The sequence below is a fragment of the Youngiibacter multivorans genome, assembly GCF_017873395.1.
GTDB classification, from domain to species: domain Bacteria; phylum Bacillota; class Clostridia; order Clostridiales; family Clostridiaceae; genus Youngiibacter; species Youngiibacter multivorans.
In genome coordinates, this window is record NZ_JAGGKC010000016.1 from 1 (window position 1) to 57671 (window position 57671).

The following is a 57671-nucleotide window of genomic DNA, read 5'->3' on the forward strand; positions in this document are numbered from 1 at the left end:
AACTGTCTAAAAAACCATGTACATCAAAGAAATCCCAGATTCCTAAATTAGTGGAATTCTATTTGGCAAAGTGGAAGTTGCTTTTTCAATTAACCCATTTTCAACATGGGGGCTAATTTGAAAATGAAACTGCAGCAGCAAATTCCAGGAAGCAGATGAGAAATTTAGAAGGGAAGGTCAAAAGATCTGACCTTCCCTGAAGTCTATCTGTTTATAGCTGCTGTAAGAGGAGGTATTACCTGCTTCTTCCTGGACAGTATGCCAGGGATATACACTGAGTTATTGACCAGCTCAACGTTGAAGGCCTTGTTAATAAGCTCCTTGTGCTTTCCGACTGCTATTATCTCAGAGCCTTCCTTGTATATGTCTGTAAGTATCAGGGCAACCATAGTGAAGTCTCCGGTCCTTGCCTTAAGGTCCATTGCTTCAATGAGTGGCTCCTTCAGGTCCATTATGGAGTCTGCATCCATCGAGTATACCTGAGCCACTCCGACCTTCTCGTCATCATAGGAGAAGACCTTGAAGTCCTGGTTCAGAATCTCGTCCGGGCTTCTCCCGGCGAGGGATGTACCGTACTTGAACATTTCAAGAGCAAAGCTGTTGACATCGATGTCTGCCAGCATCGCAAGCCTTTCCAGTGTCATCCTGTCCACGTTGGTGGCAGTGGGGGACCTGAATAGGAGAGTATCGGATATTATGGCTGCACAGAGTATTCCTGCTATCTTTTTAGACGGCCGTATGCCGTTCTCAAAGAAAATATTCGCTACTATTGTTGATGTGCTTCCTACAGGCTCATTCCTGAAATATATGGGAGTCCCTGTTGCTACATCCGCTACCCTGTGGTGGTCAATGATCTCAAGGATTTCAGCATCCTCAAGCCCATCGACGGACTGTCCGCGCTCATTATGGTCGACAAGGATGACCTTTTTCTTCTTTGCAGAGATGAGGTGATACCTGGATACTGTTCCTGCAACCTTGCCCTCTACACTGACAACTGGGTAGCTCCTGTACCTTGTCTCTGCCATCACGCCTCTTATGTCTTCAATGTAATCCTCCGAGGAGAAGTATATGAGCTTGTCGCTTCCCATGACATGCCTTACCGGGACTGCCTGCGTTATAAGCCTTGCAGTTGTAAAGGTATCATACGGAGTGCTGAGTATGGTCACTTTGTTTTCCCTGGCCTTCTCCAGAAGTTCAGGACTCATGGTGTTGCTTGTCGTCACAATGATGAGGGCAACCTTCTTGTCGATGCAGAGCTCCTGAGAATCAACCCTGTCTCCGCAAATTGCAATGTCTCCCTCCTCCAGCATCTTTGAAGCGGTATCATTGGAGCCGGATAAGACAAGTATCTTGCCTGAAAATGTCTTTCTCGACTTCTCAATGCTTACTGGCTTTGCAGTAAGAGTATCTATAATATTTTCGAGCGTCACGTTGGCTTTGCCAAGTATGGTGTTGTCCCAGACATCCATGTAGCTTTCGGTTACATTCGTAACTGAGACCACTCCCATGAGAAGCTCGTTGTCATCTATGACAGGAAGGCTCTTCACATTCTGCTTGCGCATCAGGTTCCATGCCATCTTCAATGTGATGTCAGGGCTGACAGGTGTTATCTTGTCAATATCCATGTCCTTCACCTGGAGCTTTACCGTCTCAATCAGCATTGGAGGCTCGACCTCAAAATGGCTAAGTATGAAGCTCGTCTCCCTGTTGATCTCGCCAAGCCTTACAGGAATAGCATCTACAGTTCCCGTTTTGTTTTTGAATTCAGCATAGGCCAGTGCTGCACATATGGAGTCGGAATCGGGATTTTTGTGACCTGTCACAAAAACAGTGTCCTTCAATTCATTGACCTCCTTTTATAACAAATAAAATATCAGATACTGTAAAAAATAAGCCTGCAATACAATCACAGGCTTTTTTTGACGTTATTTCCTCTTCATCTGGATTTGCCTCTTTGGAAGAGGTGTATCCGTCTTGAAGAGATCCTTCTTTGTGGTGATGTTTCTGATGTTCTTGATATCGAACATATCAGAGCCTGTCTTGCCTTTTTCACCCTTCAGACCCTGGAGAAGCACTATGTTTCCCTGGCCGATAGTCATGAATTCTGGCTTCTTGAACCATTTTGACGCCTTGTACACTGCCCTGAGCACGTTTTTCTGGCCTTCAGGCTTGATTATTACAGTTGCAACCAGCTTGTTGATAAGCCCGAAGAGTATCTTCTTCTCCTCGACCTTAATTGACAATACGGTACCGTAAGCCTGCGCCATCCTGTCACCGTATTTCTTCAAGTAGCTGTCTGCATAGTATTTCTGCAGTTTGTCTTTGAACCCCATTATAAAACTCCTTTGATTGTATGATTGCTGATGATAATTATAGCATAACCTCCAAGAAAAAAGTACAAAAAATACTACGATATCCTGAAGCATCGGGTCCAAGTGAAGCTTGTTATGTTAAAATGGGAATGAATAAAGAAACCGGGAGGATGAAAAATGGATAATAAGATGATAGCTGGTATGATAGACCATACTCTTCTAAAGCCGGATGCGACTGATGCCCAGCTTAGAAAGCTTTGCGAGGAGGCTGCAAAATATTCATTCTGGAGCGTCTGCATCAATCCCTGCAACATCGAGAAGGCTAAGGCGATGCTTGAGGGAACTGATGTCAAGGTCTGTACTGTTGTCGGATTCCCACTTGGCCAGATGACAACTGAGGCAAAGTCCTTCGAGACCAAGGAAGCGGTTTTCAGAGGTGCCGATGAGATAGACATGGTAATCAATGTAGGCAGGCTCAAGGACAAGGACTACGATTATGTCAAGGAGGACATCGAAGCTGTAGTACTTGCGGCAGGAGACAAGCTTACGAAGGTCATAATAGAGACCTGCCTTCTGACTGACGACGAGAAGGTAACTGCATGTGAGATAGCGAAAGCTGCAGGTGCAACCTTCGTCAAGACCTCAACCGGATTCTCGACAGGCGGGGCTACCAAAGCCGACATAGCTCTGATGAGGATGACGGTAGGCAAGGAAATGGGAGTTAAGGCTTCCGGTGGAGTCAGGACCTACGACGATGCCATAGCCATGATAGAAGCCGGAGCGACCAGACTCGGGACATCAGGATCAGTTGCAATAGTCACCCATGGCGCATCTGATACTGACTATTGAAGTAAGCTTAATTAGCACATTCCATGGAAATGAGGTATTTGGATGCACAGAGACATTATAGACTCCGAACTTCTCGGGAAAGTAATTGACATTCCTGACGAGCTCAAGGGAAAGGTTCTCGAAATATTCATAAGGGAGTACGAGGACGACGACAAGGAAGTTGCAGAAATGGCTATAAAGATGCAGAAGAGGGCTAAGCGCGTAGCCTATCTCGGAAAGGAAAGTGAGGTCTTCTTCTTTACTCCGGACGAGCTGCCGGATGACAGGAGAAGAAAGCTTCTATCAAAAATGAAAGAGTACGGCTACCAGGTGGAGCATAAGGAAGGATCTCTAAAGAATCAGATCATTACCCTTTCCTGGAAGAACGTATAGCTAAGTATTATCTTTACCCTAAATCAATATATCTGACAGCATGGAAGAGGCGGAGAATTAATTTCTCCGCCTCATGTTGACTATTACATTCGTGATTACATTTCCAAATATCACGAATCCTATCATTATTACAGAAAGTATGTATGCGATGTCCCTGAAACCTTCCGGAGTTGTCGTCATAAGCTGGTATACGTAATAGATTATGACTGCAGCCCCAAGGAATGAAGGTATGTGCCTGATGTACACGTTTCTTGTAAACAGACTGACTACTATGCTGTAGATGCCGCCTGCCAGGAAGAATGCACCTACTATCAGAATCAGCCTGATTGTGCTTGAATCCATGCTATGCTCCTTTCGGACTCTTTATGCAGTCCTTCGTTGTACTTAAGATTATATCATCAGAAGCCCTTCACTTAATTACAAATCCAAGACAGGTGGTGCTAATATGGCAGATTATCAGCTCAGTAAGGATTTTTTCGAAAGGGATGCCCATATCGTTGCAGGGGAGCTTCTCGGGAAGGTAATCGAGGTGAGGGATGGCACAAGCTTTTGTAGCGCTGTGATTAGTGAGACTGAAAGCTATTCCGGCTTCGAGGACAAGGCCTCCCACGCATTCGGCGGTAGAATCACTGAGAGGAACAGGGTAATGTATGGAGAGCCGGGGGTAATATATGTTTATCTGGTTTATGGAATGCACGTGCTTCTGAACATAGTGACAGGAAACCAGGGGTTTCCTGCGGCTGTACTTATCCGGTCTGCATTACCAAGGAGCGGTACTTTTCTCATGTCAGAAAGAAGGTTCGGTAAAAGACCTGACCAGCTCACAGGCAGGGAGATGGCGTCTCTTGCCAGGGGTCCCGGCAACCTTACGAAGGCACTCGGGATAAATATGGAGGATTATGGAAGGCAGGTAAACGGGATTTACGGGCATAGGTCAATTTCGCTCTATGATATTGGATCATCTCCGGAGTATTATTCATCTCCACGCATCGGTGTAGATTATGCTGAAGAATGGGCAGCGGTACCGTGGCGGTTCTGCATGAAGGAAGGTTTTTCCAAGTTCTGAAAACCTTTGGCAACTTTTGAAAGGCACTCAGCCATCTTCTGCGGTATCATCATCTTGTAACTAAAAGCGCATGGAGGTAATTATGAAAAAAGGTTTGAAGATTGTAACAATCGGTGGAGGATCCAGCTACACACCGGAGCTCGTGGAAGGCTTCATAAAGAGACATTCAGAGCTTCCGGTATCAGAACTCTGGCTGGTTGACATCGAGGATGGCAGAGAAAAGCTCGAAATCGTAGGCAACCTTGCAAAGAGAATGGTGAAGAAGGCCGGTCTTGATATTGAGATCCATCTTACCCTTGACAGAAGGGAAGCACTAAAGGATGCAGACTTCGTAACAACCCAGTTCAGAGTAGGACTTCTTGATGCAAGGATAAAGGATGAGAGGATTCCGCTTAAGCACGGCTACATGGGACAGGAGACAAACGGAGCAGGCGGACTTTTCAAGGGCCTGAGGACTATCCCCATAGTCGTCGGAATAACCAAGGACATGGCGGAGCTTTGTCCGGATGCATGGCTCATCAACTTCACAAATCCTGCAGGTATGGTTACTGAAGCGCTTCTGAAATATGGATATACAAAAAAGGTCATCGGCCTCTGCAACGTACCTATAGGCATGGAGAGAATGGCAGCTGAAATACTTGAAATGGACCCGTCAAGGATAAGGATGGATTTTGCCGGACTCAACCATATGGTCTTCGGCAAGGAGATATATGTTGACGGAAAGCCTTTCATGAAGGAATTCATCGAGAAGTACACTGACGCCAATGTTGTTACGACCATGAAGAACATCAAGGACTTCAAGTGGGAGCCAGATTTCATAAGAGGAATCGGAGTCATACCATGTCCTTACCACAGATACTACTTCAAGAAGAGGGAGATGCTTGAATCTGAACTCAAGGCATATGCCGAGAACGGAACAAGGGCAGAGACAGTAAAGAAGCTTGAAGAGGAGCTGTTCGAGCTCTACAAGGATGAGACTCTTGACATAAAGCCGCCGCAGCTCCAGGAAAGAGGAGGCGCATACTACAGCGATGCAGCATGCAGGCTCATAAACTCAATATACAACGACACGATGGACATCCAGCCTGTAAACACCATGAACAGGGGAGCACTTGCCGATATCGCCTACGACTCAGCAGTTGAAGTAAGCTGCATAATCACAAAGAACGGTCCTGTGCCACTTTCAATGGGACACCTTCCGACCGCGGTAAGGGGACTCGTACAGCAGATCAAGGCTTTTGAGCAGACAGCAGCAGATGCGGCAATGACCGGTGACTACAACCTTGCTCTTGCCGCAATGACAATGAATCCTCTGGTACAGGAGGATGTTGATGCCAAGGTTCTTCTTGATGAGATGCTTGAGGCTCACAAGGACCACCTTCCACAGTTTTTCGTAAAATAACAACACGTAACGTGATATTAGAACCAAATGACAGCTTAGTCAGGGGCTTCGGGAACACCGGAGCCTCTTCACATTTTTAACATAGTTTTGAACATTGCTTGAACATTCATTTTATGCAATGTGATTGGCGCAAATGTGGATTATAATAGAAGTAACAAGGACAGCAAGATTAGGCGAAGCGGCGGGAGTGATTCATATGACCGACAAGATAATGAAGGAAATGGAAGGGAGATGGTTTCTACAGTACTCAGGCTGCCCTATGTGGAAGGCCGGGAACATAGACACGATCTCCTTCAATTATACTCTGGAGCACAGGGGCGAGGAGCTGGTGCTGAAGGATGTGGTGGAATACAGGAAAAACGGAAGGATGAGGATGAAATCCGGAATAGATATACCAGGTGATGATGGCAGGACATTCCAGTGGAGAGGAATCGGAGTCGGAAACAAGCTTTTCAGAGGGAAATCCAGGGTACTGATGAATGAGGACGGAATACTTGTCATTTGGTTTGAGAGGACCCTCGGATCCCAGGAATCCATAGACGTGCTTACAAGGAAAAGGCATCTCACCAGCAAGGAGAGTGAATATATACTGGGTATCCTTGAAAAAAACAATGAATACTCAAGGTTTATAGGTAATATAGATGCTGTCAATATAGGATGATGAAATTTTTCTCATAAATTGATTGAAAATTTTGTTAATTCACCAGCCGTTAACCTTTAAAAAGGTTGGCTCTTGGGTTAAAATATAATTAACATAACTACTTACACTGCAAGGGGGCTATAACATGAAAGTATCTATTTATGCTAAGAACATCGAACTAACTCAGGGTCTGAAGGAGGCTGTAGAGTCCAAGCTTGGAAAGCTGGACAAATACTTCAACCAGCCGGTTGAGGCAAGGGCATCGCTTAGCGTAATAAAACTGAATCATACCTTTGAGGTGACGATCCCCTTTGGGCACGTACTCTTAAGAGCAGAGGAATCCACTGATGACATGTACAAGTCAATCGATATGGCACAGGATATCCTCGAGAGGCAGATAAGAAGGTACAAGACAAGAATAGAAAGGAGACAAAGCGGAGAATCTGTAAGATTCAATGAGGCTGCCTTCAACGCAAGGTATGAAGATGAACTGAAGGAGCCAAGGATTGTAAAGACAAAGAAGATTTCCATAAAGCCTATGGACAAGGAGGAGGCAGTACTTCAGATGGAGCTTCTCGGACATGACTTCTACGTTTTCGAGGATGAGAACGGAGACATGGGAGTAGTATACAAGAGAAAGGACGGAAACTACGGCCTGATCGAGAAGGAACTTGAGTCCTGAAGTCAAAATGAATGAAAATACAGGGAGCCTTATGGCTCCCTTTTCGATTTAAAGGAAATTTTAATTAATTTTTGGCATCATATCACTTGGGGGTCCAGTTGTCACTCAGGTTGATATGGGCCGAGAATAGATGGTATAATGTTATTTGTGCCGATATGCACATTTTTCGTAAGTGCAGGGAAATCCCCTGCAATAATTTGGATGGGGTTGAAAAGATGGGATTATTCGACAAGATTTTAGGCACCTACAGCGAAAGAGAAGTCAAGAGACTGCTGCCATTGGCGGACAAGATCGAGGCTCTGGATGCCGAATACCAGAAGCTCACAGATGACGAGCTGAAGGCTAAGACAGCCTGGTTCAAGGAAAGGCTTGCTAATGGAGAGACTCTGGAAGACATACTTCCTGAAGCGTTTGCCACAGTTCGTGAGGCTTCATGGAGAGTTCTTGGAATGAAGCACTTCAGAGTGCAGCTTATAGGAGGAATCGTACTTCATCAGGGCAGAATAGCCGAGATGAAGACCGGTGAAGGTAAGACCCTTGTGGCAACCCTTCCATGTTACCTCAACGCACTCGCGGGAAAGGGAGTACATGTAGTAACTGTCAATGACTACCTTGCAAAGCGTGACCGGGACTGGATGGGCCAGATTTATGAATTCCTGGGGCTTACATGCGGTGTAATACTGCACAACCTCACAAACGCAGAGAGGCGATATGCTTACAGCTGCGATATAACCTATGGAACAAACAATGAGCTTGGCTTCGATTACCTGAGGGACAACATGGTAGTCTACGCTACAGAAATGGTACAGAGAGACTTAAACTTCGCGATAGTGGATGAGGTTGACTCCATACTGATTGACGAGGCAAGGACGCCTCTCATAATTTCAGGGCAGGGTGAGAAATCAACAGAGTTCTACAGGGTAGCAGATTTCTTCGTGAAGAGGCTCCAGCAGGAGACAGACTACACAGTGGACGAGAAGGCAAGAACCGTCCTTCTTTCAGAAGAAGGAGTCTCGAAGGCTGAAAAGACCTTCGGAGTGGACAACTATGCAGACCCGAAGAACATGGAGCTTCAGCACCATGTATCACAGGCCCTCAAGGCGAATTACCTGTTCAAAGCAGACAAGGACTACATGGTCAAGGACGGCGAAGTCATCATCGTAGATGAGTTCACTGGAAGACTCATGGAAGGAAGAAGATATTCAGAAGGACTTCATCAGGCCATCGAGGCCAAGGAAGGAGTCAAGGTCGAAAGGGAGTCCAAGACTCTTGCGACGATAACCTTCCAGAACTACTTCAGGATGTACACAAAGCTTTCAGGTATGACAGGTACCGCCCTGACTGAAGAGAATGAATTCAGACATACCTATGGTCTTGATGTCATCGCAATTCCAACTAACCTTCCAATAACGAGGGGAGACCATCCTGATGCAATATACAGGAATGTGGAAGCAAAATACAAGGCTCTTGTCAATGAGATAAAGGAATCCCATGAGAAGGGTCAGCCGGTGCTTGTTGGTACCATTTCAATTGAAAGGTCCGAGGTTGTCTCGTCACTCCTTAAGAGAGTCGGAATACCTCACCAGGTGCTGAACGCAAAGTACCATGAGAAGGAAGCTGAGATCGTGTCACACGCTGGCGAACCGGGAATGGTCACCATCGCTACAAACATGGCCGGAAGAGGTACTGACATAAAGCTTGGAGAAGGTGTCGTAGGCAACGGCGGTCTTAAGATACTTGGTACAGAGAGACATGAATCCAGGCGTATAGACAATCAGCTGAGAGGACGTTCAGGAAGGCAGGGAGATCCGGGAGAATCCAGGTTCTATCTGTCACTTGAGGACGACCTGATGAGGATATTCGGATCTGAAAGGCTGTATGGGATGATAGACAGCATGGGCCTTGAGGATGATGCAATTGAGTCCAAGATGGTTTCCAAGGCAATCGAGAATGCCCAGAAGAAGGTTGAAGGAAACAACTTTGACGTAAGAAAGACGCTCCTCGGATATGACGATGTCATGAACAAGCAGAGAGAGGTCATCTACGGACAGAGGAGACAGGTCCTTAACGGCATGGACCTCAAGGATAACGTCAGGTCCATGATGAGGAACGTAATAGACTATGCTGTTGGCGTGCATCTGACAGGAAGCGCGAACCGAGCCGATGAGATGAAGAAGCTGAAGGATTTCCTTGGCGATATCATACCATTCGAGGGAAGGGTGGACTCTGATTCCCTGATTGAACTTTCAAATGAGCAGATAGAGGAAAAGCTCTACGATGAGGCTGAGAAGATCTACCAGGAGAAGGAAGCGGAAATCGGCGAGCAGATGAGGGAGATCGAGAGAGTCATCCTCCTGAGGGTTGTCGACACCAAGTGGATGGACCATATCGACGATATGGATCACCTTAAGAAGGGAATGGGGCTTCGTGCGTACAAGCAGCAGGACCCTGTACAGGCATACCAGTTCGAAGGCTCTGAGATGTTCGACCAGATGGTTCAGTCAATCAACAATGATACAATAAAGTATCTTATGCATGTAAGGGTAAGGAAGGAAGAGGAGATCGAAAGGGAGCAGGTCGCTGTGGAAACAAAGACCAACTATGACGACTCACTCGCCAAGGAACCCGTTAAGAAAGGCTCAAAGGTAGGAAGAAACGATCCGTGTCCATGCGGAAGCGGAAAGAAATTCAAGAACTGCCATGGAAAAGATGCAAAATAAATAGGGAGGACCCGTCAGGGTCCTTTCCTCTATGTTTACAAAATGATGAGGGAGTTGGTCATATGCTGCTTAAACTTGCAGAAGCGCTGAACGATGTCAAAGGTATGAAGGATAGTTTGGAAGAAATCCGGGTGTCACTTTGACGTCGAGGCACTTGAGAAGAAAAAGGAAGAACTGATACACAAGATGTCCGAACCGGACTTCTGGAATGATTCCGAAAAGGCCAGGGAAGTATCCCGGGAACAGAAGATGACCGAAGACCGGATCAACGGTTACAAGTCATTGAAGAACAGGATCGACGAGATAGAGACACTTGCAGAGTTGTCTGAGGATGATGACGATATGGCTCAGGAAGTACTGTCGGAAATCGGATCACTGAAGGAAGCCCTTGAAGAAAGGAAGATAGAAATCCTCCTCTCTGGAGAATATGATGAAAATGACGCCATATTATCCCTGCATGTAGGCGTTGGCGGTACTGATGCCCAGGACTGGACCCAGATGCTTCTTCGTATGTACACAAGGTGGGCTGACAAGAAGGGGTATAAGGTAGAAGTACTTGATATCATAGACGGCGATGAAGCCGGTATAAGGGATGCATCATTAAGGATCACAGGACCTCATGCTTACGGCTACCTTAAGGCAGAAAAGGGCATACACAGGCTTGTCAGGATTTCTCCATTCAACGCAAGCGGCAAGAGGCAGACATCCTTTGCTTCCGTGGAAGTCATGCCTGTCCTTACACAGGAACAGGACATTGAAATCAGGGACGAGGACATCAAGATGGATACCTTCAGGTCAGGCGGAGCGGGTGGCCAGCATGTCAACACTACAGACAGTGCAGTAAGGCTGACTCATCTGCCGACAGGATTAATAGCCGCTTGCCAGAATGAGAGGAGCCAGTATTCCAACAGGGATACAGCAATGAAGATGCTGAAATCCAAGCTGATTGAGCTCAAGGAGCGGGCACACAAGGAAAAGATCGAAGACCTTGCCGGAGTGCTCAAGGATATGAGCTGGGGAAGCCAGATAAGGAGCTACGTATTCAATCCTTATAATCTGGTAAAAGACCACAGGACACTTGCCGAAAACGGTAATGTGACTGAAGTCATGAACGGCGACCTCGACATGTTCATCTCGGAATATCTAAAGCAGTCGAACAACGGAACAATAGAAATTCAGAAATAGGAGCATTATGGATATACTTCAAAAGATAGCAAAAGAATTGGGAGTCGCGCTTTCACAGGTTGAAGGTGCAGTGAAGCTCCTTGATGAGGGTTCCACTGTACCCTTCATAGCAAGATACAGAAAGGAAGCCACAGGATCACTTGATGATGAAGCGCTGAGAAAGCTCGCTGAAAGGCTTGTGTATCTCCGCGCCCTCGAGGAAAGGAAGGAAGGCATACTCAAATCCCTTGAGGAGCAGGGTGTGCTTACTGACGAGCTCAGGGCGGATGTGCAAAAAGCAGAGACTCAGACAAGGCTTGAGGACATATACCTGCCCTTCAGGCCAAAAAAGAGGACAAGGGCTACAATAGCCAGGGAGAAGGGTCTTGAACCTCTTTCCGTACATATCATGAAGGGCATGGCTGATGTAAGGAAAGAAGCGCAAAAATACATTTCAGAAGCTGTAGCGACTGCTGAAGAGGCCATAGCAGGTGCAATGGACATCATTGCTGAATCTGTGTCGGAGGATCCGGCCACAAGGGGTTCACTTAGAGCTCTCCTCGCCAGAACTGCAGTCATAATAACAACCGGAAGCAAGGAGAATACTCCATACGAGACGTACTACGACTACAGGGAAGAGGCAAGAAAAATGCCTGGCCACAGGATCCTGGCAATAAACAGGGGAGAAAAGGAAGAGATCCTTAAGGTCTCCATCGAATCCGACACTGAAGGAGCAATAAGGGACTTAAAGTCAAAGTTCCTTTCAGGAAGGGAAGAGAATGACTCCATAATCCTTGAAGCCCTGAAGGACTCCTATAAGAGGCTTATTTTCCCTGCTCTTGAAAGGGAGCTCAGGAACGCGCTGACAGAAAAGGCCGAAGACGGAGCAATCATCGTATTCAAGGAGAACCTTAAATCCGTGCTGATGCAGCCTCCTGTCAAGGGTATGGCTGTCATGGGCTATGATCCGGGCTTCAGGACAGGCTGCAAGATAGCCGTTCTTGATGATACAGGTAAATTCCTGGAGAATACGACAATTTACCCTACGGTACCGCAAAGGGACGTAGACGGGTCTATAAGGAAGCTTAAGACGCTTGTAAAGAAGCACTCTGTTTCGGTGGTCTCATTAGGTAATGGCACTGCATCGAGAGAATCCGAAGAGGTCCTGGTGGAGCTTATTGACCAGCTCAAGAAGGAAGGCACAAACCTTTCTTACGTCATCACAAATGAGGCAGGCGCCTCCGTATACAGCGCATCTGAGCTTGCGACAAAGGAGTATCCGGACCTTGATGTAACAGTCAGGGGAGCGATATCGATCGCGAGGAGGCTCCAGGACCCGATGGCGGAGCTTGTAAAGATTGACCCGAAATCAATAGGCGTCGGCCAATACCAGCACGACATAACTAAAAAGAAGCTCGATGAGTCCCTCACCGGAGTAGTGGAGGACTGCGTCAACAAGGTGGGAGTTGACCTTAACCTTGCGACTCCGTCTCTGCTGTCCTACGTTTCAGGGATCAACAAGACCCTGGCGAAAAACATAGTTGATTACAGGGACGAGACAGGTAGATTCGCCTCGAGAAGCGAACTTAAGAAGGTAAAGAGACTTGGAGACAAGGCATTCGAACAGTGTGCAGGCTTTCTGAGGATTACCGGAGGCAAGGAGCCGCTTGACAGGACATCAGTCCATCCGGAAGCCTACGCTGCAACCAGGACGATACTTAAGGAGCTTGGCTTCAACAAGAAGGATGTCGAGACGGGTAGCCTCAGCGGAATTGAAAAGGCTGCTCAGGAATTCGGCCTTGCAAAGCTAATGGAGCTAACCTCTCTTGGAGAGTATACGATAAGGGATATCCTGAAGGAGCTGACAAAGCCCGGAAGAGACCCGAGAGATGAGCTTCCAAAGCCTCTCTTCAAGCAGGGTGTCATGGATCTTAAGGACCTTCAGGAAGGGATGATACTGACAGGTACTGTAAGGAACGTATCAGATTTTGGAGCGTTCGTCGATATTGGCGTCCACCAGGACGGACTTGTCCATATCAGTCAGCTTGCTGACGTATTCGTCAAGAATCCCCTCGACTTCGTAAAAACCGGCGATGTCGTGGAAGTAAGGGTTCTCGAGGTCGACATACGAAGGAAGAGGATAAGCCTTTCAATGAAGGGACTGGGTAAAAGGAAGTAAATTCAAATGGCGCACCATATGGTGCGCCATTTGAATTCGAAGATATTAAGTTTACTGCCACATGCTACTCCCTCTATTAACTCTTCGCTTTATCCAGGGCTCTTTCCTCAAGAAGTGATAACAGCTTCTTGAATTCCACTAGGTCAAGGTTTCCTATCTTGCCACGGTACGACCTGACAAGTACGTAAAGCGGATCTTCCTTCTTCATTGGCTCCATGTCGGAAACCAGAATGAGAAGCTTGTTTACAAACTTTGTGAGACCATCGTATGTGTTGCTATAGAAGCTGTCCTTATACAGTCCGTAGGGATATTGGATGGTGAATGTATCGAGAAGCTTGTAGCCTTCTTCAATCATTTCCGTGTAAAGGGATACCATTGTCATTAGCAATTCACTCCTTTTCAATTATTATAATGTCATTTGACATTTCTTTCAATAAATAGGTTTTCAAGAAGCAAATCTGTTCGGTAAACGACCATGTAAATATTACATTTTCGAATTGACAATAATATAACGGTATGCTATTATTAATTTGTAAAAATAATAGCGTCTTCAGGGCGGGGTGTGATTCCCCACCGGCGGTATAGCCCGCGAGCCGTAAGGCTGATTCGGTTGAATTCCGAAGCCGACAGTATAGTCTGGATGAAAGAAGATAGATTGCATTTGGTTGCGTCGCCCTGATTTCTTATGGAATCAGGGCTTTTTTACTGAATCGATCTTCTGAGGACAGCAATCTTTAGGAGGAATCATAATGAACATCTCAAAAAAGACCAACGTCATCGTCAAGACCGCACTACTGGTATCACTTGCTTTCGTTCTGAGCTATTTCGAATTCCCAATACTCCCTGCATTCCCGTGGCTGAAGCTTGACCTTGGTGCAGTTCCGCTCCTTATATCAGGATTCGCGTTCGGACCAATGGTAGGAGTACTCGCAGTAGGCTTCAAGGAGCTGTTTGCCTTCATATTCAAGTCTTCAACAGGCGGAGTAGGTGAGATAGCAAACTTCCTTATAGTAGGCTCATACGTACTGACAGCAAGCCTCATATACCTCAAGGGAAAGAACCTCAAATCTGCAATAATCGGAACTGCAGTAGCTTCGCTTGTCCTTACAGCTGTAGCGATCGCTGCCAACATATACATACTCATCCCTCTGTTCTTCAAGGATGGTATGGAAGCATCTTTCTTCAAAAGCTATGTGACCTTCGGACTTCCGTTATTCAACCTGATTAAGGGAGCTGCAGTATCTCTGGTAAGCATACTACTGTTCAGCAAGGTCTCATTCCTCATAAAGAAGGAATCAGGATTCAACAGAAAAGGACTCCACAGCATTTAACATAAGACTCCGATATTTGTTTTACGTGCAGAAGCCCCGGTTACCGGGGCTTCTGTGTTTTATTTTCCAGATATCTCAAGATGCATGTTGTATGCATCCTCTCCATTTGAGTAGTATTTCCTTCTAATTCCAATGGTTGAGAATCCAAGTGATGCATACAGTCTCTGGGCAGGAAGGTTTGACACCCTGACCTCCAGGTATAAGTCAGTGATCCCCTTGTCCTTCAGCCTTACTATTGCCTCCAGCATGAGTTTCCTGCCTATTCCTCTCTTTCTTGATTCTTCCCTTACCGCCACATTTATGACATCCGCCTCATCATACACATACCAAATGTTGATGTATCCTAAAACCTTTCCGTTCTCAAGTGCCACTAGGTTTAGAGAATTATCACTGTAAACTTCCTTCAGAAGATCCTCCCTTGACCATGATACAGGAAATGAAGAAAGGCTTATAGCATGTACATCCCCGATGTGGGTTGGCGTCATGACGGCTATCTCGACATCATCCATTCAGTCTGCCTCTCTTTTTCTCGTATTCATGCTCTGCCTGGCTTTTCCTTATATATAGAGGTACGAGCTCATCAGGATTTTCGGACTCTCCGCTAATTATCCTGTCAAGCATGCAGTAACCAAGATTCGAGGCCTTTGGTATGTCCATTGCCGGCGGAGCCTTGACTACCTTCAGCCCTTTTGAGGTAAGAACTTCAAGGTCTTTTGCCTTAAGTTCCCCCATGACAAGCACCTCTTCATTGAAATCCTTTAGTCTTTCAGCTATTTCCTCCGGGGTCAGTACCTCTGGCTGCATAATGGCTATGAGCCTTCCATCCTCGAACCTGTAGAAAGCGGCATAGTATGCGCCGCGAAGGGCATCGAGCATAGGACAGACTATGCCTTTTGCTCCAAATGCGCCGAAGGCAAGTGTTTCAAGGCTGGTAGACGAGTACATGGGCTTTCCCAGTGCAAGGGCCATGCCCTTTAGCGCTGCCATGCCTATCCTGAGGCCAGTGAAAGAACCTGGTCCCTTAGATACGCACAGGGCGTCAATATCCTTCGGAGACAACTTGAGCCTTGCCATAAGCTCTTCTATCATAGGCATCAGCAAAACCGAGTGCTGAAGGTCGAAATTTATGTCCATCTCGCCGAGCATGGTGTTTTCTGTTATTACTGCAACTGAACAGTTGTTGGTTGATGTATCTGCACATAGTATGTTCAATTCCTCATCTCCTTCAGCCATTCTATTTCGCCGCCAACTGACTTTATAGTAATGACCCTTTCATCCTCTTTATAAGTCTTTTCGATATTCACGTGTATGAACTCCTCCGGAAGTATGCCTTCTATCAGGTCTGCCCATTCGATAAGGCACACTCCGTTGCCGTAAATATACTCCTCGAAGCCCAGATCAAGAACCGATTCCTCATCATGCACCCTGTACACATCAAAGTGGAATAGCGGCAGTCTTCCGTCATAATACTCGTTTATGAGTGTAAAAGTCGGGGACGTAATGGTACCTTTTATACCCAGACCATCAGCAAAGCCTTTGGAGAAATGGGTCTTGCCCGTTCCGAGGTCACCAGTCAGGCATACAGTCGTACCCTTTGTTACATTCATCCCCAGCATTTTTCCTATTTTTACGGTCTCCTCGACTGATTTTGTTATAATTTGCATCTTGTCACCGTTAACCTTAATAAAATCTTCAAACCTTGAAGTCCATCTATTATTATATAATAAGGAGGGAACTTTTTGAAGGAGAGGTGGAAATGCTGAAAAAAATCATTATTCTAATATTGTCCGCGTTTCTGCTTGTACTCGCTGGCTGTTCAGAGCCCGAAGAACCGGATGATGTTCAGGAAGGCAAGACACTTACCATACTTGCGTCAAACAAGATGATACAAGACATGATAAAAACCATATCCGGAGACCTTCATGTTTCATCTGTCATAGTTGAAAATGAATCAGTGCTGGAGAATTTCAATGAAAATGATATTGTTGTCGAAGATGAGAAGCTTGATATATTCTTCCATTTCGGGGCCAGCTATGAGCCTTTCTCAGGCAAGCTTTCTGAAGTGATGAGAAAAAACCAGGTTTCTGTAATCGACATTTCAAGAGGAGTTCACCTCCTGGGATATAAGCCAGCGGAGTCACAGATAGATATGGTCAATCCTTATTATCTTTCGAGTCCCTCAAACTACATCACTGCAATTTCCAACATAGCTTTCGGGCTGATGGAAAAGGATCCGTTCAGAAGCGACCTGTACAATAAGAACCTTGCAGATGAGAAGAAGCGGATTGAAGAGATTGAAGACTGGATAGAAAAAGCGAACCTTGGATCAAGCGACATAGTATATGTCGCTGCCGGAAACGAGCTCAGGTATCTCCTCAACAGCTTCGATGTCAAGCATATCACTCTTGAGGATTTCAAGAAGGGGTTCCTGAATGAAACTGATGCTGCAGTGATCTTCATCTACACGAAGGATGCTGAATATGAGAATGCAACCGAGTTAATCGGAAATTCCAAAGCCTTACCCTTAAAGGTGATTCTCAATGATTACTCCATGGACAGGAAAGAGATATACCTGGAAAACCTTAAGCGGTTCAGGCTTGCAATAGCAGCGATATATGAGAAGGATGCCCCCACCGCTGAAAGCCTACTCCCGTACAGGATGGAAAAGGTTCCTGAAGAAAAGTAGCAAATTAATTTAAAAGAGCCGATGGCTCTTTTTTTTGACCTTTTTGAACCATTTTTTGAAATATTGCAAATCACGTGAAAATCTGCGAGATAGAGGTATAATATATGTGAATTCAGGAGGTGTAGGTATTGGAAAATTATGAATGCTATGAAATGGCAAGGGATCTCTGGATGTCTTACAAGACAGACAATGACTCATCAAAGCTCATCGAGGCAACAAGAGTGCTTGAGGAGTGCCTTGGTAAGAAAACCGAAGATATGGGACTGGTTGCAAAATCAAGCTGGCTCTATTATGTTGTCGTTTCAAACCTGGACCCATCCAGGGAAAAGAATGTCAGAAGGTATGCGGACTATGCAATCACATTGGACAATCGCTACAATATCCTTGACAACAGAAGACTTGACTTGGGTGATTTCAAGGAAGTAATCGAAGCGTTCCAGTAGGGGGAAACAGAGATAATGGGTTCAAGCAAGCTAAAACTTCTGTACATACTTGAGATGCTGAAGAAACACACTGACCAGGACAATACGCTATCGATGAGCGACATCATCAGCAGGCTGGAGTCCCTTGACATACAAGCGGAACGAAAGTCGATAAACGCCGACATCAATATGCTCAGAGACTATGGTTTTGATGTACATATGACCAGGGGCGAAAAATATGGATACTACCTGGAGGAAAGAAGGTTTTCTCTTCCGGAGATAAAGATACTTGTAGATTCCATCCAGTCAGCCCGATTCATATCAAAGGACAAATCAAAGGAAATCATAAGGAAGCTTCTGGATGAACTAAGCGAGAAGAATGCGAAGATCATTGAATCCGAAGTCTATCTGTCCGGGCGGATAAAGGCTGAAAATGATGAGGTCTTCAGCTCGATTGACCTTATCCTAAAGGCAATAAAGTCAAACAGGAAGATTGGATTCAAATACCTGGAGTATACTACTGAAAAGAAGAAAAAATTCAGGTTCGATGGATACAGGTTCGTGCTTTCACCTTACGCACTGACATGGACCAGTGACAAATACTACCTCGTCGCGAACAACTCAAAATACGACAATCTCACCCATTACAATATTGACAGGATGTCCGAAGTGGAGATTCTGGATGAGAAGAGGCGTGATTTCAGCGAGGTGTCAGAATACAAGAACAGCTTCAACATTGCTGACTACACCAGAAACCTTCACGGCATGATGACTGGCAAGGTAGAATCGGTTGAAATCAGGTTTTCGAAAGAACTGACAACAGCAGTTATCGACAAATTCGGGGTCGACCTGACAATCAAGGATGTCAAAGAAGATACGTTCGTTGCGAGGGTCAAGGCAGAGATCTCAGATGCGTTCATATCATGGCTCTTTACCTTCGGTAAAAAGGCAGAAGCCATAACTCCTGACCTAAGGGAACTGATGGCGCATAAGGCGAGCGAGCTAAATTCCCTTTATAATCAGCTTCCATCAGCAGATGACTGAATTAGGCATAAAGCGTAAAAATCACCCAATGCCATGGCATGGGTGATTTTATGGTTTATGCTGCTTTTTTCATGAATCCGGAAAAGTCCATTGAGAGGCATACTGTATCTTCACCAGGTCCGCACTCACTGAATCCGATATGCTTGAATAGATTGAGGGACCTGGAATTCCGGGACTTTATCTTGGCAAGGACCTTATCGGTCCTAATTTCAAGGAAGGCATGGGAGAGCAGCCTGTTAAGGGCATTTTTCCCATAGCCCTTGCCCCACATGTCCTTCCTGCCAATTACTATAACCACCTCATGTGCAGGTCCTTTCTGCAGCAGGTTTGCATATCCAATGGCTTTGCCGTTAAGTCTGATCACAAAAAAACGTCCTCTCGATGAAAAGAGGGGAGTATATGAGGGGAGCCGGCAGTTAAGTGCCTTTTCCCTTATGGTCTCACTTATTCCTGGCAATTCGTTAAGGTGCATCCGCACCTCGGGGTCCTCAAGCCAATCGGCGATACCCATGGCATCATCAAATCCGACCTCGCGGCAAAGAGAGATTCCCGAAGCATCCATCGCTATCATCTCCTCGTTGTGTTTTAAGAGATTGTAGCCCATAAAGCAATTTAAATCAAAACCGGTTTCAATTGTAAAACAAGTTTGCCTGATGAAACCTCCATTTCCCTCAATAAATCTCCATTTCCCTTCATTTCCCTGAACTTAAGCAATATTACCCAAAGGAGTCAAGACTTCTCGATACAGGTCCCGGGCTGATTCCAGGGATATTCCAGATCAGAGGAAAATCAGATTCCGGTGTTGACTTGATGCCGCACCTGATGGTATACTAATCAACGTAGTCCTTTTGAGACACAATTTAGGGGTATAGTTCAATGGTAGAGCAACGGTCTCCAAAACCGTTAATGTGGGTTCGAGCCCTGCTACCCCTGCCACAAGAAACCGCAATTCTGCGGTTTTTTTGCTTTTCCCAAACATTTGCCTGAACGTCTTTCTACTCCTGCTTTTAATCATGCGAATGACTGTAAAGTTTGGATGTAGTATAATTAATACATCGAAGGAGGTGGAGAATGTGCTTTCCGATATACTAAGGCTTGATAAATACAAGAATATCGCATTGGTAGGGGCCGGCGGCAAGACCACTCTCATATACCGCCTGTTGGATAACATAAGGCCTAATAGGAAGATACTGGTATCAAGCACCACGATGTTCAAGGAGCCTCACGAATCGAGGTATGACTTCATAGATTATTCGTATAAGGAAGACTACAGCTTTGATGCAATGTCTGGAAATGGTATATATATAGTTTGCAACGGCAGGACTCCCGACAACTTTCTCATAGGGCTGGGGAGAGACGAGGTTGCAAGGCTATCTTCTAATTTCGACAATTCGGTTATAGAATGCGACTACTCCATGGGAAGGCCACTCAAGGGATTCAGATTAAGCGAGGCTGGAGTTCCGGAATCAACAGATGTGACTGTAGGAGTCCTTGATATAGAGGCTCTTGGCCTTGAGGTCAAAAGCGACAACGTATTTCATCTGGACAGGTTCATCGAGGTAACAGGAAGCAGGATCTACAGTATGGTAACACTCGAGAACCTGAAATCCATAGTGGATAATCCCGAAGGACTCTTTCTTGGTGCTTCCGGGAAAAAGGTCCTATTCATAAACAAGGTCGAGAAACACATCGATTTCGAGCTTATGAAGAGACTTGTAGACATCATTGACAAGGACAGGCTTGACATGGTCATTGCAGGCAGCCTTTTCTACGACAGATACAACATATTGTACGGAGGTATTTGATATGAGGTACCTTATACTCGGGGATATACATTCAAACACTGAAGCGTTCGAGGAGATACTCGGCAACGAGAAATATGACAAGGTGCTTTTTCTTGGCGACATCATCGGCTATGCAGCTGAACCAGATAAATGCTATGACAGGTTTCTTGCGCTCGGCGGGCTTGGCGTACTCGGTAACCACGAGAGCGGTGCTATCAGGCAGGAGTCCCTCTTCATATTTTCAAGCAATGCCCGTAAAGGCATACTCCACGCGCTGAAGACTATGAAGCAGGAAAATCTTCAGCACATGAAATCACTGCCTTTATCATTGGAAGTTTCAGATATTGCCATCTGCCACACTCTGCTCGATGAGCCATCAGATTTCAACTATGTCTTCCCCGAGGACAAGGATTCTATTCATCTGAAAAAGACCTTCGCAATAATGAAGAAGAAGGGGATACGGGCACTTTTTACCGGTCATACTCACACGCCATGCATTTTCAGGGAGTCCGGCGATGGAAGCATAGAAGTATTCAAAACAGGAGAAAGTGTGCTGTTCCTTGACGAACGACCTGTAATAATAAATCCTGGCAGTGCAGGACAGGCAAGGAACAGGATACCCATGGCTCATTATGCTGTTTATGACGATGTGCTTAAAAAGGTGTTCTTCAGGACAAGGAACTATGACAAGTCAGCTACTGCAAGGAAGATACGTGAGGCTGACCTGCCCGAGTTTCTTGCAGCCAGGCTGTTCGAAGGAATATGATTCGCTGAAGGAGCTGTGCGCCCCAGATAATCGTTGACGTCCACAATATATCATGATAAAATTTAATTGAATACAATAAGATTTGCGAGGTTTATCATGATAGATGAATTGAAACTGGAAAATCAGCTTTGCTTTGCGGTTTACGCTTTTTCTAGGGAGATTACAAAAATATACAGACCATACCTTGAGCCATTGGGACTTACTTACACCCAGTATCTTGTCATGATCGTACTCTGGGAGAAGGATGGAATTTCCCTCAAGGAGCTGGGCAGCAAGCTAAATCTTGACTCAGGCACACTTACGCCTCTTCTAAAGAAGCTTGAGATGGATGGAAACATACTGAGGGCACGAGACAAGAAGGATGAGCGGAACCTTATAATCCACCTGACGGAGAAGGGAAGGCTGATGCTCGATGAAGCTGAAGCGGTACCAAACAACATAGCCTGCAATCTTCCTATTGGGCTTGATGAAATCGTAAGCCTGAGGGACAAGATAAAAACTATACTCACTGAGATAGAGAAGGTTGAGAAGCTCAAGGCTACGGAAAGCAAGAAACCATAATCCATCAACGTATGGTTTTAAAGTGAATGGAATTCTGGACAAATGAAAACAGGCATTACGCCTGTTTTTTTATTTGTCTTCTTCATTTTCTGACTGGCTCAGAACCCTTGTTTCCTTCAGGGTATTCATGCTCTCGAGGGATGTGAACCTGATGGTGAACACGGTTCCTTTTCCAAGCACGGAGTTTACTGTAATCTTTCCGCCATGCAGCTTGACGATGTTATTTACTATGGTCAGGCCGATTCCGCTGCCTTCAGTAACCTCCCTGGACTTATCCACCCTGTAGAACCTTTCGAATATGTAGGGCAATTCATCCTTCGGAATACCAATACCATTGTCCTTTATCCTGATATAGCAATCGCTGGCATCCTTGTAAAGCTTAATTGATATTTCTCCGTTTCTTGGAGTGAACTTGAGTGCGTTGTGAAGTATGTTTGTCATTACCTGGCTGAGTGAATGCTTATCGCCAATGATCGCGAAGCTGCCCCGCCTTGGATGCTCAAACTTCAGCTTGATGTTCTTGTCCTTGGCAACACCCTGGAAATTGATATGCACTTCCTGAAGTAATTCCTCCAGGTCCAGCTCCTGCATCCTTACCTTCATGCTTTCTGATTCGAATTGTTTGAGTATGTTAAGGTTATCTATCAGCTTTCCGAACCTTATGACCTCTGAATTGAGCGTCTGGAGCCTCTCAGGTGTAGCAGGCAGTATACCGTCTATTATCGCCTCAAGGTTAGTCTGAAGCACGTTCAGTGGGTTCCTCAGCTCATGTGAAACATCTGATACCAGTCGTCTTCTCAGGGTATCCTGCCTGTCCAGCTTCTCACCGAGGGTATTTATGCTTTGCCTGAGCTTCTCGATCTCAGTGACGTCAGATTTGTCCTTCACCCTTGCAGTAAGCTCACCGGATGAAAGATTGTATGCGATGTTCGATATCTTCTCTATGGGCTCCGAGAATTGCCTGGTAAAGAACATGGCAATGAATAGCACCGCAGCGGTTGCGATGATAGCCGACAGGAATACGCTGTAGGATATGGAATTAATGAAATTCCTGTCATCCGGCGATATTATGAGTGATGAGAACTGGCCTATCACAACATATCCTACTATCTGGTCCTCTACCTTTACAGGGATCTCGTATGGAACATACTGTTCAATTGTAAATGGATTAGTCGGATTCTCAAGCTTCTGGGCTTCAATCATCTTAAGCGGGTCCATTGTCCAAATGGGGTTTCTGTCCCAGTCAAGAAGGCTGAGTGTGAAATTGGATATCTCCGCCTCCCTCACAAGCACCTTTCCTGAATACTCGGTCCATATCCCGTCTCTTGTGTAATTTTCACGGAATACCTGAACAATCCTCTCATCTCTCTTGTTCTGGTTGACCTCAAGGTAGCTGTTGAACCTTGAATTTATGGTTATGTTTATCATTATATATGCTATAAGGAGAGACAGCAGGGAGCATATGGTGATTGTCAGTGTAAGCCTGAACTTTATAGACTTCAATTATCCCCACCGCCAAATTTGTATCCAAGCTTGAATACTGTGATGATATATTTCGGGCTCTTGGTATCCTCTTCGATCTTCTTCCTTATGTTCTTGATGTGTACGTCGATAGTCCTGTCAACACCTTCGAAGTCAGCACCCAGGACCTTTTCAATAAGAGTCTCCCTGGAAAGCACTATACCCGGATTCGAAGAGAGTATCTCGAGGATATCGAACTCAATGGGAGTAAGCTGTATGACTTCCCCTCGCACCTTCACTTCACGCCTGTCCCTGTCAATAACCAGGTCCCCGCCATCATACGATGATACGTTGACCGGCTGGCTGTCGTCCTTTATTCGCCGAAACAGTGCATTGACCCTTGCAACAAGCTCCCTGGGGGAGAATGGCTTGACAAGATATTCGTCGGCTCCGATTTCAAGACCTCTTATCCTGTCCTCAAGGCTTGATTTTGCCGTAAGCATGAATATGTATGCGCTTGATTTGGACCTGATCCGCCTGCAGACCTCTTCGCCTGAAATGTCAGGCAGCATAAGGTCAAGGATCACAAGGTCGAAGTCATTGGCTCCTGCGTATTCCAGTCCCTTATATCCTCGGTCGGCAGTGAAGACCTCGTAGTCTTCCTTCCTCAGGTATGCTGCGATCGCTTCGAGCACCGAAGTTTCGTCCTCTATAATAAGTATCTTGCTCATAAAACATCACCTCATTCACTTAGATTATATCAACCAGAACATATATATGCAAAGGGTTGGCAAATGCATAGTGATGTTGAAATCAAGCCACGGAAGGAGTAATATTGAATTGAACAATTGAGCAATCATTCAATCGAGGTGAACATATGGAAACATGCGAGATAACGCTTATACACAAGGAGCTTGCAGATGAAGCACAGGGAAGCCTTCCTGATGACTCTGTCATATTGGGAATGGCCGATTTCTTCAAGGTCTTCGGAGATCCGACACGAGTAAGGATCCTCACCGCCCTCAGGAGAAGGGAGCTTTGCGTATGCGATCTCGCCTACGTTCTTGGAATGTCGTCATCTGCAGTAAGCCACCAGCTTAGGGGACTTAAATCTGCAAGACTGGTGAAGAACAGGCGTGATGGGAAAATAATGTATTACTCACTGTCGGACGAGCATGTTGAGAAGATACTCGACCTCGGATTCACGCATATGGAGGAGTGAGCATCATGGTAAAGAAAGAACTTATACTCGAAGGTGAAGTATGCCCCAACTGTGCCATAAAAATAGAAGATGAAGTCAGAAGGCTCGGAAACGTAAGCTCTGCAAGCCTTAATGTGATGAAAGGGACTATGGTCCTTGAACTTGAAGATGGATTCGACCAGGGGACAGTGGATGCAACCAGGGAGATAATAAACAGGCATGAACCTAATGTAAAGGTGCATGAGGAAGAATCAAAGCAGAACAAGCCGGAAGAAAAAGACCCTCTTCTAAAGGAAAAGTTGACTTTAGGAGGAGCACTTGTGATTTTTGCTGCAGGCTTCCTTTTCGAGAACAGTCCGGCAGGCCTTCCGCTTTTCCTTGCAGCATACATCCTTTCAGGGTATCCGGTGCTTTATAGGGCAGTCCGGAATATAACAAGAGGGGATATCTTCGATGAAAACTTCCTGATGACCATAGCTACCGTTGGCGCATTCGCTATCGGGGAATACCCGGAGGGTGCTGCTGTAATGATATTCTATCAGATAGGTGAGCTTTTCCAGGATATTGCAGTAATGAGCTCCAGGAGGAGTATAACCAGCCTTCTTAAGATAAGGCCGGACTATGCTGTCCTCTTTTCTGACGGAGAAGAGAGAAGGGTTGACCCAAAAGCCTGCGTACCTGGAGATATTATAGTCATAAGGCCAGGCGAGAAGGTTCCTCTTGACTCCACCATCATAGAAGGTTCTACCTCTGTTGACACCAGGGTAATGACCGGAGAATCAATGCCAAGGGACCTTAATCCCGGAGATGCCCTTCTTTCAGGGTTCGTAAACATCTCCGGACTTGTGAAGGCAAGGGTTGATAAGACATTCGGTGAATCCTCCGTTTCAAAGATACTGAGGATTGTCCAGGAGGCTTCTCTCAACAAGGCGAAGACTGAACAATTCATAACGAAGTTCGCAAGGATATATACACCTATTGTCGTCGGACTTGCAACCGCGCTAGCAGTTATTCCGCCGCTTGTTACAGGAGATACGTTCTCTGTATGGCTGTACAGGGCACTCATATTCCTGGTAATTTCATGCCCGTGCGCACTCGTCATTTCAATCCCTTTGGGATTTTTCGGTGGAATCGGTGCTTCTTCCAGAAACGGAATACTTGTAAAGGGTGGAAATTTCCTTGAAGCCCTCAATGAAGTAGGGACTGTAGTGTTCGATAAGACAGGAACACTGACAGAGGGTGTATTCGAGGTAACTGAAGTGGTGACCGATATGGACAGGCACGAGTTCATGGGTCTTGCAGCACTTGCTGAATCTTCCAGTCCTCACCCTATAGCAAAGTCTGTAGTTGATGCCTACAACGGGCAGATCGACAGATCAATGATAAGGGAAGCTAAGGAGATCCCGGGTATGGGAGTTTCACTGACAACTACCGACGGGGATGTATACCTTGCTGGAAATTCCCGGCTTGTAAGTGTCGAAGGTGAATCAAACCAGGGAACAAGGATTCATGTTTCAAAGAACGGCAGGCACATTGGTACCATCATACTGTCCGACAGGCTTAAGGCAAATGCGAAAGAGACTATAGCGCACCTGAAGAAGAGGGGCATAGCTACTGTGATGCTTACCGGAGACATCAGGGAAAACGCCATGTCTGCAGCTTCGGACCTGGGTATTGACGAAGTTCACTACCAGCTTATGCCGGAAGACAAGCTTAGGATCCTTGAGGAAAAGCTTGGAACAGGCAGGAAGCTGATCTTTGCCGGTGACGGTATAAACGACACTCCGGTGCTTGCAAGAGCTGACATCGGCGTTGCAATGGGAGCAATGGGATCGGATGCTGCAATAGAGGCGGCAGATGTGGTAGTTATGGATGACGACCCTATGAAGATCGCCACCAGCATGGATATTGCAGCCTATACCAGGACCATAGTCTACCAGAACATTGCCTTCGCACTTGGAGTCAAGGCTCTTGTGATGCTGCTTGGAGCGCTGGGCGAAGCGACTATGTGGCAGGCTGTGTTTGCTGATGTAGGCGTGGCATTCCTTGCAATCCTCAATTCCATGAGAATCATGCGGAAGGATTTCCGGAGGAACAGCTGATTGGCTGGATTCCAGCGAAGTTTGAAAGGTACTGGAATAATGCATGGAAATCTGATTCGCATTCCCAAAACAACATAAAAACGGAAGAATTCAAGCTCCAATTTACCTGTTTCACAAATCGAGTTCAAATTTTCATCAAAGTCTTTATAAGTTCTTCACATTTCATCTATATAATTCATTTGTAATGAAAATGTAACAATTAAGAACATGTTACAGGGGGTAATGATGAAGAACATCAGACTTAAAGTGACTGCGGCCATACTGGCAAGTGTATTGCTGTTCGGTACTTCAGTACCGGTAATGGCAGATCCATTGACCACAGAACAGAGTCAGCAGCTCGACACCACACAGGCAGAATATGAAGCCATTGAGGCTAAGATACACGACCTGCACGAGAAACTTGATGTAATACTTGATGATATTACTGACATAATGGTAAAAATAGATGATACCAAAGCTCAGATCGCAGGAGTCCAGGCGAAGGTTACAGCCAAGGAAGCTGAGATAGCTGCAATCCAGGCTGAACTGGACATAAAGACCAAGGAGTACGGAGACAGGCTCAGAGCCATGTACATGCAGGGCAACACCGGTCTCATAGACGCCATCCTCGGTTCAGAGAGCCTTGCAGACCTCATAGCAAGAGCAGATGCGATCATAAAGATTGCAAAGATCGACAAGCAGATGCTTGACGAGATAAACACACTCAAGGCTGACCTTGAAGTCCAGAAGGAAGCCCTTCAGGATGAGATAGCCACACTTAACGACCTCAACATTCAGAACGAGGCTGACCTTGCATCCGTAAAGGTAAAGCAGGACGAGACCAATGTGGTACTTGCTGAGATGGAGACTGAAGAGAAGAAGCTCAGAGGAAGCCTCGAGCAGCAGGAAGCAGGTCTCATAGGAGATTATGCATCCGTTATAAACAGCTCCAGCAGCTCAGACAGTGACCTCAACGCCGCTATCACGGCACTCAGGGCAGTAAGAAGCCAGGTAATAACTGACAAGGTAGATGATCAGATAGTCGCTCTCATCGAAAAGGCAAAGAGCGTACTCAGGGAAAGGGAAGCAGCCAGACAGGCAGCGGCTTCAGCAAGCAGCTCTGCTTCAAGGGGAAATGTTTCGGCATCCTCCAGTGCAATAGTCAACTACGCCTACAACTTCCTTGGTATCAGATATGTATGGGGCGGAAACACCCCGAGCACAGGATTTGACTGTTCAGGCTTCACAAAGTACGTATATGCGCACTTCGGAGTCAATCTTCCAAGGGTATCCAGAGAGCAGGCACAGGTAGGAACGTACAAATCTGTTGCTGAAAGGCAGCCGGGAGACCTCCTTTACTTCGGTTCAGGCGGCAGGGTAACCCATGTAGGAATATACATAGGAAACAACCAGATGATCCACGCTCCGAGACCTGGAAAGTCTGTAGAGATAACTACTCTCAGATACTACAACAATTATATGGGCGCAAGAAGGATCATAGGAAACTAATCATCACGGGACTCCAGAGAGATTTGGAGTCCCTTTTATATTCTGAAGGATTTGGTTTATAATCAAAGCAAGGGGGTGAGTTTTTGGACATTCTCAATGTAGTAAAGGAAGTCGTGAACCTCACTGAAGAAGAGATACGGAAGATGGATCCGATAAACATAATGCTTATAGGAAAGACCGGAACAGGAAAGAGCACACTGATCAACAACATATTCAGGGAGAACCTGGCAAGGACAGGAGTCGGAAGACCTATAACGAAGCACCTGAAGAAAATAAGCAAGGAAGGCGTTCCCATAAACCTCTACGATACCAGGGGGCTTGAGCTTGACAATGAAGTTCAGCAGGAGGTAAGACGGGAAATAGATCAGGAAATTGCCCGTCTCAAGGCAACTGAGGGTGGAAGGGATGACATTCATGTAGTGTGGTTCTGCATCAATGCAGCCACAAACAGGCTCGAGAAGTTCGAGGAGGAATGGATCAGGGAGCTGACTGACGAGGCTCCGGTAATCGTAGTCCTGACCCAGAGCTTCGACAAGAAGGCTTCCGCTATGTTCAAGGAGTATATCGAAGGGCTTTCGCTCGGAATCGAGGGAGTACAGAGGGTTATAGCCGCTCCATACGACTTCGGGGATTTCAAGGTTCCTGCATTCGGACTTGAGGGACTTGTCGGAGAGACACTTAAAGCCATACCGGAGAGTGCGGAAAAGGCTTTTATCAACGCCCAGAAGGTAGACATCGGTAAAAAGGCCGAGTATGCGAAGAAGTGGACGAAGGGCTTCATTGCAGAGACCTTCATGGTGGGCTTCACGCCTATTCCCTTCGCTGATGCACCGATCCTGGCATCCAGCCAGGTGGCCATGATTGCAAAGATAACCAGCATATTCGGAATATCCATGGACAAGGCTGTCATAACCTCTGTTGTGTCCTCAGCCGCAGGCATCTCAGGCGCCATAATAACCGGAAGGACCCTCGTATCAAACCTTCTTAAGCTTGTTCCGGGAGCCGGCACAATAGTCGGCGGACTGATATCAGGAGGAACCGCTGCGCTAATCACAACCGCCCTTGGCTATGCCTACATCGAGGTGATGGTAAAGGTTGCAGAACGTGAATATCAGGGCAATAAAATAGGTGAAAGCGAGCTCACAAAACTAATGAAGGGTGAGCTTGAAAAGCAGCTTAAACTTCTGAAGGAAAGAAAAAAATAGAGCATTAAAAAAAATAGAGAAGCTCGTCAGAGCTTCTCTATTGCTATTTCATTCAATTTAAGCAGTTCAAGTGCGTAATCATCGACCCTGTAGTCGTCATGGTAATAAACCCTGGTTATTCCCGACTGAATAAGTGCCTTTGTGCAGTTCAGGCAGGGGAAGTGCGTCACATAAAGGACAGAATCCTTCAAGGGAATCCCTTCCTTCGCGCAATACGAGATGCAGTTCAGCTCAGCGTGCAGGGTGGCTATGCAGTGACCATCTCTCATGGTATGGCCAACCTCATCGCAATGCGGGGTCTTTCTCCCTACGCTGCCGTTATAGCCGGTTGCTATAATCCTGTTCTCCCTGTTGACTATCACCGCTCCAACATTTGCCCTGTCACAGGATGACCTTTCACCTGCAAGCTTAGCAAGATTCATGAAATATTCATTCCATGACTGCCTCGGTTTTCTCTCCTTTGTACTTTTCACCATCTCATAGCTCTTCATTTTTTCCCTCCAATATCATCTTAACGTGGGGTATTCCATCTTCAAGGTATTCTTCATCATCAGTCCTTTTGAATCCAAGGGATAAATAGAACCCCATGGCCTGGACCTGGGCACCGATCCTTATTGGGCCTTTCCCGGCTGCCTTTAGCGCTTCCTCCATGAGAATCCTGCCATATCCTTTGCCTCTGAAGGAGCCTGCTGTAAGTATCCTTCCTATTGACCTGGATCCGTCTGTATCATATGGAAGTATCCTTGCATATGCCGCTATTTTCCTGTCCTCCAGGACCATGACATGGATACATTCCCTGTCAAGTCCATCAAGGTCAAGGAATGCGCAATCCTGTTCTACTACAAAAACCTCCTGCCTGACCCTCATCACATCGTACAGCAGGTCGTTGTCCATTTCATTCCACTTCCTAATAAGTATCTTCATCGCCAAATCTGTCACCATCCATGGGCATTTTAATTAATATTAGCAATATTGGGGATAAAAATCCATATATGTCGGGCAAACCTTTTCACTTGGTGCTAAACTTATTGTAAGGAACCTAATTTGAGGGGTGATGTTATGTCAGCAATTTCCACCATAGACTTCAAGGAGCTCAAAAAGGAAAAGGATGAACTGGTAGTTCGGGCAGGCTATCTGCAGAGGCTTATCATGGCCAAGAAGATCCCTGTAATGATCGTATTTGAAGGTGTCCATGCTTCAGGAAAAGGCAGACTTTCAAATGAGCTGCTGCTCGCACTGGATGCAAGATATACTGATTTCTACGCAACCCACAAACCTACGGAAGATGAGCTCAGAAGACCGCTTCTCTGGCAGTATTCTGTAAACGCGCCGACGTACGGCAATATCAACATCTACTACAGAAGCTGGTACTCCCTGTATATTGCACTGATCAATCAGAAGTTCGAGCTGAACAGATATACAGACAAAAAATCGCTGGTAAAGGAGATCAGGGATTTCGAGAAGACCCTGATTGATGACGGCACTGTCCTTATCAAGTTCTATCTTAACATCTCGAAGGAAAAGCAGATGGAGCACATAAGGAAAATGCGGGAAAACCCGAGGACCATGTGGAGAGCACAGGAGTATGACGCTGAAAACGACGAGAGATATGAGCAGGAAATGAAGAAGCTGCTTAAGGATGGAAACCATAGCGAGGCTCCTTGGCATCATATTGAGTATGACGTGAGGGAGAGGGCTGTAAACGAAATGCTCAGGACAGTCACTTCTGTTCTTGAGAAGGCGATTGCTGAGCATGACAGGAAATCCTCCGAGTTGAAGGAACGGGATGGAAAATTCAAAGGACCCAAGGATGGAGCACTTGATGGATTTGACAAGTGCATCACCATAGAAAAGAAGGAATATAGGGAAAAGCTCGAGAACCTCCAGCAGAGGATGAGGGAGGTCCAGTATACTCTGTACCAGAAGAAGGTTCCTCTCTTCGTGGTCTACGAGGGCTGGGATGCGGGAGGAAAAGGCGGAAACATCAAGAGGCTGGTTGAACCTCTTGACCCGACTATGTACATTGTAAACACGACCGCAGCTCCAAACGAATCCGAAAGGAATCATAATTATCTGTGGAGATTCTGGACCACAATTCCTAAATCAGGTCACATATCCATATACGACAGGTCCTGGTATGGAAGGCTCATGGTTGAAAGGGTGGAGGGTTTCGCCACAAATCAGGAATGGTCGAGGGCATACCAGGAGATCAATGATTTTGAGGAGTCCCAGACCAATTTTGGTGCTATAGTGATAAAACTCTTCCTGTACATCTCCAAGGAAGAGCAGCTGACGAGATTTGAGGACAGGCAGTCCGACCCCAACAAGGTATGGAAGATAACTGACGAAGACTGGAGAAACAGGGAAAAGTGGGATATCTATGTTGAAGCAGTCAATGACATGATTGAAAAGACAGACAAAAAGAATGCACCATGGATTGTCATAAACGGCAACGACAAGAGGTATGCAAGGGTAAAAGCTCTTGAGACCATAGTCGAAATCTGTGAAAAAAAGCTTTATGAAAAGAGCGGGAAATAGAAAAAATGAACGGAATGGGCCTGAGGCTCATTCCGTTCATTTCATTTATCATAAAGTTACTATTCTAATCCGATCCTTCTAAAGCTTTGATCTTTGGCTGCTTTTCCTTGCTAGTCCTCTCGAACCTGACAGTAAGTTCCAGCCCTATAGCTCTTCTGAACTGATAGGAGAGTGATGCAAGCTCCTCTTCCTTGAATCTCGGGTCCTCAGTGACACTGGCTGTTATTTCCATAGCCTTATCGCTTACTGTGCATGATAATATCCTTGTGCTTGAAAGCCTGCCGTGATTGATTGCCTCCGCTGTCTTGATCAGCATGCCAAGCTTTTCTATGGTGGCAATATCTCTGTCAGTCAGCATTTTCCTGCTGAAGTAGTCCCTCAGAATGTCATTGTTGCTGGTTGTTGTCGCTGATGCCGCAGCCATAAGTATCTGCTTCTGTGAGATCCCGTTAATCGGAGCGTTCAATATGCTGTAGAATGTATTCCTGTCTCTCTGGAAATAATTAAGACTGGTGCCAATGTCATAAAGGTAAGCAGCTGTCTTAAGCACCTTTCCGTTGCCTGTGAGATAAGGGTACTTCCTGCAAAGCGCAGCATACATGGCTGATGCATGCCTGAAGAGCTCACGGCCTTCGTAGTCATGGTACATGTGTATGTTGATTATGTTATCGAGTGAAAAATCCAGAACATTCCTGATTCTTTTTTTACCACCCAGGATGTACTCGAAAAGCAGACCGTCCCTAACTCCGGCACCGGAAACGAAAAGTTTCCTGGAGCCTGTTGTTTCCATAAGCTTTCCCACTGCCGCCACAGACCCAATGAATATGTCCTCCCTGTCCCTGCCAAGACCTGCGACCTTTTTGCCGCTGTCACAGATATAGTCCCTGACAAGGGAATATATCTCATCAACATCCTGCTTTTCCAGGGAATAATTATGAGCGATGAACATGGCGTAATCTTTCCTATATCTGTCGATCTTTCCGAGTGTTCGGACTGATCCTCCGATTCCGACGAGCGGCAGTCCTGCTGCATTCTTGAGCCAGGGCACTTCATTCAGGCTGGTCTCAAGGAATTTTGCAAGCCTTGCCTCATTCTTCCGGGATGATTTGAGATTATATTTCTCTGTAAGCGAGATGGAGCCGAAGGGTATCGAGACTGAATCCTGAAGGATCCGGTTTTCGATGTGGACTATCTCCATACTGCTTCCTCCGATGTCAAACATCAGGCAGTCCCGAAGGTCAAGGGTGTTCACTGTAGCATAATAGTCATAGAACGCTTCCTCTTCGCCTGAAAGGACCTTGATTTCACGGCCAAGTGCTATCTTCGCCTTTGACAGGAACTCCTCCTTGTTTTTGGATCTCCTGACAGCCTCAGTCGCCACTGCGATGATCTCCCTGGTTTCTCTGGAATCAAGATATCCTTTGAAGCTCTCGAGGGCAGAAATGGCGTAATCCATTCTTTCTTTATTGAGGTAACCGTCTTCCATTCCCTGGCCAAGCCTTGCCGACCTCTTTATCTGACCTATTATCTTGTAGCTTTTTTCCTGGACCTCATATATTACAAGCCTCATCGAGTTGGAGCCTATGTCAATAATACCCAGCCTCATCGGTTCACCTTCCTGTCATATAGATATTTCTTCTTAATTATACGCTATTCCAGCCTTTTCTGTCTGAAAATAGTCGGATGATGTGTCCGAATATTCCTGCTGTCAGCAGCAATTCCCCTAAATATTGAATCCAGTCTGTTAATTTTGCATTATTCTGAAACATATAGGCATTGGATGCTATATAATTAAAATATAGATATTTAGGTGGTGGTTTTTTTGTCTGAGGTCGTATTGTCCAGCAGCAATTTCATAAACCGGGAGATAAGCTTCCTTGAATTCAACGAGAGGGTTCTTGACGAAGCGCGGAATAAAGACAATCCGCTTTTCGAAAGGATCAAGTTTGCTGCGATTGTCGTGTCGAACCTCGATGAGTTCTACATGATACGATATGGCTCACTATCTGACCAGATCCATGCGGGGCTGGTCAGATCAGATCCTTCCGGAAGGACTCCCATGGAACAGGCTAAGGACATCAATGACAGGGCGAGAGTCCTAATTGATGACTTGTATGAGTGCTACCTAAGGGACCTGATTCCGGCTCTTTCAGTCCTTAAAATCAGCTTCCTCAAACAGGACGAGCTTACTTCAAAGCAGAAAGAGTATGTAAACAATCTTTATTGGGAGAGCATATTCCCGGTGCTTACTCCGATGGTAATCGACTCATCAAGGCCATTTCCGCTTATAATGAATAATTCGCTTAACATCGCAATGCTGCTCAGGGATAAAAAGCCTGAGGCAAGGGAGTTCGTAGGGACGATACAGGTACCATCAGTCCTTGACCGTTATCATTACATCCCATCGGATGAACCCGGGATGAAGAGCTACATGCTTCTTGAGGACATAATAAAGATGAACCTCAAGGACCTCTTCAATTCACACGAGATCCTGGATTTTTCATGCTACAGGATTTCGAGGAATGCTGACCTGGAATATGACGAAGAGGATGCTGAAGATCTTCTGGAGGTCATTAAGGAGACTCTGAAGCAAAGGAAATGGGGAAGAGTAATAAAGATGGAGGTTGAAAGAGGTGTCTCTGAAAATCTCCTCGGATACTTAAGGGAAGAATTCGAGCTCGGACTAGACAGCATTTTCAGCATCAGAGGTCCGCTGGACCTTACCTACCTCTTCAAGGTTTCGTCCATGCAGGGATTTGAGCATCTGAAGTTTGAAGAGACCAAGCCACTGCCTGTGCCTGAACTGACCTTCAGCGACGACATGTTCCAGAGCATTACAAAGCAGGATGTGCTTCTCCACCATCCCTATGACTCATTCGATTCGATAATCAGGTTTGTAAAGAGTGCAGCTTCTGACCCCAATGTACTCGCCATAAAGCAGACACTTTACCGGGTAAGCGGAAAGTCTCCGATAGTTGAGGCTCTGGCCGAAGCTGCAGAGAATGGCAAGCAGGTAACAGTACTGGTTGAGCTTAAGGCCAGATTTGATGAGCAGAACAACATAGTTTGGGCAAGGAGGCTTGAAAAGGCAGGGTGCCATGTCATTTATGGAATAGTCGGGATGAAGACACACTGCAAAGCGCTTCTTGTTGTAAGAAGGGAAAATAACAGGATCAAGAGATATGTGCACGTGGGCACAGGAAACTATAACGATGTTACGGCAAGGCTTTATTCGGATGTAGGATTATTCAGTGCAAATGAGGACCTGGCGACAGACATTTCTGACCTCTTCAACATGCTTTCAGGACAATACCAGTCTCATATGATGAAGGTTGTATCACTGGCCCCGGATAACATGCGAAGCTCCATCATCGCTAGAATCGAGAATGAACGAAGGAATGCCAGACAGGGCAGGAGGGCCTTCATTGTAGCCAAGATGAATTCTCTGGTCGACAGGGATATCATAAGGAACCTCTACCTGGCATCACAGGACGGAGTGGAAATCAAGCTCATCATCAGAGGCATATGCTGCCTAAGACCCGGAATAGAAGGCATCAGTGAAAACATCAGGGTATTTTCAATCGTCGGGAGATTCCTTGAGCACTCCAGGATCTTCTATTTCTTCAACGGAGGAAATGAGGACATGCTGATATCCTCAGCGGACTGGATGGAAAGGAACCTCAACAAGCGAATTGAACTCATGGTGCCTGTTCAGGACAAGAAATGCAAAGAAAAGCTAAAAGGCATCATCGACTTCAATCTGAGGGACAACGTCAAGTCAAAGGAGCTCATGCCAGACGGTAAATACATCAGGACATTGACAGGCAGCGAAACCTTCAATTCACAGGAAGAATTCATAGAGAAGACAAGAAAGCGTTTCGAAAAATACAGGAAAAGGGCTGCCAAATCAGAATCATAGGAGGTGCAAAATGAAGATTTACGTTACTCCAAGATACAAGGACTTTGAAAATCTTATCAGAAGGATTGCGAAGGAAGTACCTGATGTGACCATCAAGACCATGGATTACAAGGGTGGTAAGAAGAAGCCCAGTTTTGTCTATAGGGACACCTGCTACAGGTTCGAGAAGAAAGGTGAGCTGATAAGCGCGCTTCAGGAGCTTGCTGCATATGCTGCCAAGGGAGGGTTCAGAAGCATTGAAACTGAGCATACTCCAGATGATGAATCAGTCTATGCTGAAGACGAGATGACCTATGAGGACTCTATACCGGTATCTCCTGAAATCACTGAGGCTGAGTTCATGGAAGAAGCATTGAAGGAAATTCCCGGAGATGATGATGAGATGACTGAAGACCATACAGATGGCGGAGACCTGCTGGATGGCTTCGGGTACAAAGGCGAAGAACAGCTCACATATGATGAATCTGTTCCCGAATCGGTTACCAGGACTGACACCGAAATCATAGAGGAAGCACTCCTGGAGGCAGATACTGATGAACAGGAGGTAAGCTCACCTGACAGAGAGGAAAACGGCGACCTCCTCGACGCATTCGACTATAAGGGTGCTGAAGAGGGAGGCTACGACGAGTCTGTGGAGACAGTAACTGAAAAGGATGCAGATCCTGTTGAGGAGGAAGCTTTGAACAGGGCCGGGGACGTTGTTGTGGCAGAGGTTGCAGAAACAGTTGAAGATAAGGGCAATCTGCTTGAATCTTACGGCTATAGCGGTGGAGATGACTATAATCGTCCCGAGCCTGATATATCGCCTTCTCAGCCAGATTCAGCTCTGCTCGCCCCTGATTCTGACGCTAATGAGGAAAAGGAGGCAGAATACAGCCCGATTCCTACGGCTCCGGTTATGAGTAATGAGGAGCTTCTGGAAGAAGCACTGTCTGACTCACCTCATGATCCAAATACCAGTGTCCTCATACCTGAGGAGAGGAAGGGGAACCTTCTTGATGACTTCTCATATATGGAGGGTGTCAAGCTGTCGTATGATGACTCAATTCCAACATCTTCCGGAAAGCCTGAAACCGAGGTTCTGGAGGATGCACTGAAACAGCTTGATACTGAGCCTGAGACATTAGAGCTGATAGAGACTGAAAAAGGAGACCTCCTCGATGATTACGGCTACATGGGACAAGAAGGAGAGGACTATATCGACCTGGATTCCATCAGTAGAAAGAATGTGGTGGATCTCATCCCTGAATACCATGCTGATGCAGAAACTGACAAAAGCAGCTCATTCAGCTATGTGGAGGATACAGGGGAGGAGGACATACTGGTGGAGCTTGGCTACAAGGAAAAGCCCTCTTCACATGTAACCGAGGAAGATGACACCATAACACTGGAAATACCGGTGGAAAAATATAATCTCGACGAACTGAAAATAAGGATCAAATTTGGACACTTCGGCGAACCGGGATCAACCTACGAAACCAGAAAAGACTGAATAAATCGATTATCACTAAAAAGGTGCACAGGCTGCACCTTTTTTTCGTCCCGGAACAGACGTACTTCACCATGCACGCTGAGCTGTGCTATAATTGAATAGAACTGGAGTTCTATATTTTGGAGGTCGATCATATTGAGAAGTGTTAAAATCGTGCAGTCCGGCGACTTCCATCTGGACAGCCCGCTATCGTCGCACAAGGGGAATTTCAGAGACCAGAGGAGAGAAGAGCTTCTTCAGTCTGTAGGAAGCCTGGTAGCGCATGCAGTAAGGGAAAAAGCTGACCTTCTCCTGCTTGCAGGGGATATATTTGATTCAGCGAGGGTAAGGAAATCTACAGTTGATTATCTTTCAAGTGTATTTTCCAGGTTTCCAGGCCACATATTCATATCGCCGGGAAACCACGATCCATACGAACCCCATAGCCCGTATGCCAAGGCTGCATTACCGGGAAACGTAAAGGTATTCTCGGATTACGAGGAAGTATTCCTTCCAGAGCTTGGTTCGGTAGTCTGCGGGGCAGGCTTTCGGAATGCCGTGGTGAACAGGAGCCTTCTTGAAGGAATAAGGGCGCCTATTTTCGATGGGTTAAGGATACTCGTCATGCACGGCGAAGCATCGGGAAATGAAAATCCATACAATCCAATCAGGCAGAGTGAAATAGCCTCATCCGGCTTTGACTATATAGCCCTCGGACACAGGCATGATTTTTCAGGCATCCTGAGAGAGGGAAGAACCTTCTATGCTTATGCCGGAATACCGGAGGGCAGAGGGTTTGACGAATCCGGTCCGAAGGGCTGCATCACTGGATCTATATCAAGGTCTGGTGTTGACCTTAAGTTCAGGGAATTGCCAGGCAGGAAATACCTGGTGGAAGAGGTGGACATCACGGGTGTATCCTCAAGCATGGAGGTATGCGACATCATATCGGGCAAAGGAATTTCTGACCCCCACAGCATTGTGCGCTTCATACTGAAGGGTGAGGTACCCGGGCATTCTACAATAGACACAGCCATCATAAGGTCCTTTTTGGTAAGGAAGCTCTTTGACTGTGAGATAATAGACCGTTCAATGCCAATTTTGGAATCCGGAGATGGCAGGGGGCTGCTTGGTATCTTTTCAGCAAGAATGAAGAAGCTCATTTCAGAAGGAAATGAAGACGGAGAGATTTTGAATGAGGCTATGAGGCTTGGTACAAGGGCTCTGTGCAAGAGGGATATCTGATGAGATTAAAACGTATTAAAATCACAAGGTTCGGCAAGCTTAGGGACACTGATTTTGAACTGAAAGATGGTATAAACATAATATACGGCGGGAATGAAGCTGGTAAAAGTACCATGATCAATTTTCTGGCTGTAGCACTTTACGGGTCGCTTGCAGCAGTGAAGTCAGGCAGGGAGACCATACGGAAGCGTTCTTTGCCATTTGACGGCGGCCATGCTGCAGGTGTTCTGGAGGTTGAACATGACGGAAAGGTCTGCGTAGTCGAAAAGAGGCTTGGTACCACAAGAAAGGAAGATTCAACAAGGTCGTACAGCAAGGAAGACTTCGGTCAGCTCCCATGGGGCCAGGAGCCGGGTAAGGATATTCTGGGAATCGGCGGCGGGACATTCCTGAAGACCCTTTTCGTTCCACAGTCGGGCGCTTCCTTCAGCGAAGAGCGCGACGAAGGACTTGTACAGAGGCTTGCAAACCTTCTGGATACCGGCGACGAAGATGTATCCTACAACAAGGCTGTTGAGGCACTGGAGGAGGAACTGAAGGGAATACGGAACCAGAGAAGGACAGGAAGCCTCGATGCAATATACCAGAAAAGGACCCGATTGGCAGAACAGCTATCGGAATCGCAGAGATCAAGAAATGAAGCACAGGAACTTGAAGACAAGCTGAAGCTTCTGATCGATGAGAGGGAAGCGCTCAGGAAAAAGAGCTCCGAGCTTCATGCTGTAAAGGAGAGGCAGAGGCTCGGCAGCATCAGGGAAGAATACTTCAGGCTGAAGAGCATGAAGTCTGAGCTAGATTCACTTAAGGATTCAAGCTTCGAGCTGGGGTCTGTTCCTGATGATGAATCACTCAAGGCACTTGAAGAATCTGAAATTGAAATATCAAGGCTGAGGGACGAGCATGAAGGAATCCTTTTATCTTCAGTCGAGGCTGAAAGGGATCTTACTGCATTATCCATGGAGATGGATAGCTACTCCTGGTTCAGAAGCTCAAGCGATGACTCCCTGAGGGAAATGGTGTCTTTGGACAGGGAAATCGCAAGGCTTTCAGAAAGACTAAGGAGCCTTTCTCCTGAGTCCAGGGAGATGAAGGCAATCTCAGGCAGGAGGGTTGAACTTAAGCGTCTCCTATCGGACTATGAGAGGGAGCTGACTATACTGAAGCCCGGGACCAGGAGCTGGATCTTCATCCTTCCTTTAGTGCTCCTTTTGGCTGCATCATACATGTTTTACAGGTCAAATTTCCCGTTTGCCGCTGCATTTGCTGCACTGGCAATTCTTTCATACGCAGGAGGCAGAAGAATTTCAGCTTCCAGGAGACGCAAGGCCCTATCCATGAGCGATATCCTGGAGGATGAGATAATAGCACTTTCAAAGGAGCTTGGGCTTGACCCGGTGGAGGTCCTCAAGGCCAAGAAGGCCATAGACATGATGCCTGATGAAGAAGAGGCGAGTGAACTCGAGAAAAGGCTGTCAAGCTTTGCCGAGCGCAGAGATTCAGTACTTGCCGTATCACAAAGCAGGGATATGGATGACTTCCTCAGGAGATATGACCAGGCGAGAACTCTGTCCGCATATGAGAAGGAGATTACTTCAAGAAGGGATTCTCTGAAGACGGAAGCGGCAGTTGCACTTGAATCACTCGAATCGAACAGCAGGGTTCTCATCGATGGCCTGACCCAATACGGCTTTTCAGGCTCACCTGCAGATACCGGCGTTTATCTTGAGTATCTCAGGTCACAGTCGGTAAAGAAGAGGAATCTGGCAATGCGCCAGGAAGCCCTTGACCTTTCGATAAGAACCCTCATTGGTGACAAGGATGAAGCTGAGGTGCTTAAGGAGCTTGAACTCATTGATTCGCTGGGTCTTGAACCTGGAATAACCTCTGAGGAACTTGACAGAAGACTCCGGGACAATTCTTCACGGGAAGTTATCCTTACCGAAGCTATTGGTGAAGCATCCAGAAGCTTATCTGATGCAACAGCAGGAGCATTGAACCAGATAGATGCTGAAGATGAACTTCTGTCACTTGAGATCGAAGCTGAAACAATTGAAAAAAGGGAGAAGTCCCTGAAGCTGGCACTTGAGGTGATTAAGGAAAGCTACAGGGAATTCAGGCAGGGCTACAGCCCTGAGCTAGACAGGAGGGTGAGCCGGATCTTCAGTGAGATGACTGGAACGGACAGGACTATTGGTGTAAGCGAATTCTTCTCCATGGAATACCTGGAAGATGGATTCAGGAAGGAAGGCGCATACCTCTCCAAGGGAGCATACGAGCAGCTGTACCTTGCGCTTCGGCTTGCGACTTGCGACATGATGTTCGGGGACAGTGTGATTCCTGTGATTATGGATGAACCTTTCGTGCATTATCATAGGGAAAGGCTTGAAAACACACTTGACTATCTTTCAGATAGAACCAAAAACAGACAGTATATCATATTTACATGCCATGAGCGTGAGATTGACTATCTTAAGGACAAGGCGAACGTAATCAGAATCTGAATAAACTTTGAACTTTGACATCGTTTACCTAATACAGGCTTCTGGTATGGTAAACTATATATGAACCTAAGCATAATAAAATTGAAAGAAGGCAAGGAATGAACATAGCGTTTTTTCTGACACCAAAGTCCGAAATCATCTACGAGAACACGGATTCTACCATGAGGCAGGTCCTGGAAAGGATGGAGCATCACAGTTACACCGCGATCCCGATACTTGACAGGGATGGAAAATACATCGGGACACTGACTGAAGGGGACCTTCTCTGGAAGATCAAGAACACCCCCGGGCTGTCCTTCAGGAACACAAACAAGGTACTTGTAAGGGATATCGAAAGAAGAAAGGTCCATGAGGTTGTGACAATCAACGCTGACATCGACAGCATCATAGGTCTTGCACGGAATCAAAATTTCGTACCGGTCGTCGATGACGAAGGCGTCTTCATCGGAATCATCAGGAGAAGCGACATAATCGACTATTGCTACACATTCATCAAAGAAAAGAAAAAAATCGGATGACGTCGGCTGAAGCTGAGTTTCTCAGCTTCTTCTCTATTTTGCGGATTAACTGTATAATTAGCTTAGTTTAAATTAAGGAGACAGCAGGTGCTGTATTTTAAAGATGGAAGATAATAAGAACAACCCACAGGAAGAAAATGAAATGTCAATGATGGATGCGCTGGACAGCTATTCTGTAAAGAGGCTTAATGAAGGCGACATACTCAAGGGTAAGGTAATCAAAGTAACCAGGGACGAGGTTTTCGTCAACATCAATCATTTCAGCGATGGAGTGGTTTCCAGGGAAGAACTGACTGATGACCATGATGCTGACCTTACTTCATTATTTTCAGCTGGCGATGACATTGATGTGATCGTGCTTAAGGCTGATGATGGCGAAGGTAATGTCAAGCTGTCAAAAATCAAAGCTACAGCCATGCTTTCAAGGGACAGCCTCGCAGAAGCCTTTGAAAAGGGTACTCCACTGAAGGTCAGGGTGAAGGAAGTCGTCAAGGGCGGACTCAGGATGTCCTATATGGGCATCGAAGGCTTCATGCCTGCATCGATGGCATCGGACAGATATATCGAGGATTTGAAGTCGCTTGAAGGAAAGGAACTTGATGTCAAGGTAGCAGAGTATGAGGAGGACGGCAGAAGGCTCATATTTTCAAGGAAAGCCTTCCTTGCTGAAAATAACATTAAGCTCAAGGAAAAGCTCCTTCTCACCCTGAAGGAAGGGGATACCATGGAAGGAACCGTTGAAAGCATAGTTCCATACGGTGCGTTCATTGACCTTGGCGGAGTTACAGGTCTTGCACATGTCAGCGACTTATCATATAAGAGGGTTAACAATCCTTCAGAGGTCGTGTCAGTCGGAGAAAAGGTCATAGTGCACATACTGAAGATCGACAGAAAGAAGGACAGGATCTCGCTTTCACTGAAAGATAAAGCTGAAGACCCATGGAAAACAAACCTCACAGTAAAGAGAGGCGATATTGTCCCGGGTACAGTTTCCAAGCTTATAGACTCTGGTGCATTCGTCGCAATCGGCGGCGGACTTGAAGGTTTCGTCCATGTCAGCGAAATAAGCAGCTCCCATGTGTCCAGTCCAAAGGAAGCACTCAAGGAAGGACAGGAGGTCAAGGTAATGGTTCTGGATGTCAATCCTGACAAGCAGAGGGTAAGCCTTTCAATCAAGGATGCAGAAGGAAAAGGAGAAGCCGGGTACTATGAGGATGACAACCTGACACTGGGGGACATGTTCAAGGGGCTTCTCGACAAATTCAAGGAGGATTAGGAATGGGTGTGCTTTCTGGGCTAAAGCCTGAAAAGGTAATGAGATATTTTGAAGAGATATCAATGATTCCAAGAGGTTCAGGGAACGAAAAGGGTATTAGCGACTACCTTAAGTCCTTTGCAGAAGCAAGGGGACTTGAGGTTGTTCAGGACGAAGTCCTTAACATAATCATCAGGAAGAATGGCTCCCCGGGCTACGAGGATTCACCTGCAGTGATCCTCCAGGGACACATGGACATGGTCAATGAAAAGAACAAGGACACTGTCCATGATTTCATGAATGATCCCCTTAAGCTCAGAATTGTCGACGACTATATATATGCCTCAGGCACGACGCTTGGTGCAGACAATGGAATAGCAATTGCATATGCACTTGCTGTCCTTGACAGCGACGACATATCCCATCCTCCACTGGAGGTGCTTGTGACCGTCGAGGAGGAGACTGGGCTTTTAGGTGCAGCAAAAGTCGATGGATCGCATTTTCACGGGAAGACACTGATCAACCTTGATTCTGAGGAAGAGGGAGTATTCCTTGTCAGCTGTGCAGGAGGAGCGAGGCAGATAGTCAGCCTGCCTGTTGTACATGAAGCTGCTGAAGGCTCTGCCTTCAGGATACAGGTCAAGGGGCTTAAAGGCGGCCACTCGGGCATGGAGATACATAAAGAAAGAGGTAATTCCAACAAGATACTCGGAAGGATCCTGCACCATCTTTGCAAGAAGTACGACCTGAGGATTACTGAAATCTCAGGCGGTTCAAAGATGAACGCCATCCCCAGGGAATCTGAGGCACTTGTGGTTGTAAGAGGAGATGCGGACGGCTTCGAAAAAGAGGTACAGATTGTAGCAGGTGTTGCCTTAGCTGAAATCAAGACCCAGGACCCTGAATTGAAGGTTACTGCAGAGTCAGCCTCACTTCCATCAGAGACCTTCACCAAGGAAACAACAGGGAAGGCTGAAGAACTTCTCCTTCTGCTTCCGGACGGAGTGCTGAACTATTCTCAGGACATACCCGGCCTTGTAGAGACATCCCTGAATCTCGGAGTGCTCCAGACGGATGAGAAGAGTGTAAAGTTTGAGTTCGCAGTAAGAAGCAGCGTTGAAACCAGGAAGAAGCTGACGCTGGAAAAGGTCAGGACCCTGGCGGCGAGCTACGGTGCAGTTGCTGAGGTGAGCTCCTCATATCCGGGATGGAACTATGACAGGGACTCGAAGATAAGGCAGAGGTTCATTGACACTTACAAGAGGCTATATGGTAAAAATGCAGAGGTTACTGCAATCCATGCGGGAGTCGAATGCGGACTACTCTCTGAAAAGATAGACGGTCTTGATATGATCTCACTGGGGCCGGATATGTTTGATGTCCACACCCCGGAAGAGCATATCAGCATCTCTTCTATCGCAAGGACCTACGACCTTTTGCTTGAAGTGCTCAGGGATCTCAGATAGGAGGCAGCTATGAAAAATTTCAAGGATATCGGATTTTTAAGAACTGAACCTGATCTGACAGTGATCGATGCAAGGAAGAGAGATGAATACCTGAAAGACCACTACAAGGGATCCTTCAGCCTGGACCTCGACCTTGACATGGCGGGACCAGTCCTCCAGCATGGGGGAAGGCATCCGCTGCCAGATGTTCTGACCTTTCAGGAAAAGCTCAGGTCAATTGGCCTTAGCGATGATTCCAGAGTCGTCATTTATGACAATGGCGGCAACGACAGCGCGGGAAGACTCTGGTGGATGCTGAAGTACTACGGTCTTAAGGACGTTTTCGTGCTATTAAGGGGTTACTCAGAATTCACCGACGTGGAAAAGGATTCTGAAGTACCAAAGCCGGAGAAAGGAAAGATAACACTTGTTCCTGACGAATCGATGACAGCACCATATGAGGAGATCCTGGAATATTCAAAGCAGGAGAAGCTTTATGGCAAGGTTGTCGTAGATTCCAGGAGCGAAGAAAGATGGAGAGGGTTTGTTGAACCCATCGACAGAAAGAAGGGCCGCATCCCTAATACCATAAACATCTTCTACAGGAAATGCTTCAATCCGGACAATTCGCTAAAGGATATGGAATTCATAAAGGATTCATTTGAGAAGGCTTCTGCCTTCGACGATGTCATATTCCACTGCGGATCGGGTGTAACCGCTTGTACTAACATAATGCTGTTCGACGAGCTTGGCAGGAAAGGACGTCTTTACGTTGGCAGCTTCAGTGACTATATAAGTTACGATAACGAACCCATAAAGGAGTAGATGCGCTTGCACATCAAATACTTCGGGATGAGGACCGTAAAGACAGGTCTGGCTGTCCTCGTTTCGTCCTTTCTGGCAACCGTCATCCCCGGCACAGACGCATTCAACATAACGTTCGCGAGCGTGATATGCATCGAGACGTCTATGGTGTCAAGCCTCAAGGCTGGCTTTAACAGGGTCACTGGAACCTTCATGGGTGCGATGTCCGCCCTTGCCATGCTTTACCTTCCGCTTTCCAATCCCGTAAGGATGTCAGTGGGAGTCATGCTGGTCATACTTGCCTGCAACAGGCTTGGGATAAAAAGGTCAATAGGGATAAGCGCTTCAGTTGTAATCCTGATTATCGCTGGAAGAAGGGATGTAACCCCTCTGGAATATACCATGAGGAGGATTCTGGATACGCTTATGGGAATCGGTGTCGCCACATTCATCAATCTGGCAATAGCGCCTCCGGACCTGATGCGCTCCACAAGGGAAACATTCATTAAGTTCAGGAATACGGCCTCTGCTACCATATGCGAGATGCTCTTCCTTGACCTGGATGAAGGTTTGCCAGACCTGACAAAGGACCTCGATTCCTTCAAGACATCAGTCAAGGCCTTGTCGGAGGAGATCCCCTATCTTAGAAGATATGACGTCGGCGAATCAAAATATCTCCAAAAGATGGAAAATCAGGCGGAAAGGGTATATATACATCTTGAGTCCCTGGCCATGATGGGAAGGTCACAGCCTGTTACCAGGGAGAACAACGTGATGCTCAGAAGGCTTATCGGTATCGACTTTCCTGAGAGAGAGCTTCCAGCCGATGGAACCGTCACAGGTGAGACCGCAATCTTCAACTACAATCTGAAGAAGCTTCTGACTGCCCTTTCAGTTTTGATGGAAGAATATGTAAAGGGCAGCTGATGCTGCATATGAAAAAAAGCAGCTGATAAAGCTGCTTTTTTTCTATGCCCTCAACTGGCTCCTCGAGTTGAAATATCCCCTATATGCAAGATAGCACGCTATGAACGCTGCTATCGCAGTGGTTGAGAGAATCATGAAGGTAACCATGATCTGGTACCTTATAGCTGTCAGCGGGCTTGCCCCTGCAAGTATCAGTCCGGACATCATTCCGGGAAGCGAGACTATACCTAAGGTCTTTGCAGAATCCACAGTCGGCATCATCGCAGTCCTTATGGATTCCTTGACGATTTCCCTTGATGCAAGAAAGGGTGAAGCACCGAGAGACAACTTGGTCTCTACTTCGTTCCTCCTGTCCTTGAAGGCAGTGCCCATAAAGCGATAGGATAGGCCAATTGCAATCATCGAATTGCTGATTATCATTCCTCCAACCGGGATCATCTGGGACGGCACGAATCTCAGCGTACGAGTGAGCACAAGTATCCCTAATGTCACTGCAGTTCCTGAACCTATTGAAGCGAACGAAATCAGGAATGCGTTCTCGATTCCTTTTCCGCGTTTCTTTGCATTGTATGCAGCATTCAGGATCATCGTTGCCAGAAGGAAAAATGTGAATAGGAAGCTCTCAAGTCCGAACACATACTGCAGGACATATCCCACAGCTATAAGCTGGACTATGGCCCTCAGTATGCTTATTACGATGTCCTTCTCAAGCTTCAGATGTTCCCTGAGAGATATGGCAAGGGCAATTACTACAAGAACAGAAGAGAACGCAAGGGAGTACAGACTTATTTCTGCTTCAGGCAAGACTTTCCACCACCTTTCCTTCACGGATCATAAGCACCCTGTCAGATAGCCCCAGCTGATCCTGGTCATGCGTCACCCAGATTACAGTGATTCCTCTCTCAGAAAGCTTCCTTACCGTGTCTTCTATCATACGGGCATTCTCTTTATCAAGGGATGCCGTGACTTCATCAAGCAGGAGGATGTCAGGAGAAATGAGCAGACTTCTAAGAAGTGCAACCCTCTGTTTTTCTCCACCAGAGATAACCCGCGATTCCTTGGTAAGTATGTCCTCAGTCAGACCTACCTCTGGAAGAAGTTCCCTTATCCTTTCAAGGTCAGGCTCCATTTCCCTGATCCTGTAAGGAAACTCCAGGTCCTCGATTACTGTATGCATAAACAGGGTAGGCGTCTGGAAAACATACGATACCCGCTGTCTGTATTCCTCAGGCCTGTATTCAAGGATGTTTCTCCCATTGAACCTTATGTCGCCTGATGTAGGAGACAGCTGGTCACCTATGATCCTTAAGAGCGTACTCTTGCCGCTTCCAGACGGGCCGGAAACCATCATGAGCTCTCCTTTGCCAACTGCGAAGCTTATATTCTCAAGTATATGTTTATTGTCTGCCACATAGCTTATATTGTTAATTTCAAGCAAATTTTCACCCCCATTATCCGGTTAATTATATGACATCCACAACAGACTTTTCAACTTTTGTTCAAAATTTGACCAGCTTCTGTAAAGTTAACAGAAATTATACTTTGACCTTATAAATATCAACGCGCAAGGATGTATAATAGAGGTTGAGGTGATAATGGTTATATTAAAGGCTGAAAGGTTAGGCATTGATACGGGAAATTTGTCAGATGATCTTCAATCTTCGGAACTATTGACCAGATATCCCCGATTTGCTTGACAAACGCCAAATTAATAACTATTATTAAATTATAATCGTTATAAATAGGAGGATTGCAAATGAGCTCATGTAAAGGATCAAAGACAGCAGAAAATCTTCTCAAGGCTTTTGCCGGAGAATCACAGGCCAGAAGCAGGTATGTATACTATGCAAGTGTAGCCAAGAAGGAAGGATATCTGAGGATTGCTGACATTTTCAATGAGACAGCTGAAAATGAGAAGGAACATGCAAAGAGATTCTACAAGTTCCTTGTCAAGGACCTCAACGACACCATGCTTGAAATCACAGCAGCTTATCCTGTAGGACTATTCGAGGATACCGTATCCAACCTTAAAGCTGCAGCTGCAGGCGAGCATGAGGAGTGGACAGACCTTTATCCATCATTTGCCAAGACTGCAAGGGAAGAGGGCTTCAATGATGTAGCGCTAGCCTTCGACAACATCTCCAAGGTTGAGAAGGAGCATGAGGAAAGATACAGCACACTTGCAGCTCTTGTAGGGAGCGGTGCATACTTCAAGAGGTCAGAGCCTGTGCTTTGGAAGTGCAATAACTGCGGATATATCTATGAGGGTCTTGAAGCACCAGCGAAGTGCCCTGCATGCCTGCATGACAGGTCATACTTCGAGGTAGCCTGCAAAGCCTGGTAGAAATAGGAATTAAAAGCATATTGCAGTGATTAAGCCGGTGTCGCGAAGACGCCGGCTTTTCACGTCCTTATCCACTCTGATATACTAATTGGTGAAGGTTCATTTCAAAAGTTTGAAAAAATGGCTTCTGCGCAAAATGTAGACATACGAAATGATTCCTGGGCTTTCTTCTGGAAATTTTCCAGTATTTTCAGAGGGCCTGAATTTGCTTTTTCAAATTGGCAGGGTCTTAAAAAACATTGAAAATAAATCATGGTTCTTGTGGATTGTCATTGTGAATGTTACACTATATGAGACGAAAAAGGAGCGGCATCAGGCTGTTTCATTTTGAGTCCCATGCTTTTGGAGGTGGAACATTGAAATTTGTCCTTGCATCGGCATCTGAAAGAAGACAGGAGCTGCTGAGGCGCATCCTGCCTGAATATGAAATTATGGTCTCAAGCTTCGATGAGAGTCTGATTCCCTTCAGAGGAGACGAATCAGCGTATGTCATGGAGCTGTCGAGGTCAAAATCACATAGTGTCAGGAATCTTTTTGAAGATTCAAAGGATGTTCTGATAATCGGGTCGGACACCATTGTGTCTCTCGATGGTACAATCTATGGCAAGCCAGCCGACAGGGAAGATGCATCTGCAATGATAAGGTCCATGTCTGGAAAATGGCACAGCGTATACTCCGGAATCTCCATCACTTCAGCTGACGGCATTACCGACAGCAGTTTTTCGGTCAGGACTGATGTCAAGTTCATGGAAATGACCGATGATGAGATGGAAGACTACCTTGATACCCTTGATTGGGCAGGAAAGGCAGGAGGCTACGGAATACAGGGTGAAAGCTCGAAATATATAGAAGAGATCAGAGGTGACTATTACAATGTGATGGGTCTGCCGCTGAATGCCCTGTACAAGAATCTCAAGGAACTTGATATTCTAGGTTAATGGAACGGGTCATAATCCAGGAGGTTTTTATGGAAAACAGGATCATGGATATGCCCGAAATGGAAAGACCCCAGGAAAGACTGCTCAGGTACGGAGCTGAAAGCCTTTCCAACAGCGAGCTTCTCGCTGTAATCCTCCGCACCGGAACCAAGGATGAAAATGTCATCGCAATGTCTCACCGTCTGATTTCCATATTTAGCGGAATCAACGGACTTCTTGAGGCCTCCAAGGAGGAACTCATGGAGGTAAAAGGAATCAAGGAAGCAAAGGCTTGTCAGATACTCTCTGTAGCTGAGCTTTCAAAGAGATTTCTGACCTACAGGTCAGGTGATTCATTGAGGATAACATCTCCTGATATGGCAGCCAATCTCCTGATGGTCGAGATGAGGAGCTACAGGAAGGAAGTGCTTAAGGTAGTTCTCCTGAATACCAAGAACATGGTGATCGGAGTGACGTCGGCATCCGTCGGAAGCCTGAACTCATCCATAGTTCATCCGCGGGAGATATTCAAGGAAGCAATCAGGAAGAGCGCATCATCTATAATTCTTGCACACAACCACCCCTCGGGGGATCCCGCACCAAGCAGCGAGGATATCGCATCTACCGAAAGGATCAGGGAAGCGGGCAAGATAATAGGGATCGAGCTTCTCGACCATATCATAATAGGTGATGGAACCTATATTAGCTTGAAAGAAAAAAATTTACTTTGACAGACTGAAAGGAGAAAAATCAATGCGTTTATTCGGAACTAGCAGGGACATGGGCATAGACCTCGGAACAGCCAATACCCTGGTGTACATAAAAGGAAAGGGGATCGTTCTCAGGGAGCCGTCGGTTGTTGCGTTCAACACACAGACCAACAAACCTCTTGCGGTAGGCGAGGAAGCCAAGAGGATGATAGGAAGGACACCCGGAAACATCGTTGCGGTAAGACCGCTTAAGGATGGAGTAATCGCGGACTTCGACATTACCCAGACAATGCTGAGGCAGTTCATAGAGAAGACGGCATCCAAGAGCGCTTTCACTGCGCCAAGGATAATAGTCTGCTTCCCTTCAGGCGTTACTGAAGTTGAGAGAAGAGCAATCCTTGAGGCAACAAAGCAGGCAGGAGCCAGAGAAGTTGTCCTTATGGAAGAGCCAATGGCTGCAGCAATAGGCGCAGGACTTCCTGTAGACGAGCCTACTGGTTCAATGATCGTTGATATCGGCGGAGGTACGACTGAAGTGGCGGTTGTCTCTTTAGGCGGCATAGTCGTTGCAAAGTCACTCAGGATAGCTGGAGACGAGCTTGACCAGTCGATAGTTGCCTACATCAAGAGGGAATACAACCTGATGATAGGTGAGAGGACATCAGAAAACATCAAGATGACCATCGGTTCCGCATTCAAGGTGGAGGGAACTGAAGAGGGAGTCATGGATGTCAAGGGCAGGGACCTGGTGACAGGACTTCCAAAGGTAATACAGGTAACTGAGGCTCAGATAAGGGAAGCCCTTCACGAGCCGATAAGCGACATCATAGATGCAATAAAGACAACTCTTGAAAAGACACCACCTGAGCTTGCAGCAGATATCATGGACCAGGGTATAATGCTTGCAGGTGGAGGTGCTCTGCTGAAGGGACTCGGAGAACTCATAACCCATGAGACCCACATGCCGGTTATGATTGCCGATGCTCCACTAGACTGTGTGGTCCTTGGTGCCGGCAAGGCTCTGGACAACTTCGACAAGATCTCGAGATGAATCGGATAATTGCACTTTTAAGGAACAGGCTGGCATCGAGAGTAATCTCGGCGTCAGCCATCCTTTTAATACTAATGGGAACAACCGTTGCCAGCGACCGCAAGACACTTATTGAAAGCGGAGCCGGTGCGGCTTTAGGTCCAGTCCAGATGGTCATGTATTCGGCAAATAAGAGGCTTGAAACACTGATTGACTTTTTTCTCCGTTATGAGGACATAAAGGTTGAAAACGCTCAGCTTTCCCAGGCAAATACCGAGCTTGAAGCAAAGCTCCGGGAATATGAGATGATGAAAACCGAGAATGAGTCGCTGAAGTCCATGTTTTCCTTCAAGGACAGAAGGGCAGAGTATGATTATCTTGGCGTGAACATAATCAACGTCACAGGAAGCGGAATCATAACTGCGTATACGATCGACAGAGGCTCAAACGACGGAATTGTGAAGGGTATGGCCGTGATGTCGCCTGACGGCATAGTGGGGCAGGTCACAGAGGTATCTGGTTCATTTTCAATCATCGAGACCATATCAAGCGAAAACATATCAATCCATGTGAAGGTAGTTGAGACCAGCGAGAATTCCGGTATCCTGCAGGGTCAGCGAGGCGCTGGCAACGAGCAGCTGGCAAAGGTCACATATCTGCCTGCGGATTCATTGGTCAAGGCTGGAGACAGCATAGTCACAAGCGGACTTGGCGGATTCTATCCTCCCGACATATATGTGGGTGAGGTTGTTTCAGTTGCAGAGGACAAGGGAAAGCTCATGATGACGGCAGTCGTAAAGCCTGCTGTGGATTTTGACAGGGCTGAAAAGCTCTATGTAGTTGTTCCGAAGATACCGGGGGAGGTTGAGTATTAGTGAGGCTTGCAATACTCTCATTCATCTCCCTTGCACTGTTTCTTCTAGACATGACCATGGTTCCATTTTTTAGCGCATGGGGAGCTTATGGAAGCCTGCTTTTCACCTTTGGTTCTATCTTCTCAGTACAGGGCGACTTTGATGATGCTTTTCTTATGGCGCTTGTTACAGGCTTCCTTCAGGACATATTCTTCCCGTATGCGTTCGGGATGAACATGCTCCTCAACCTGCTCATATTCCTTGGATTATCAAAGATTGGCACAACCCTGAAGGAAGGAAGGCATTCAGCTGAGGTCTTGTTTTCAACAGGTGGAGCACTGATCAAGAGTCTTGTGATGTTATCACTCCTCTCATTATTCGGGTTTGGAACAAATGCCTACAGCATCCCAGTATCTGGAATACATACCCTGATATTCGCACTTCTAATGCACGGAAGCATCGTTTCTTTAAGGCGTGTGCCGTATATGAAAAAAGAGTGGAAATTCTAAAAAATCCTTGGGCACAAGGATTTTTACTTTTTTATGCCATCTTTCGCTATAGCATTATTTCTCTGATTCTTATAGAATAGGAGTTGAGCGTTAAATCGCAGCATTAACGGAGGTTGAAATGGGGATCGACAGACTTCAGATAAAGGGAAACAGGAAGGGGCTGAACCTTCTTATCAATCTAATGGAATTCAGCTCCATGCAGGAGCTTGCTGATGCAATCAGACAGAAGATGGAGCCGCTTCGGAAATTTTATGACGGAAATGCCATGTTTATAACGACATATCCGATCAGGCTGAAGGACCAGGAGATGGACTATCTCAGACAGTCTCTCATGGGAGAGCTTAACATCCCAAGCATACAGTTTGAAGAATCAAACAGGCGAGAGGACCTTCCAAAGGTATTCAAAGGTATAAATGAAGGACAGACCAAATTCATCACAAAGAGCCTCAGAGGAGGAGCCCTGGTGGACTACCCGGGAAACGTAGTGGTGGTTGGTGATGTCCACATCGGTGCCGAGATACATGCCGAAGGGAACATAATCATCATGGGACAGTTAAAAGGCAGGGTATTTGCAGGTTCATCAGGAAACGAGGATGCCATCATAGCAGCCATAGGAATGACGCCGGCGCTTCTTTCGATAGCGGGCATATTCGCAAGACCACCCGAATCGAACAAGACCAGTTATCCTGAAGTGGCAAAGCTAAAGGATGGCGCCATTTATGTTGAGCCTTACAATCCGGGAAAATTCATCATCTAAGTTCAAAGGAGAGAATGAAAACATGGCAGAATCAATCGTAATAACCTCAGGAAAGGGCGGAGTCGGAAAAACTACGACTACAGCCAATATCGGAACTGCTCTTGCACAGATGGGAAAGAAGGTAGTCGTAATAGACGGTGACACAGGACTCAGGAACCTTGATGTCCTGATGGGTCTTGAGAACAGGATCGTCTACACCATGATCGACTATTTTGACGGAAGGTGCAAGCTCAAGCAGGCGCTCATCAAGGACAAGAGGCTTCCAAACCTTTGTCTTTTGCCTACAGCACAGACAAAGGACAAGAACGACATCTCCACTGATCAGATGATAGGACTAGTCAATGACCTCAGGGAAGAGTTCGACTACATACTCATCGACTGCCCGGCTGGAATAGAGCAGGGATTTGAAAACTCCATCGCTGCAGCTGACAGCGCAATAATCGTAGTCAATCCTGAAGTCACATCCGTAAGAGATGCTGACAGGGTCATCGGAAAGCTGGATGCCAAGGGAATTGAGAACCACAGGGTTATAATAAACAGGCTTAACTATGAAATGACAGAGAACGGCGACATGCTCAACATAGACGACATACTGGAGATACTTTCAGTAAAGCTTCTCGGAGTGGTTCCTGATGACAGGAGCATAACAGTATCCACAAACAAGGGCGAGCCTATAGTTCTCGTGGAAGGCACAAGGGCAGGATCCGCTTTCCTCAATATCGCCAGGAGAATTTCCGGGGAAGATGTTCCACTGCTTGACCTGAAGCCTGAGGAAGAGAGCTTCCTCACAAAGCTGTCGAAGCTTTTCAAAAAGAGATAGGGGGGGCTGGAGAATGGATATTTTTAGTTTCTTCAAGAAAAAGACAGGTTCCAAGGAGGTTGCAAAGGACAGGCTGAAGCTGATACTTATGCATGACAGGGGAGATGTATCTCCTGAACTTCTTGAGAACATAAAGAACGAGATCATGGATGTACTCAGGAAGTATGTGGAGATCGATGCCGACATGGAGCTCCAGATGACAACCACAGAGACGGAATATGGCTCAGTACCGGCACTCGTCGCCAACATTCCGATCAAGAAGATGAGGCAGGGCTAATCAGGTATTCTTTAATACTAACTTAAGGGTCCTTTAATTGCGAAAAGATGCTGTATGGTTTAGAATTATGCTATTGACCTGCAGCATCTTATTTTATTGGAGAAATCGTATGAATTTTTTAAGATCGTTCATGATAGACAAGAAGCAGCTTCGTGAGATCGACCTGGGAATACTTATCCCAGCGGTCGCAATACTCATGTTTGGCGCTTACAACATTTATAGGGCTACCTACGAGACATCTGGCATCTACTATGCACGTCTTCAGCTGACCTGGCTCCTGGTTTCACTTTTCGTTGTTTATGTCATACTCCTGCTGGACTACAGGATGATTTATAAAATTGTTGAAGTACTCTACTGGATCACAGTAGTGATGCTTCTTGTGGTACTTGCGACTTCAAAGGTAAAGGGTGCCGCCGGATGGTTCTCCATCGGGCAGAGAGGGCTCCAGCCAGCTGAATTTGCCAAGCTGACCACGATGATGATGCTGGGAAAAAGGCTCCATAAGACCGATGGCGATGTCAATACCGTAACGGGCTTTGTCAAAACTGCCATATACGCACTTATTCCCATGATTCTCATGATGCTTCAGCCAGATATGGGACTCACCATGGTAACCTTCTTCATAACTCTTGGAATATTCTTTTCCGTTGGGCTGTCGATGAAGGTAATTGGAAGCGGATTCGGTTTCATTGCAGCTGCAGTCATTTTTGTCCTGAATACTGATTTTTTGCCCAGCCACTGGAAGGCAAGGCTTTCGTCGTTCCTTTACCAGGAAGGCTCCGACCTCGGGATAAACTATCAGCTTTCACAGAGCATCATCGCCATAGGTTCAGGTAAGCTGACGGGCTCGGAGACCGCAGGATTCTACAGGAGAGTCCCTGAAAACCACACTGATTTCATATTCTCGGTAATATCGGAAAACTTCGGTTTGGCTGGAGGGGTATTCCTCCTTGCACTATACGGATATATGATGTACAGGATGATAAGGATTGCCAAGACAACTGAGGACCTTTTCGGAAGATGCATAGCGGTTGGAGTTTTCTCTATCTTCCTGTTCTCGATACTTCAGAATATTGGAATGACCATGGGGCTCATGCCTATTTCCGGCATAACGCTGCCGCTTGTATCTTATGGGGGAAGCTCAGTCCTTACTACCTTCATTGCACTTGGAATGGTGCTTAATGTAGGAATGAAGAGAAAGACTACCTTATTCTAAGTCTTATTGGAGGTTGTAATTTGAAGGAGATATTCATAGAGGACAGCTGGACCAGAAGAATAGCTGTCAAGGAGGACGGTGTACTGACAGAATGCCATTTTGAGGAAAAGGACAAGGGAATACTTCCCGGGAACCTTATACTTGGTGTCGTAAAGAATACGGTAGCTTCGCTTAGCTCTGTCTTCATCGATATAGGTGATGTGAAGAACGCCTACATGTTCGTTCAGGACAAGGCAAGGCTGAAGGACTTCAGGGAAGGTCAGGGCATACTTGTCGAGGTGCTGAAGGAGAAATCCGGGGGCAAAGGGGCAAAGGTTACCGACAAGGTCTCCATTGCAGGAAAATACATAGTCCTTTCCATCGGAAAAGGAATCACATACTCTCAAAAGATAGAACCGGAGGCACTGTTTGAAAAGCACGGGAACCTGAAGACTGTTGATGGCTACAGGGTGCTTTACAGGGAAGCTTCACTTGAAGCCTCAAGGGAGGATATTCTTGAGGAAGCAAAGGAGCTGAAGGCCGCCTTCGATGAAGCGCTCAGGAAGGCTGAGAATGGAATCGGACCAAGGAAAATATTCGGAGATGAATCAGTTCTTGGAAGAGTCATACGCGACAACTTCACGGATCTGAACCTTATATATGTTGACTCTGAAGAAACCAGGGATCACCTTAAAAGTGAATTTTCACTTCCGTCCCTTCTTCACAGGGATCCACAGGGTCTTTTCGACTTCTACGGAATTGAGAAGGATATAGTAAAGCTTCTTAACCCGAAGGTAACACTGACAGGAGGAGGAAACCTCGTAATCGAAAGCACAGAGGCAATGCATGTCATCGACGTCAACAGTGCCAAAAAGCAAGGAAAGGGGAACCGTGAGGATTCCTCACTCGAGCTGAATCTTGCTGCCGCAGCGGAAGCCGTCAGACAGATACGCCTCAGGAACCTTTTTGGTATAATTGCGATTGACTTCGTTGACATGAAGGATGAGGACAGCAGAAAATCGCTGCTTCAGAAGGTAAGTGATGAGCTAATGAGGGACCATAGCAAATCTACTGCCTACCCTCTCACCGAACTGGGAATAATGCAGATTGCAAGAAGGGGAAGGGGACTCAGTGTCAGAAGCCATATAAGCGAAAAATGTCCCTGCTGCGGGAGAGATCAGCTTCTTTCCCTTGAATACACGCTCTGGCTCATCAGGAATGAGCTGAAAAGAGAGCTGAAGTCAGCCGATGTCAGGGATTTCCATATCTCTCTTAACGAACGGTTCAGGGCCAGGATCGAAGCAGACATCAGAGGCTTCATAGACAGCATCGATGCAGGCGACAGGAGAATCTATCTGACCTTCTCAGGAACACATGAGCATTTTATATTGGAACCGCTCATATTCGGGACCCAGGTCCGGGATAAGGAGAAATATCTGATAAATCCGTAATTTTTACTTTACATATCTTGGGTGCAGGTGGTACAATATCTTGTAGGCCGCACAGAAGAGGTTTTAAAAAGCATGCTTACCTCGATGGCGAGTACTGGTATGAGGAGGTGGAAAGTTTTATGTTCGCAGTTTTGAAGACAGGTGGAAAGCAGTACAGAGTATCCGAAGGCGACGTCATATACGTTGAGAAGCTCATCGCTGATGTTGATTCAACAGTTGAGCTTACTGATGTCCTTGCAGTCACAACAGCAGAAGGAGAGCTCAAGGTAGGCGCTCCGGTTGTAGACGGTGCAAAGGTAGTTGCCAAGGTAGTTGCCCAGGACAAGGCAAAGAAGGTTATTGTATTCAAATACAAGCCAAAGAAGGACTACAGAAAGAAGCAGGGTCACAGACAGCCATACACTAAGCTCCTGATCGAGAAGATCGAAGCGTAATATGCTGGAGGCTAGATTCCTGAGAAGATCCGGAATGCTCATATCCTTCACTTTCGAAGGACATGCTGATTACGGAAATTATGGAGAAGACATAGTCTGCGCTGCGGCTACGGCTCAGTGCATGATGATCTACAATGGGATCGATGAAATCCTGAAGATACCAAACAGGCTTGACATGAGACAGGATGGCGGCTATTTCTCGATGAGCATCGACAAAGCAAATGATGCTGAAAAGGAAAAGGCCCAGGTACTTCTTGAGACTCTCAGGCTGGGTATGCAGGCAATCGAGGCCCAATACGGTGATCATATCAAG

58 protein-coding genes, 1 tRNA gene and 1 riboswitch (1 of these 60 running past the window's edge) are annotated in these 57671 nt (G+C 46.3%); of the genes, 44 read left to right on the plus strand and 15 right to left on the minus strand.

Annotation, left to right across the window (positions count from 1 at the left end):
* Positions 1–203: 203 nt before the first annotated feature.
* Together J2Z34_RS09880 and J2Z34_RS09885 are read right to left on the minus strand one after the other, a co-directional pair.
* Positions 204–1841: a putative manganese-dependent inorganic diphosphatase gene (locus J2Z34_RS09880; RefSeq protein WP_209459706.1), complete on the minus strand. Its 1638-nt coding sequence runs from the start codon at positions 1839–1841 to the stop codon at positions 204–206.
* 84 nt (positions 1842–1925) lie between these two features.
* Positions 1926–2333 (minus strand): hypothetical protein, encoded by a 408-nt coding sequence (locus J2Z34_RS09885; RefSeq protein ID WP_209459707.1) that lies wholly within the window; start codon positions 2331–2333, stop codon positions 1926–1928.
* Positions 2334–2489: 156 nt separating this feature from the next.
* Between J2Z34_RS09885 and deoC the strand changes: the two genes are divergently transcribed.
* Positions 2490–3161 (plus strand): deoxyribose-phosphate aldolase, encoded by a 672-nt coding sequence (gene deoC, locus J2Z34_RS09890; protein WP_209459708.1) that lies wholly within the window; start codon positions 2490–2492, stop codon positions 3159–3161.
* Positions 3162–3203: 42 nt separating this feature from the next.
* Positions 3204–3533 carry a hypothetical protein gene (locus J2Z34_RS09895; protein WP_209459709.1) on the plus strand — a complete coding sequence of 110 codons (330 nt, stop codon included), beginning with the start codon at positions 3204–3206 and terminating at the stop codon, positions 3531–3533.
* A gap of 57 nt (positions 3534–3590) precedes the next feature.
* Here J2Z34_RS09895 and J2Z34_RS09900 read toward each other — a convergent pair whose 3' ends face one another.
* A complete protein-coding gene (locus J2Z34_RS09900) occupies positions 3591–3875 on the minus strand; it encodes a hypothetical protein (protein WP_209459710.1) in 285 nt (94 codons plus the stop codon).
* A 103-nt stretch (positions 3876–3978) separates the two neighbouring features.
* Here J2Z34_RS09900 and J2Z34_RS09905 point away from each other — a divergent pair, with 103 nt between their 5' ends.
* From J2Z34_RS09905 to J2Z34_RS09935, 7 genes are all read left to right on the plus strand, one after another.
* A complete protein-coding gene (locus J2Z34_RS09905; RefSeq protein WP_209459711.1) occupies positions 3979–4599 on the plus strand; it encodes a DNA-3-methyladenine glycosylase in 621 nt (206 codons plus the stop codon).
* Positions 4600–4681: 82 nt separating this feature from the next.
* Positions 4682–6001 carry a 6-phospho-beta-glucosidase gene (locus J2Z34_RS09910; protein ID WP_209459712.1) on the plus strand — a complete coding sequence of 440 codons (1320 nt, stop codon included), beginning with the start codon at positions 4682–4684 and terminating at the stop codon, positions 5999–6001.
* A 133-nt stretch (positions 6002–6134) separates the two neighbouring features.
* Complete coding sequence (locus J2Z34_RS09915; protein WP_209459713.1) at positions 6135–6662, plus strand: hypothetical protein; 528 nt, start codon at positions 6135–6137, stop codon at positions 6660–6662.
* Positions 6663–6786: 124 nt separating this feature from the next.
* Positions 6787–7323 (plus strand): ribosome hibernation-promoting factor, HPF/YfiA family, encoded by a 537-nt coding sequence (hpf, locus tag J2Z34_RS09920; protein WP_209459714.1) that lies wholly within the window; start codon positions 6787–6789, stop codon positions 7321–7323.
* A 215-nt stretch (positions 7324–7538) separates the two neighbouring features.
* Positions 7539–10043 carry a preprotein translocase subunit SecA gene (gene secA / locus J2Z34_RS09925; RefSeq protein WP_209459715.1) on the plus strand — a complete coding sequence of 835 codons (2505 nt, stop codon included), beginning with the start codon at positions 7539–7541 and terminating at the stop codon, positions 10041–10043.
* 62 nt (positions 10044–10105) lie between these two features.
* Positions 10106–11228, plus strand: a protein-coding gene (gene prfB, locus J2Z34_RS09930) for a peptide chain release factor 2 (protein WP_209459716.1) whose coding sequence is annotated in 2 segments (ribosomal slippage) — positions 10106–10183 and positions 10185–11228 — 1122 coding nt in all. Because the reading frame shifts where the segments join, the coding sequence is not laid out codon by codon here.
* 4 nt (positions 11229–11232) lie between these two features.
* Complete coding sequence (locus J2Z34_RS09935) at positions 11233–13386, plus strand: Tex family protein (RefSeq protein WP_425348046.1); 2154 nt, start codon at positions 11233–11235, stop codon at positions 13384–13386.
* Positions 13387–13462: 76 nt separating this feature from the next.
* On the opposite strand, the gene J2Z34_RS09940 is transcribed toward J2Z34_RS09935, so the two are convergent.
* Positions 13463–13768, minus strand: coding sequence for a hypothetical protein (locus J2Z34_RS09940; RefSeq protein ID WP_209459718.1), 306 nt, complete (start codon positions 13766–13768; stop codon positions 13463–13465).
* 160 nt (positions 13769–13928) lie between these two features.
* Positions 13929–14042, plus strand: a riboswitch (FMN riboswitch).
* Positions 14043–14135: 93 nt separating this feature from the next.
* Here J2Z34_RS09940 and J2Z34_RS09945 point away from each other — a divergent pair.
* Positions 14136–14717 carry an ECF transporter S component gene (locus J2Z34_RS09945; protein ID WP_209459719.1) on the plus strand — a complete coding sequence of 194 codons (582 nt, stop codon included), beginning with the start codon at positions 14136–14138 and terminating at the stop codon, positions 14715–14717.
* A 59-nt stretch (positions 14718–14776) separates the two neighbouring features.
* Here the strand turns inward: J2Z34_RS09945 and rimI are convergent, their stop codons facing one another.
* From rimI to tsaE, 3 genes are read right to left on the minus strand one after another with little or no spacing between them, the layout of a single operon-like run.
* Complete coding sequence (gene rimI, locus J2Z34_RS09950; RefSeq protein ID WP_209459720.1) at positions 14777–15226, minus strand: ribosomal protein S18-alanine N-acetyltransferase; 450 nt, start codon at positions 15224–15226, stop codon at positions 14777–14779.
* Complete coding sequence (gene tsaB / locus J2Z34_RS09955) at positions 15219–15950, minus strand: tRNA (adenosine(37)-N6)-threonylcarbamoyltransferase complex dimerization subunit type 1 TsaB (RefSeq protein WP_209459721.1); 732 nt, start codon at positions 15948–15950, stop codon at positions 15219–15221. The genes rimI and tsaB overlap by 8 nt, the downstream gene beginning before the upstream one ends.
* Positions 15926–16381, minus strand: coding sequence for a tRNA (adenosine(37)-N6)-threonylcarbamoyltransferase complex ATPase subunit type 1 TsaE (gene tsaE / locus J2Z34_RS09960; protein WP_209459722.1), 456 nt, complete (start codon positions 16379–16381; stop codon positions 15926–15928). The genes tsaB and tsaE overlap by 25 nt, the downstream gene beginning before the upstream one ends.
* A gap of 92 nt (positions 16382–16473) precedes the next feature.
* Between tsaE and J2Z34_RS09965 the strand changes: the two genes are divergently transcribed.
* The 3 genes from J2Z34_RS09965 to J2Z34_RS09975 all read left to right on the plus strand — a co-directional run bounded on the left by J2Z34_RS09965 (position 16474) and on the right by J2Z34_RS09975 (position 18869).
* Positions 16474–17403: a metal ABC transporter substrate-binding protein gene (locus J2Z34_RS09965; RefSeq protein WP_209459723.1), complete on the plus strand. Its 930-nt coding sequence runs from the start codon at positions 16474–16476 to the stop codon at positions 17401–17403.
* A gap of 128 nt (positions 17404–17531) precedes the next feature.
* Positions 17532–17846 (plus strand): hypothetical protein, encoded by a 315-nt coding sequence (locus J2Z34_RS09970; RefSeq protein ID WP_209459724.1) that lies wholly within the window; start codon positions 17532–17534, stop codon positions 17844–17846.
* Positions 17847–17861: 15 nt separating this feature from the next.
* On the plus strand, positions 17862–18869 hold the full coding sequence (locus tag J2Z34_RS09975) for a helix-turn-helix transcriptional regulator (protein WP_209459725.1): 1008 nt from the start codon (positions 17862–17864) through the stop codon (positions 18867–18869).
* Between the two features lie 55 nt (positions 18870–18924).
* On the opposite strand, the gene J2Z34_RS09980 is transcribed toward J2Z34_RS09975, so the two are convergent.
* Positions 18925–19473 carry a GNAT family N-acetyltransferase gene (locus J2Z34_RS09980; protein ID WP_209459726.1) on the minus strand — a complete coding sequence of 183 codons (549 nt, stop codon included), beginning with the start codon at positions 19471–19473 and terminating at the stop codon, positions 18925–18927.
* Between the two features lie 258 nt (positions 19474–19731).
* Between J2Z34_RS09980 and J2Z34_RS09985 the strand changes: the two genes are divergently transcribed.
* The 4 genes from J2Z34_RS09985 to J2Z34_RS10000 all read left to right on the plus strand — a co-directional run bounded on the left by J2Z34_RS09985 (position 19732) and on the right by J2Z34_RS10000 (position 21980).
* Positions 19732–19805, plus strand: a tRNA-Trp gene (locus tag J2Z34_RS09985).
* Between the two features lie 137 nt (positions 19806–19942).
* Positions 19943–20674 carry a selenium cofactor biosynthesis protein YqeC gene (yqeC, locus tag J2Z34_RS09990; RefSeq protein WP_209459727.1) on the plus strand — a complete coding sequence of 244 codons (732 nt, stop codon included), beginning with the start codon at positions 19943–19945 and terminating at the stop codon, positions 20672–20674.
* A 1-nt stretch (position 20675) separates the two neighbouring features.
* Complete coding sequence (locus J2Z34_RS09995) at positions 20676–21419, plus strand: metallophosphoesterase family protein (RefSeq protein WP_209459728.1); 744 nt, start codon at positions 20676–20678, stop codon at positions 21417–21419.
* Positions 21420–21515: 96 nt separating this feature from the next.
* Positions 21516–21980: a MarR family winged helix-turn-helix transcriptional regulator gene (locus J2Z34_RS10000; RefSeq protein ID WP_209459729.1), complete on the plus strand. Its 465-nt coding sequence runs from the start codon at positions 21516–21518 to the stop codon at positions 21978–21980.
* A gap of 69 nt (positions 21981–22049) precedes the next feature.
* Here the strand turns inward: J2Z34_RS10000 and J2Z34_RS10005 are convergent, their stop codons facing one another.
* Together J2Z34_RS10005 and J2Z34_RS10010 are read right to left on the minus strand one after the other, a co-directional pair.
* Positions 22050–23483 (minus strand): sensor histidine kinase, encoded by a 1434-nt coding sequence (locus tag J2Z34_RS10005; RefSeq protein ID WP_209459730.1) that lies wholly within the window; start codon positions 23481–23483, stop codon positions 22050–22052.
* Positions 23480–24172 (minus strand): response regulator transcription factor, encoded by a 693-nt coding sequence (locus J2Z34_RS10010; protein ID WP_209459731.1) that lies wholly within the window; start codon positions 24170–24172, stop codon positions 23480–23482. Before J2Z34_RS10010 ends, J2Z34_RS10005 begins: the two co-directional genes overlap by 4 nt.
* Positions 24173–24318: 146 nt before the next feature.
* Here J2Z34_RS10010 and J2Z34_RS10015 point away from each other — a divergent pair, with 146 nt between their 5' ends.
* The 4 genes from J2Z34_RS10015 to J2Z34_RS10030 all read left to right on the plus strand — a co-directional run bounded on the left by J2Z34_RS10015 (position 24319) and on the right by J2Z34_RS10030 (position 29437).
* Positions 24319–24663, plus strand: coding sequence for an ArsR/SmtB family transcription factor (locus J2Z34_RS10015; RefSeq protein ID WP_209459732.1), 345 nt, complete (start codon positions 24319–24321; stop codon positions 24661–24663).
* A gap of 5 nt (positions 24664–24668) precedes the next feature.
* A complete protein-coding gene (locus tag J2Z34_RS10020) occupies positions 24669–26744 on the plus strand; it encodes a heavy metal translocating P-type ATPase (RefSeq protein WP_245250612.1) in 2076 nt (691 codons plus the stop codon).
* Between the two features lie 225 nt (positions 26745–26969).
* Positions 26970–28232 (plus strand): C40 family peptidase, encoded by a 1263-nt coding sequence (locus tag J2Z34_RS10025; RefSeq protein WP_209459734.1) that lies wholly within the window; start codon positions 26970–26972, stop codon positions 28230–28232.
* An 83-nt stretch (positions 28233–28315) separates the two neighbouring features.
* Positions 28316–29437, plus strand: coding sequence for a YcjF family protein (locus J2Z34_RS10030; RefSeq protein ID WP_245250613.1), 1122 nt, complete (start codon positions 28316–28318; stop codon positions 29435–29437).
* Between the two features lie 26 nt (positions 29438–29463).
* Here the strand turns inward: J2Z34_RS10030 and J2Z34_RS10035 are convergent, their stop codons facing one another.
* Complete coding sequence (locus J2Z34_RS10035; protein ID WP_209459735.1) at positions 29464–29928, minus strand: deoxycytidylate deaminase; 465 nt, start codon at positions 29926–29928, stop codon at positions 29464–29466.
* Positions 29915–30361, minus strand: coding sequence for a GNAT family N-acetyltransferase (locus tag J2Z34_RS10040; protein ID WP_209459736.1), 447 nt, complete (start codon positions 30359–30361; stop codon positions 29915–29917). The genes J2Z34_RS10035 and J2Z34_RS10040 overlap by 14 nt, the downstream gene beginning before the upstream one ends.
* A 135-nt stretch (positions 30362–30496) precedes the next feature.
* On the opposite strand from J2Z34_RS10040, the gene J2Z34_RS10045 reads away from it, so the two are divergent.
* Positions 30497–31975 (plus strand): phosphate--AMP phosphotransferase, encoded by a 1479-nt coding sequence (locus tag J2Z34_RS10045; RefSeq protein WP_209459737.1) that lies wholly within the window; start codon positions 30497–30499, stop codon positions 31973–31975.
* A 64-nt stretch (positions 31976–32039) separates the two neighbouring features.
* Here J2Z34_RS10045 and J2Z34_RS10050 read toward each other — a convergent pair whose 3' ends face one another.
* Complete coding sequence (locus J2Z34_RS10050; protein WP_209459738.1) at positions 32040–33581, minus strand: Ppx/GppA family phosphatase; 1542 nt, start codon at positions 33579–33581, stop codon at positions 32040–32042.
* A 216-nt stretch (positions 33582–33797) separates the two neighbouring features.
* Here J2Z34_RS10050 and ppk1 point away from each other — a divergent pair, with 216 nt between their 5' ends.
* From ppk1 to J2Z34_RS10095, 9 genes are all read left to right on the plus strand, one after another.
* On the plus strand, positions 33798–35894 hold the full coding sequence (gene ppk1 / locus J2Z34_RS10055) for a polyphosphate kinase 1 (protein ID WP_245250614.1): 2097 nt from the start codon (positions 33798–33800) through the stop codon (positions 35892–35894).
* A 10-nt stretch (positions 35895–35904) separates the two neighbouring features.
* Positions 35905–37386, plus strand: a complete 1482-nt coding sequence (locus J2Z34_RS10060) for a hypothetical protein (RefSeq protein WP_209459739.1) — start codon at positions 35905–35907, stop codon at positions 37384–37386.
* A 135-nt stretch (positions 37387–37521) separates the two neighbouring features.
* Positions 37522–38610: a metallophosphoesterase family protein gene (locus J2Z34_RS10065; RefSeq protein WP_209459740.1), complete on the plus strand. Its 1089-nt coding sequence runs from the start codon at positions 37522–37524 to the stop codon at positions 38608–38610.
* Positions 38610–41111: an ATP-binding protein gene (locus J2Z34_RS10070; RefSeq protein ID WP_209459741.1), complete on the plus strand. Its 2502-nt coding sequence runs from the start codon at positions 38610–38612 to the stop codon at positions 41109–41111. The genes J2Z34_RS10065 and J2Z34_RS10070 overlap by 1 nt, the downstream gene beginning before the upstream one ends.
* 98 nt (positions 41112–41209) lie before the next feature.
* Positions 41210–41629: a CBS domain-containing protein gene (locus J2Z34_RS10075; RefSeq protein ID WP_209459742.1), complete on the plus strand. Its 420-nt coding sequence runs from the start codon at positions 41210–41212 to the stop codon at positions 41627–41629.
* Between the two features lie 103 nt (positions 41630–41732).
* A complete protein-coding gene (rpsA, locus tag J2Z34_RS10080) occupies positions 41733–42905 on the plus strand; it encodes a 30S ribosomal protein S1 (RefSeq protein ID WP_209459743.1) in 1173 nt (390 codons plus the stop codon).
* Positions 42906–42907: 2 nt separating this feature from the next.
* Positions 42908–44350 carry an aminoacyl-histidine dipeptidase gene (locus J2Z34_RS10085; RefSeq protein ID WP_209459744.1) on the plus strand — a complete coding sequence of 481 codons (1443 nt, stop codon included), beginning with the start codon at positions 42908–42910 and terminating at the stop codon, positions 44348–44350.
* Positions 44351–44359: 9 nt separating this feature from the next.
* The gene (locus J2Z34_RS10090; protein ID WP_209459745.1) at positions 44360–45154 is read left to right on the plus strand and encodes a sulfurtransferase; all 795 of its coding nucleotides are present in this window, start codon (positions 44360–44362) and stop codon (positions 45152–45154) included.
* Positions 45155–45160: 6 nt separating this feature from the next.
* Positions 45161–46060, plus strand: coding sequence for an FUSC family protein (locus J2Z34_RS10095; RefSeq protein ID WP_209459746.1), 900 nt, complete (start codon positions 45161–45163; stop codon positions 46058–46060).
* 42 nt (positions 46061–46102) lie between these two features.
* Here J2Z34_RS10095 and J2Z34_RS10100 read toward each other — a convergent pair whose 3' ends face one another.
* Positions 46103–46864, minus strand: a complete 762-nt coding sequence (locus J2Z34_RS10100) for an ABC transporter permease (protein ID WP_245250615.1) — start codon at positions 46862–46864, stop codon at positions 46103–46105.
* Complete coding sequence (locus J2Z34_RS10105; protein ID WP_209459747.1) at positions 46857–47498, minus strand: ABC transporter ATP-binding protein; 642 nt, start codon at positions 47496–47498, stop codon at positions 46857–46859. The genes J2Z34_RS10100 and J2Z34_RS10105 overlap by 8 nt, the downstream gene beginning before the upstream one ends.
* A gap of 318 nt (positions 47499–47816) precedes the next feature.
* Between J2Z34_RS10105 and rbr the strand changes: the two genes are divergently transcribed.
* The 13 genes from rbr to J2Z34_RS10170 all read left to right on the plus strand — a co-directional run.
* On the plus strand, positions 47817–48404 hold the full coding sequence (gene rbr, locus J2Z34_RS10110; RefSeq protein WP_209459748.1) for a rubrerythrin: 588 nt from the start codon (positions 47817–47819) through the stop codon (positions 48402–48404).
* 356 nt (positions 48405–48760) lie between these two features.
* Positions 48761–49342, plus strand: a complete 582-nt coding sequence (locus J2Z34_RS10115) for a Maf family protein (RefSeq protein ID WP_209459749.1) — start codon at positions 48761–48763, stop codon at positions 49340–49342.
* A 29-nt stretch (positions 49343–49371) separates the two neighbouring features.
* Positions 49372–50052, plus strand: coding sequence for a RadC family protein (gene radC / locus J2Z34_RS10120; RefSeq protein WP_209459750.1), 681 nt, complete (start codon positions 49372–49374; stop codon positions 50050–50052).
* Between the two features lie 22 nt (positions 50053–50074).
* Positions 50075–51082, plus strand: coding sequence for a rod shape-determining protein (locus J2Z34_RS10125; RefSeq protein ID WP_023388646.1), 1008 nt, complete (start codon positions 50075–50077; stop codon positions 51080–51082).
* Positions 51079–51936 (plus strand): rod shape-determining protein MreC, encoded by an 858-nt coding sequence (gene mreC, locus J2Z34_RS10130; protein WP_209459751.1) that lies wholly within the window; start codon positions 51079–51081, stop codon positions 51934–51936. Before J2Z34_RS10125 ends, mreC begins: the two co-directional genes overlap by 4 nt.
* Entirely contained in the window at positions 51936–52424 is a 489-nt protein-coding gene (locus tag J2Z34_RS10135) for a hypothetical protein (RefSeq protein ID WP_209459752.1), read from the plus strand. The genes mreC and J2Z34_RS10135 overlap by 1 nt, the downstream gene beginning before the upstream one ends.
* 118 nt (positions 52425–52542) lie before the next feature.
* On the plus strand, positions 52543–53181 hold the full coding sequence (locus J2Z34_RS10140; protein ID WP_209459753.1) for a septum site-determining protein MinC: 639 nt from the start codon (positions 52543–52545) through the stop codon (positions 53179–53181).
* Between the two features lie 22 nt (positions 53182–53203).
* Complete coding sequence (gene minD / locus J2Z34_RS10145) at positions 53204–54001, plus strand: septum site-determining protein MinD (RefSeq protein WP_209459754.1); 798 nt, start codon at positions 53204–53206, stop codon at positions 53999–54001.
* 13 nt (positions 54002–54014) lie between these two features.
* On the plus strand, positions 54015–54278 hold the full coding sequence (gene minE, locus J2Z34_RS10150) for a cell division topological specificity factor MinE (RefSeq protein WP_209459755.1): 264 nt from the start codon (positions 54015–54017) through the stop codon (positions 54276–54278).
* 109 nt (positions 54279–54387) lie between these two features.
* Positions 54388–55494, plus strand: a complete 1107-nt coding sequence (locus J2Z34_RS10155) for an FtsW/RodA/SpoVE family cell cycle protein (RefSeq protein ID WP_209459756.1) — start codon at positions 54388–54390, stop codon at positions 55492–55494.
* Between the two features lie 20 nt (positions 55495–55514).
* Entirely contained in the window at positions 55515–56924 is a 1410-nt protein-coding gene (locus J2Z34_RS10160) for a ribonuclease E/G (RefSeq protein WP_209459757.1), read from the plus strand.
* Between the two features lie 119 nt (positions 56925–57043).
* On the plus strand, positions 57044–57358 hold the full coding sequence (gene rplU, locus J2Z34_RS10165) for a 50S ribosomal protein L21 (protein ID WP_209459758.1): 315 nt from the start codon (positions 57044–57046) through the stop codon (positions 57356–57358).
* A 1-nt stretch (position 57359) separates the two neighbouring features.
* Positions 57360–57671 carry the 5' portion of a ribosomal-processing cysteine protease Prp gene (locus tag J2Z34_RS10170; protein ID WP_209459759.1) on the plus strand. Its footprint extends 21 nt past the window's final position, so 312 of the gene's 333 nt are visible here — the first part of the coding sequence; the start codon lies at positions 57360–57362; the stop codon falls past the right edge of the window.

Bases quoted from the DNA above. Each gene is read 5' to 3' on its own strand.
- J2Z34_RS09910 (WP_209459712.1), top strand. From the start codon at position 4,682: ATGAAAAAAGGTTTGAAGATTGTAACAATCGGTGGAGGATCCAGCTAC.
- J2Z34_RS10035 (WP_209459735.1), bottom strand. From the start codon at position 29,928: ATGAAGAGCTATGAGATGGTGAAAAGTACAAAGGAGAGAAAACCGAGG.
- minE (WP_209459755.1), top strand. From the start codon at position 54,015: ATGGATATTTTTAGTTTCTTCAAGAAAAAGACAGGTTCCAAGGAGGTT.
- radC (WP_209459750.1), top strand. From the start codon at position 49,372: ATGGAAAACAGGATCATGGATATGCCCGAAATGGAAAGACCCCAGGAA.
- J2Z34_RS10125 (WP_023388646.1), top strand. From the start codon at position 50,075: ATGCGTTTATTCGGAACTAGCAGGGACATGGGCATAGACCTCGGAACA.
- J2Z34_RS09940 (WP_209459718.1), bottom strand. From the start codon at position 13,768: ATGACAATGGTATCCCTTTACACGGAAATGATTGAAGAAGGCTACAAG.
- rplU (WP_209459758.1), top strand. From the start codon at position 57,044: ATGTTCGCAGTTTTGAAGACAGGTGGAAAGCAGTACAGAGTATCCGAA.
- J2Z34_RS09900 (WP_209459710.1), bottom strand. From the start codon at position 3,875: ATGGATTCAAGCACAATCAGGCTGATTCTGATAGTAGGTGCATTCTTC.
- J2Z34_RS10045 (WP_209459737.1), top strand. From the start codon at position 30,497: ATGTCAGCAATTTCCACCATAGACTTCAAGGAGCTCAAAAAGGAAAAG.
- J2Z34_RS09980 (WP_209459726.1), bottom strand. From the start codon at position 19,473: ATGGGCTACAATCTCTTAAAACACAACGAGGAGATGATAGCGATGGAT.
- J2Z34_RS10140 (WP_209459753.1), top strand. From the start codon at position 52,543: ATGGGGATCGACAGACTTCAGATAAAGGGAAACAGGAAGGGGCTGAAC.
- J2Z34_RS10050 (WP_209459738.1), bottom strand. From the start codon at position 33,581: ATGAGGCTGGGTATTATTGACATAGGCTCCAACTCGATGAGGCTTGTA.
- tsaB (WP_209459721.1), bottom strand. From the start codon at position 15,950: ATGGCTGAAGGAGATGAGGAATTGAACATACTATGTGCAGATACATCA.
- J2Z34_RS10075 (WP_209459742.1), top strand. From the start codon at position 41,210: ATGAACATAGCGTTTTTTCTGACACCAAAGTCCGAAATCATCTACGAG.
- J2Z34_RS09975 (WP_209459725.1), top strand. From the start codon at position 17,862: ATGGGTTCAAGCAAGCTAAAACTTCTGTACATACTTGAGATGCTGAAG.
- J2Z34_RS09885 (WP_209459707.1), bottom strand. From the start codon at position 2,333: ATGGGGTTCAAAGACAAACTGCAGAAATACTATGCAGACAGCTACTTG.
- J2Z34_RS09895 (WP_209459709.1), top strand. From the start codon at position 3,204: ATGCACAGAGACATTATAGACTCCGAACTTCTCGGGAAAGTAATTGAC.
- J2Z34_RS10090 (WP_209459745.1), top strand. From the start codon at position 44,360: ATGAAAAATTTCAAGGATATCGGATTTTTAAGAACTGAACCTGATCTG.
- tsaE (WP_209459722.1), bottom strand. From the start codon at position 16,381: ATGCAAATTATAACAAAATCAGTCGAGGAGACCGTAAAAATAGGAAAA.
- J2Z34_RS10085 (WP_209459744.1), top strand. From the start codon at position 42,908: ATGGGTGTGCTTTCTGGGCTAAAGCCTGAAAAGGTAATGAGATATTTT.
- J2Z34_RS10040 (WP_209459736.1), bottom strand. From the start codon at position 30,361: ATGAAGATACTTATTAGGAAGTGGAATGAAATGGACAACGACCTGCTG.
- J2Z34_RS10015 (WP_209459732.1), top strand. From the start codon at position 24,319: ATGGAAACATGCGAGATAACGCTTATACACAAGGAGCTTGCAGATGAA.
- rimI (WP_209459720.1), bottom strand. From the start codon at position 15,226: ATGGATGATGTCGAGATAGCCGTCATGACGCCAACCCACATCGGGGAT.
- J2Z34_RS10020 (WP_245250612.1), top strand. From the start codon at position 24,669: ATGGTAAAGAAAGAACTTATACTCGAAGGTGAAGTATGCCCCAACTGT.
- J2Z34_RS10070 (WP_209459741.1), top strand. From the start codon at position 38,610: ATGAGATTAAAACGTATTAAAATCACAAGGTTCGGCAAGCTTAGGGAC.
- J2Z34_RS10060 (WP_209459739.1), top strand. From the start codon at position 35,905: ATGAAGATTTACGTTACTCCAAGATACAAGGACTTTGAAAATCTTATC.
- J2Z34_RS10025 (WP_209459734.1), top strand. From the start codon at position 26,970: ATGAAGAACATCAGACTTAAAGTGACTGCGGCCATACTGGCAAGTGTA.
- rbr (WP_209459748.1), top strand. From the start codon at position 47,817: ATGAGCTCATGTAAAGGATCAAAGACAGCAGAAAATCTTCTCAAGGCT.
- J2Z34_RS09915 (WP_209459713.1), top strand. From the start codon at position 6,135: ATGTGGATTATAATAGAAGTAACAAGGACAGCAAGATTAGGCGAAGCG.
- secA (WP_209459715.1), top strand. From the start codon at position 7,539: ATGGGATTATTCGACAAGATTTTAGGCACCTACAGCGAAAGAGAAGTC.
- minD (WP_209459754.1), top strand. From the start codon at position 53,204: ATGGCAGAATCAATCGTAATAACCTCAGGAAAGGGCGGAGTCGGAAAA.
- J2Z34_RS09965 (WP_209459723.1), top strand. From the start codon at position 16,474: ATGCTGAAAAAAATCATTATTCTAATATTGTCCGCGTTTCTGCTTGTA.
- hpf (WP_209459714.1), top strand. From the start codon at position 6,787: ATGAAAGTATCTATTTATGCTAAGAACATCGAACTAACTCAGGGTCTG.
- J2Z34_RS10000 (WP_209459729.1), top strand. From the start codon at position 21,516: ATGATAGATGAATTGAAACTGGAAAATCAGCTTTGCTTTGCGGTTTAC.
- J2Z34_RS10155 (WP_209459756.1), top strand. From the start codon at position 54,388: ATGAATTTTTTAAGATCGTTCATGATAGACAAGAAGCAGCTTCGTGAG.
- J2Z34_RS09905 (WP_209459711.1), top strand. From the start codon at position 3,979: ATGGCAGATTATCAGCTCAGTAAGGATTTTTTCGAAAGGGATGCCCAT.
- J2Z34_RS10010 (WP_209459731.1), bottom strand. From the start codon at position 24,172: ATGAGCAAGATACTTATTATAGAGGACGAAACTTCGGTGCTCGAAGCG.
- rpsA (WP_209459743.1), top strand. From the start codon at position 41,733: ATGGAAGATAATAAGAACAACCCACAGGAAGAAAATGAAATGTCAATG.
- deoC (WP_209459708.1), top strand. From the start codon at position 2,490: ATGGATAATAAGATGATAGCTGGTATGATAGACCATACTCTTCTAAAG.
- mreC (WP_209459751.1), top strand. From the start codon at position 51,079: ATGAATCGGATAATTGCACTTTTAAGGAACAGGCTGGCATCGAGAGTA.
- J2Z34_RS09945 (WP_209459719.1), top strand. From the start codon at position 14,136: ATGAACATCTCAAAAAAGACCAACGTCATCGTCAAGACCGCACTACTG.
- J2Z34_RS09995 (WP_209459728.1), top strand. From the start codon at position 20,676: ATGAGGTACCTTATACTCGGGGATATACATTCAAACACTGAAGCGTTC.